General features: G+C 72.2%; 53 protein-coding genes (2 of these 53 running past the window's edge). 12 read left to right on the top strand and 41 right to left on the bottom strand.

Annotation, left to right across the window (positions count from 1 at the left end; translation table 11 throughout):
* Both FHG10_RS11750 and dnaE read right to left on the bottom strand, forming a co-directional pair.
* Positions 1–646: the 5' portion of an endonuclease/exonuclease/phosphatase family protein gene (locus tag FHG10_RS11750; protein ID WP_152353518.1), read on the bottom strand. It extends 551 nt beyond the left edge of the window; the window shows 646 of its 1,197 coding nt (coding positions 1–646); its start codon is at positions 644–646; the stop codon falls past the left edge of the window.
* On the bottom strand, positions 646–4,209 hold the full coding sequence (dnaE, locus tag FHG10_RS11755; RefSeq protein ID WP_152353519.1) for a DNA polymerase III subunit alpha: 3,564 nt from the start codon (positions 4,207–4,209) through the stop codon (positions 646–648). The genes FHG10_RS11750 and dnaE overlap by 1 nt, the downstream gene beginning before the upstream one ends.
* 513 nt (positions 4,210–4,722) lie before the next feature.
* Here dnaE and FHG10_RS11760 point away from each other — a divergent pair.
* Entirely contained in the window at positions 4,723–5,460 is a 738-nt protein-coding gene (locus FHG10_RS11760; protein ID WP_152353520.1) for a DUF6308 family protein, read from the top strand.
* 143 nt (positions 5,461–5,603) lie between these two features.
* Here the strand turns inward: FHG10_RS11760 and FHG10_RS11765 are convergent, their stop codons facing one another.
* The 23 genes from FHG10_RS11765 to FHG10_RS11875 form a co-directional block, all read right to left on the bottom strand.
* The gene (locus FHG10_RS11765; RefSeq protein ID WP_227488209.1) at positions 5,604–6,380 is read right to left on the bottom strand and encodes a hypothetical protein; all 777 of its coding nucleotides are present in this window, start codon (positions 6,378–6,380) and stop codon (positions 5,604–5,606) included.
* A 176-nt stretch (positions 6,381–6,556) separates the two neighbouring features.
* The gene (locus FHG10_RS11770; RefSeq protein WP_152353521.1) at positions 6,557–7,486 is read right to left on the bottom strand and encodes an RluA family pseudouridine synthase; all 930 of its coding nucleotides are present in this window, start codon (positions 7,484–7,486) and stop codon (positions 6,557–6,559) included.
* Positions 7,483–8,196 (bottom strand): signal peptidase II, encoded by a 714-nt coding sequence (gene lspA / locus FHG10_RS11775; protein WP_152353522.1) that lies wholly within the window; start codon positions 8,194–8,196, stop codon positions 7,483–7,485. Before lspA ends, FHG10_RS11770 begins: the two co-directional genes overlap by 4 nt.
* Complete coding sequence (locus tag FHG10_RS11780) at positions 8,193–8,909, bottom strand: DivIVA domain-containing protein (RefSeq protein WP_152353523.1); 717 nt, start codon at positions 8,907–8,909, stop codon at positions 8,193–8,195. The genes lspA and FHG10_RS11780 overlap by 4 nt, the downstream gene beginning before the upstream one ends.
* Positions 8,910–9,081: 172 nt before the next feature.
* The gene (locus FHG10_RS11785; protein WP_152353524.1) at positions 9,082–9,372 is read right to left on the bottom strand and encodes a YggT family protein; all 291 of its coding nucleotides are present in this window, start codon (positions 9,370–9,372) and stop codon (positions 9,082–9,084) included.
* Positions 9,373–9,379: 7 nt separating this feature from the next.
* Positions 9,380–9,868: a cell division protein SepF gene (locus FHG10_RS11790; protein WP_152353525.1), complete on the bottom strand. Its 489-nt coding sequence runs from the start codon at positions 9,866–9,868 to the stop codon at positions 9,380–9,382.
* A gap of 232 nt (positions 9,869–10,100) precedes the next feature.
* Entirely contained in the window at positions 10,101–10,871 is a 771-nt protein-coding gene (pgeF, locus tag FHG10_RS11795; protein ID WP_152353526.1) for a peptidoglycan editing factor PgeF, read from the bottom strand.
* Positions 10,872–10,884: 13 nt separating this feature from the next.
* Complete coding sequence (gene ftsZ / locus FHG10_RS11800; protein WP_152353527.1) at positions 10,885–12,267, bottom strand: cell division protein FtsZ; 1,383 nt, start codon at positions 12,265–12,267, stop codon at positions 10,885–10,887.
* A gap of 287 nt (positions 12,268–12,554) precedes the next feature.
* The gene (locus FHG10_RS18020) at positions 12,555–13,286 is read right to left on the bottom strand and encodes a cell division protein FtsQ/DivIB (protein WP_193636291.1); all 732 of its coding nucleotides are present in this window, start codon (positions 13,284–13,286) and stop codon (positions 12,555–12,557) included.
* A gap of 395 nt (positions 13,287–13,681) precedes the next feature.
* On the bottom strand, positions 13,682–15,280 hold the full coding sequence (gene murC / locus FHG10_RS11810) for a UDP-N-acetylmuramate--L-alanine ligase (protein ID WP_152353529.1): 1,599 nt from the start codon (positions 15,278–15,280) through the stop codon (positions 13,682–13,684).
* Positions 15,281–15,449: 169 nt separating this feature from the next.
* A complete protein-coding gene (murG, locus tag FHG10_RS11815; RefSeq protein WP_152353530.1) occupies positions 15,450–16,541 on the bottom strand; it encodes an undecaprenyldiphospho-muramoylpentapeptide beta-N-acetylglucosaminyltransferase in 1,092 nt (363 codons plus the stop codon).
* A complete protein-coding gene (gene ftsW / locus FHG10_RS11820; protein WP_152353531.1) occupies positions 16,541–18,211 on the bottom strand; it encodes a putative lipid II flippase FtsW in 1,671 nt (556 codons plus the stop codon). The genes murG and ftsW overlap by 1 nt, the downstream gene beginning before the upstream one ends.
* Positions 18,208–19,752: a UDP-N-acetylmuramoyl-L-alanine--D-glutamate ligase gene (murD, locus tag FHG10_RS11825; protein WP_152353532.1), complete on the bottom strand. Its 1,545-nt coding sequence runs from the start codon at positions 19,750–19,752 to the stop codon at positions 18,208–18,210. The genes ftsW and murD overlap by 4 nt, the downstream gene beginning before the upstream one ends.
* Positions 19,749–20,849, bottom strand: coding sequence for a phospho-N-acetylmuramoyl-pentapeptide-transferase (gene mraY, locus FHG10_RS11830; protein ID WP_152353533.1), 1,101 nt, complete (start codon positions 20,847–20,849; stop codon positions 19,749–19,751). The genes murD and mraY overlap by 4 nt, the downstream gene beginning before the upstream one ends.
* The gene (locus FHG10_RS11835; RefSeq protein ID WP_152353534.1) at positions 20,846–22,456 is read right to left on the bottom strand and encodes a UDP-N-acetylmuramoyl-tripeptide--D-alanyl-D-alanine ligase; all 1,611 of its coding nucleotides are present in this window, start codon (positions 22,454–22,456) and stop codon (positions 20,846–20,848) included. The genes mraY and FHG10_RS11835 overlap by 4 nt, the downstream gene beginning before the upstream one ends.
* Positions 22,457–24,079, bottom strand: coding sequence for a UDP-N-acetylmuramoyl-L-alanyl-D-glutamate--2,6-diaminopimelate ligase (locus tag FHG10_RS11840; protein ID WP_152353535.1), 1,623 nt, complete (start codon positions 24,077–24,079; stop codon positions 22,457–22,459).
* On the bottom strand, positions 24,076–25,791 hold the full coding sequence (locus FHG10_RS11845) for a peptidoglycan D,D-transpeptidase FtsI family protein (RefSeq protein ID WP_227488210.1): 1,716 nt from the start codon (positions 25,789–25,791) through the stop codon (positions 24,076–24,078). The genes FHG10_RS11840 and FHG10_RS11845 overlap by 4 nt, the downstream gene beginning before the upstream one ends.
* A 138-nt stretch (positions 25,792–25,929) precedes the next feature.
* Entirely contained in the window at positions 25,930–26,424 is a 495-nt protein-coding gene (locus FHG10_RS11850) for a hypothetical protein (protein WP_152353537.1), read from the bottom strand.
* 27 nt (positions 26,425–26,451) lie between these two features.
* A complete protein-coding gene (rsmH, locus tag FHG10_RS11855; protein WP_152353538.1) occupies positions 26,452–27,435 on the bottom strand; it encodes a 16S rRNA (cytosine(1402)-N(4))-methyltransferase RsmH in 984 nt (327 codons plus the stop codon).
* A 162-nt stretch (positions 27,436–27,597) separates the two neighbouring features.
* Positions 27,598–28,029: a division/cell wall cluster transcriptional repressor MraZ gene (gene mraZ, locus FHG10_RS11860; RefSeq protein WP_109275379.1), complete on the bottom strand. Its 432-nt coding sequence runs from the start codon at positions 28,027–28,029 to the stop codon at positions 27,598–27,600.
* Positions 28,030–28,632: 603 nt separating this feature from the next.
* The gene (locus FHG10_RS11865; protein ID WP_152353539.1) at positions 28,633–29,031 is read right to left on the bottom strand and encodes a DUF3040 domain-containing protein; all 399 of its coding nucleotides are present in this window, start codon (positions 29,029–29,031) and stop codon (positions 28,633–28,635) included.
* Between the two features lie 165 nt (positions 29,032–29,196).
* Positions 29,197–30,402, bottom strand: a complete 1,206-nt coding sequence (gene dinB, locus FHG10_RS11870) for a DNA polymerase IV (protein WP_152353540.1) — start codon at positions 30,400–30,402, stop codon at positions 29,197–29,199.
* A gap of 170 nt (positions 30,403–30,572) precedes the next feature.
* Positions 30,573–31,004 (bottom strand): hypothetical protein, encoded by a 432-nt coding sequence (locus FHG10_RS11875; protein ID WP_152353541.1) that lies wholly within the window; start codon positions 31,002–31,004, stop codon positions 30,573–30,575.
* A gap of 159 nt (positions 31,005–31,163) precedes the next feature.
* On the opposite strand from FHG10_RS11875, the gene FHG10_RS11880 reads away from it, so the two are divergent.
* Positions 31,164–32,057 (top strand): spermidine synthase, encoded by an 894-nt coding sequence (locus FHG10_RS11880; RefSeq protein ID WP_193636292.1) that lies wholly within the window; start codon positions 31,164–31,166, stop codon positions 32,055–32,057.
* A 37-nt stretch (positions 32,058–32,094) separates the two neighbouring features.
* On the opposite strand, the gene FHG10_RS11885 is transcribed toward FHG10_RS11880, so the two are convergent.
* Positions 32,095–32,310 carry a cold-shock protein gene (locus FHG10_RS11885; RefSeq protein WP_152353542.1) on the bottom strand — a complete coding sequence of 72 codons (216 nt, stop codon included), beginning with the start codon at positions 32,308–32,310 and terminating at the stop codon, positions 32,095–32,097.
* A 104-nt stretch (positions 32,311–32,414) separates the two neighbouring features.
* Positions 32,415–33,374 (bottom strand): PAC2 family protein, encoded by a 960-nt coding sequence (locus FHG10_RS11890; protein ID WP_152353543.1) that lies wholly within the window; start codon positions 33,372–33,374, stop codon positions 32,415–32,417.
* 145 nt (positions 33,375–33,519) lie between these two features.
* On the opposite strand from FHG10_RS11890, the gene FHG10_RS11895 reads away from it, so the two are divergent.
* Positions 33,520–35,835, top strand: coding sequence for a HelD family protein (locus tag FHG10_RS11895; protein WP_227488211.1), 2,316 nt, complete (start codon positions 33,520–33,522; stop codon positions 35,833–35,835).
* A 187-nt stretch (positions 35,836–36,022) separates the two neighbouring features.
* Here the strand turns inward: FHG10_RS11895 and nrdR are convergent, their stop codons facing one another.
* Both nrdR and FHG10_RS11905 read right to left on the bottom strand, forming a co-directional pair.
* Positions 36,023–36,493, bottom strand: coding sequence for a transcriptional regulator NrdR (nrdR, locus tag FHG10_RS11900; RefSeq protein ID WP_152353545.1), 471 nt, complete (start codon positions 36,491–36,493; stop codon positions 36,023–36,025).
* A gap of 74 nt (positions 36,494–36,567) precedes the next feature.
* A complete protein-coding gene (locus tag FHG10_RS11905; protein WP_227488212.1) occupies positions 36,568–36,939 on the bottom strand; it encodes a LysM peptidoglycan-binding domain-containing protein in 372 nt (123 codons plus the stop codon).
* Between the two features lie 179 nt (positions 36,940–37,118).
* Between FHG10_RS11905 and lexA the strand changes: the two genes are divergently transcribed.
* Positions 37,119–37,799 (top strand): transcriptional repressor LexA, encoded by a 681-nt coding sequence (gene lexA, locus FHG10_RS11910; RefSeq protein ID WP_152353547.1) that lies wholly within the window; start codon positions 37,119–37,121, stop codon positions 37,797–37,799.
* Positions 37,800–37,860: 61 nt separating this feature from the next.
* Here the strand turns inward: lexA and FHG10_RS11915 are convergent, their stop codons facing one another.
* Positions 37,861–39,831 (bottom strand): ATP-dependent DNA helicase, encoded by a 1,971-nt coding sequence (locus tag FHG10_RS11915; RefSeq protein WP_152353654.1) that lies wholly within the window; start codon positions 39,829–39,831, stop codon positions 37,861–37,863.
* 177 nt (positions 39,832–40,008) lie between these two features.
* Entirely contained in the window at positions 40,009–41,541 is a 1,533-nt protein-coding gene (gene hflX / locus FHG10_RS11920; protein ID WP_152353548.1) for a GTPase HflX, read from the bottom strand.
* 170 nt (positions 41,542–41,711) lie between these two features.
* Between hflX and FHG10_RS11925 the strand changes: the two genes are divergently transcribed.
* Positions 41,712–42,329, top strand: a complete 618-nt coding sequence (locus tag FHG10_RS11925) for a class I SAM-dependent methyltransferase (protein ID WP_152353549.1) — start codon at positions 41,712–41,714, stop codon at positions 42,327–42,329.
* 119 nt (positions 42,330–42,448) lie between these two features.
* Here FHG10_RS11925 and dapF read toward each other — a convergent pair whose 3' ends face one another.
* Together dapF and miaA are read right to left on the bottom strand one after the other, a co-directional pair.
* A complete protein-coding gene (gene dapF, locus FHG10_RS11930) occupies positions 42,449–43,354 on the bottom strand; it encodes a diaminopimelate epimerase (protein WP_152353550.1) in 906 nt (301 codons plus the stop codon).
* A gap of 10 nt (positions 43,355–43,364) precedes the next feature.
* Positions 43,365–44,339 carry a tRNA (adenosine(37)-N6)-dimethylallyltransferase MiaA gene (miaA, locus tag FHG10_RS11935; RefSeq protein ID WP_152353551.1) on the bottom strand — a complete coding sequence of 325 codons (975 nt, stop codon included), beginning with the start codon at positions 44,337–44,339 and terminating at the stop codon, positions 43,365–43,367.
* A gap of 109 nt (positions 44,340–44,448) precedes the next feature.
* Between miaA and FHG10_RS11940 the strand changes: the two genes are divergently transcribed.
* From FHG10_RS11940 to FHG10_RS11950, 3 genes are all read left to right on the top strand, one after another.
* Positions 44,449–44,931: a type III secretion system chaperone family protein gene (locus FHG10_RS11940; RefSeq protein WP_227488213.1), complete on the top strand. Its 483-nt coding sequence runs from the start codon at positions 44,449–44,451 to the stop codon at positions 44,929–44,931.
* Positions 44,932–45,013: 82 nt separating this feature from the next.
* The gene (locus FHG10_RS11945) at positions 45,014–45,664 is read left to right on the top strand and encodes an extracellular solute-binding protein (RefSeq protein ID WP_227488230.1); all 651 of its coding nucleotides are present in this window, start codon (positions 45,014–45,016) and stop codon (positions 45,662–45,664) included.
* The gene (locus tag FHG10_RS11950; RefSeq protein WP_152353553.1) at positions 45,664–46,407 is read left to right on the top strand and encodes a glycerophosphodiester phosphodiesterase; all 744 of its coding nucleotides are present in this window, start codon (positions 45,664–45,666) and stop codon (positions 46,405–46,407) included. Before FHG10_RS11945 ends, FHG10_RS11950 begins: the two co-directional genes overlap by 1 nt.
* 52 nt (positions 46,408–46,459) lie before the next feature.
* Here the strand turns inward: FHG10_RS11950 and miaB are convergent, their stop codons facing one another.
* Entirely contained in the window at positions 46,460–48,001 is a 1,542-nt protein-coding gene (gene miaB / locus FHG10_RS11955) for a tRNA (N6-isopentenyl adenosine(37)-C2)-methylthiotransferase MiaB (protein WP_152353554.1), read from the bottom strand.
* 169 nt (positions 48,002–48,170) lie between these two features.
* Between miaB and FHG10_RS11960 the strand changes: the two genes are divergently transcribed.
* From FHG10_RS11960 to FHG10_RS11975, 4 genes are read left to right on the top strand one after another with little or no spacing between them, the layout of a single operon-like run.
* Positions 48,171–48,890: an amino acid ABC transporter ATP-binding protein gene (locus FHG10_RS11960; protein ID WP_227488231.1), complete on the top strand. Its 720-nt coding sequence runs from the start codon at positions 48,171–48,173 to the stop codon at positions 48,888–48,890.
* A gap of 47 nt (positions 48,891–48,937) precedes the next feature.
* Positions 48,938–49,909, top strand: coding sequence for a glutamate ABC transporter substrate-binding protein (locus FHG10_RS11965; protein ID WP_152353556.1), 972 nt, complete (start codon positions 48,938–48,940; stop codon positions 49,907–49,909).
* A 24-nt stretch (positions 49,910–49,933) separates the two neighbouring features.
* Positions 49,934–50,581 (top strand): amino acid ABC transporter permease, encoded by a 648-nt coding sequence (locus FHG10_RS11970; RefSeq protein WP_152353557.1) that lies wholly within the window; start codon positions 49,934–49,936, stop codon positions 50,579–50,581.
* Positions 50,578–51,447 (top strand): amino acid ABC transporter permease, encoded by an 870-nt coding sequence (locus FHG10_RS11975; RefSeq protein ID WP_152353558.1) that lies wholly within the window; start codon positions 50,578–50,580, stop codon positions 51,445–51,447. Before FHG10_RS11970 ends, FHG10_RS11975 begins: the two co-directional genes overlap by 4 nt.
* A 28-nt stretch (positions 51,448–51,475) precedes the next feature.
* Here the strand turns inward: FHG10_RS11975 and FHG10_RS11980 are convergent, their stop codons facing one another.
* The 7 genes from FHG10_RS11980 to FHG10_RS12010 all read right to left on the bottom strand — a co-directional run.
* A complete protein-coding gene (locus FHG10_RS11980; protein ID WP_152353559.1) occupies positions 51,476–52,108 on the bottom strand; it encodes a regulatory protein RecX in 633 nt (210 codons plus the stop codon).
* 107 nt (positions 52,109–52,215) lie between these two features.
* Complete coding sequence (recA, locus tag FHG10_RS11985) at positions 52,216–53,337, bottom strand: recombinase RecA (RefSeq protein WP_152353560.1); 1,122 nt, start codon at positions 53,335–53,337, stop codon at positions 52,216–52,218.
* A gap of 284 nt (positions 53,338–53,621) precedes the next feature.
* Positions 53,622–53,846 (bottom strand): DUF3046 domain-containing protein, encoded by a 225-nt coding sequence (locus FHG10_RS11990; protein WP_152353561.1) that lies wholly within the window; start codon positions 53,844–53,846, stop codon positions 53,622–53,624.
* A 1-nt stretch (position 53,847) separates the two neighbouring features.
* Entirely contained in the window at positions 53,848–54,153 is a 306-nt protein-coding gene (locus FHG10_RS11995; RefSeq protein WP_152353562.1) for a helix-turn-helix domain-containing protein, read from the bottom strand.
* 339 nt (positions 54,154–54,492) lie between these two features.
* On the bottom strand, positions 54,493–55,023 hold the full coding sequence (locus FHG10_RS12000) for a CinA family protein (protein WP_152353563.1): 531 nt from the start codon (positions 55,021–55,023) through the stop codon (positions 54,493–54,495).
* The gene (gene pgsA, locus FHG10_RS12005; protein ID WP_152353564.1) at positions 55,020–55,628 is read right to left on the bottom strand and encodes a CDP-diacylglycerol--glycerol-3-phosphate 3-phosphatidyltransferase; all 609 of its coding nucleotides are present in this window, start codon (positions 55,626–55,628) and stop codon (positions 55,020–55,022) included. The genes FHG10_RS12000 and pgsA overlap by 4 nt, the downstream gene beginning before the upstream one ends.
* A 71-nt stretch (positions 55,629–55,699) precedes the next feature.
* A protein-coding gene (locus FHG10_RS12010; RefSeq protein ID WP_152353565.1) for an FtsK/SpoIIIE family DNA translocase crosses the window boundary here: on the bottom strand, positions 55,700–56,458 show its 3' portion. 2,340 nt of this gene lie beyond the right edge of the window; the window shows 759 of its 3,099 coding nt (coding positions 2,341–3,099); its start codon lies off the right edge, out of view; its stop codon occupies positions 55,700–55,702.

The raw sequence follows: 56,458 nt of genomic DNA on the forward strand, positions 1-56,458 counted from the left end.
ATCGTGCGCCGTCGTCCGATCCCTCGCCGGGCCCGGACGGCCGTCGGCCCATCGCATCCCGTGCGCGTCGGGCCGCGAGTTCGATGATCCGGCCGATCTGCGCGACGCGGTGCTCGCGGCGCTCCTTGTCGAGGTGGGTGACGAGGACGGTGAGGTCGGGCTCCGTCGATCCGCCCGGTGCCTGCGCCCCCACCGCCGCGATCGTGCCCGAGCCGTTCGACGCACCGCGTCCGGTCCTCACGCTCGCGCACAGCACGGCGCGCGGCTCGCGCAGCGCGCCGAAGCCGCGGCCGGCGGGCAGCAGGTGCGTCTCGGATTCGAGGATCTGGCCCCTGACCAGCAGTGCGACCCCGTACTGGCGGCGCGGCCCGTCCGGGTCCGTCCCGGGGCGGTCGATGGCCGGCGCGAAGGCGACGTCCATCCCGACCATCTCGGCGAGTGCCCGGGCCTGGTCCTCGCCCGCGGAGCGGTCGCCGAAGGCGACGTCGACCTCCTGCAGCCCCACGACGTCCGCGTCCAGGGCGCGGATCTCCCCCGCGGTGCGGGCGAGGTCGAGATGATCGTCGGCCGAGGCGCCGTGATGGATGTTGAAGGTCGCCGCGCGCAGCGTCCCGGCGCGGTCGGCCCGACCCCCGTGCGCGCTCATCAGTGCAGGCAGCCCGGGCCCAGCAGAGCCTTGAGCGAGGCGTACAGCGCGGCCGACGGCGAGACCGCGAGCCTGCGGTCGAGCTCCATGAGCGTGGAGCGTCCGGGCTCCTGGAGCTTCAGCCGCACCTCGCTCATGCCGCGGTTGTCCTCGAGCACGCCGCGCAGGTCCTCGGCGATCCGCTGGGTGAAGCGGGCCGCGGGCACGGTGATGATCACGGGTCCGTCGGTGCCCATCGAGCTGGAGGTGTCGGGGATCGTCATCTCCATGACGCGCATCTCGGGCATGCCCTTGGAGGTGTCGACGCGACCCTTCATGGAGACCACGAGGTCCTCGGCGAGCTCGGTCGCGACGGTCTGGTAGGTGGTCGGGAACAGCAGGCAGTCGATCGCGCCCTCGAGGTCCTCGACCGTGGCGATCGCCCACATGTCGCCCTTCTTGGTGGTCTTGCGCTGCAGGCCCGTGATGAGGCCCGCGATCGTGACCATCGTGCCGTCCTCGATCGCGCCGTCGTCCGCCAGGGAGCTGATCGTGGTCGTGGAGTTCTGGGCGATGATGTGCTCGAGCCCGTGCAGCGGGTGGTCCGAGACGTACAGGCCCAGCATGTTGCGCTCGAAGGCGAGCTTCTCCTTGCGGTCCCACTCGGGGACCTCGGGGATCGTGATCGTCGCCGAGGACCCGGAGTTCTCCTCGCCGTCCTCGCCGCCGCCGAACAGGTCGGAGCCGAAGAGGTCGTACTGGCCCTGGGCCTCCTTGCGCTTGACGCCGACCACGGAGTCCACGGCGTCCTCGTGGATGAGGACGAGCGAGCGGCGGTTGGCGCCCAGGGAGTCGAAGGCGCCGCCCTTGATGAGGGACTCGATGGTGCGCTTGTTGCACACGGTGAGCGGGACCTTGTCCAGGAAGTCGGTGAAGGACGTGAAGGCGCCCTTCTCCTCGCGGGCCTGCAGGATCGCCTCGACGACGTTCGCGCCCACGTTGCGGATCGCGGAGAGCCCGAAGCGGATGTCGTCGCCGACGGCCGAGAAGTACATGTCGGACTCGTTGACGTCCGGGGGCAGCACGGTGATCCCGTGGTGGCGGCAGTCGCCGAGGTAGAAGCCGAGGCGGTCGCGGTTCTCCTGGGTGGAGGTGAGCAGGGCCGCCATGTACTCGGTCGGGAAGTGCGCCTTGAGGTAGGCCGTCCAGTAGGAGACCACGCCATAGGCGGCCGAGTGCGACTTGTTGAACGCGTAGTCGGCGAAGGGCAGCAGCGTGTCCCAGAGCGCCTTGATGGCGGCGGCGGAGTAGCCCCGCTCCTTCATGCCGGCCTCGAAGGAGACGTACTGCTTGTCCAGCTCAGCCTTCTTCTTCTTGCCCATCGCGCGGCGCAGGATGTCGGCCTCGCCGAGCGAGTACCCGGCGACCTTCTGCGCGATCTGCATGACCTGCTCCTGATAGACGATCAGGCCGTAGGTCTCGGAGAGGACCTCCTGCAGGGGCTCCTCGAGCTCGGGGTGGATGGGGGTGATGTCCTGCAGCCCGTTCTTGCGCAGGGCGTAGTTCGTGTGGGAGTTCATGCCCATCGGGCCGGGGCGGTAGAGGGCGCCGAGCGCGGAGATGTCGCCGAACTTGTCGGGCTTCATCTGCCGGCAGAGCTCGCGGTAGCCGGCGGAGTCGAACTGGAACACGCCCGCGGTGTCGCCGCGCTGGAGGAGGGTGTAGGGCGCGGGGTCGTCGAACTCGAGTGTCTCCAGGTCCGGGGCGGTCTTCCCGTTCTTCCCGATGTTGTCGAGGGCGTCGGAGACGATCGTGAGGTTGCGCAGTCCCAGGAAGTCCATCTTCAGCAGCCCGAGCGCCTCGCACTCGGGGTACTCGAACTGGGTGATGACCTGGCCGTCCGAGGGGCGGCGCATGATCGGGATGATGTCCGTCAGGGTGTGGCTGGACATGATGATCCCGCAGGCGTGCACGCCCCAGCCGCGGGCCAGGCCCTCGACGCCCTTGGCGATCTCGAGGACGCGCTGCGCGTCGGGGTTCTCGTCGACGACGCGACGGAACTCGCCGGCCTCGGCGTAGCGCTTGTGCTCGGGGTCGTGGATGCCGGAGAGCGGGATGTCCTTGCCCATGACCGACGGCGGCAGGGCCTTGGAGAGCATGTCGCCCATCGCGTACGGGTAGCCCAGCACACGGGAGGCGTCCTTGAGGGAGTTCTTGGTCTTCATGACGCCGAAGGTCACCAGCTGGGAGACCTTGTCGTCGCCGTACTTGCGGGTCACGTACTCGATGACCTCGCCGCGGCGGCGATCATCGAAGTCGACGTCGAAGTCGGGCATGGAGACGCGGTCGGGGTTCAGGAAGCGCTCGAACAGCAGGCCGTGCTCGAGGGGGTTCAGGTCGGTGATGCGCATGGCGTAGGCGACCATCGAGCCGGCGCCCGAGCCTCGTCCCGGTCCCACGCGGATCCCGTTCTCCTTGGCCCACTTGATGAAGTCGGAGACGACGAGGAAGTAGCCCGGGAAGCCCATCTGGGTGATGATCCCGGTCTCGTACTCGGCCTGCTTCTTCACGTCGTCCGGGATGCCGCCGGGGAAGCGGTACTCGAGTCCCCTCTGGACCTCCTTGATGAACCACGAGTGCTCGTCCTCGCCGGGCGGGCAGGGGAAGACGGGCATGAAGTTCGCGCCCTCGGCGGTCGTGGTGAAGGAGACCTCGCACATCTCGGCGATCTTCAGGGTGTTGTCGCAGGCCTCGGGGAGCTCGCGGAACAGCTCGCGCATCTCGCGGGCGGACTTCAGGTAGTAGCCGGAGCCGCCGAACTTGAAGCGCCCGGGGGTGTCGAAGGTGGAGCCCGAGTTGATGCACAGCAGGGCGTCCTGGATCTTCGCGTCCTCCTCCGTGACGTAGTGGAGGTCGTTGGTCGCCAGCAGCGGCGCGCCGATGTGCTTCGAGAGCTCGATGAGCTCCTTGGTCACGCGCTTCTCGAGATCGAGGCCGTGGTCCATGAGCTCGACGAAGTAGTTCTCCTTGCCGAACATGTCCTGGAACTCGCCGGCGGCCTTCACGGCCTCGTCCCACTGGCCCAGGCGCAGGCGGGTCTGGACCTCGCCCGAGGGGCAGCCGGTGGAGGCGATCAGACCGCTCGAGTACTTCTGCAGGATCTCGCGGTCCATGCGCGGCCACTTGCCCATCTGGCCGTCCAGCGAGGCCTCCGAGGCCAGGCGGAACAGGTTGTGCATGCCCTCTGTCGAGCGCGAGAGCAGGGTGAGGTGGGTGTAGGCGCCGCGGGCGGAGACGTCGTCCCCGGCCTCCTGCTGGGCCTTGGTGCCCCACTGCACGCGGGTGCGGTCGTGGCGGCTGGTCCCCGGAGTCACGTAGGCCTCGACGCCGATGATCGGCTTCACGCCGGCGGCCGTGGCGGTCTTGTAGAACTCGTAGGCGCCGAACACGTAGCCGTGGTCCGTGATGGCGATGGCCTTCTGGTCCTGGCGGACCACCTCGTCGATGAGCTTGTCGACCTTCGCGGCCCCGTCCAGCAACGAGTAGTCGGTATGGACGTGGAGGTGAACGAAGTCGTCGGCCATGCGCTCCAGCGTACTGGTGAGGGCCGACGGACGGGCCGCCCCGGCGGGGCTCGGAAGGGTCGGGGAGGTCACCCCGGCGGGTCGGGCGCGTCGGGAATGCGGACGCGGCTCCGGGCGTTCGCGGCGCGGTGCATGGAGGGGCGAACGGGATGTCCAGCAGCAGGTGGGACCGCGGCGGGCGGGCGGGAGGCGAGGCGGTGCAGACCAGACGGGTGCTCTGGACGGACGAGAGGTCCGCCGGGGCGGGCATACGGTCTGGTCCGGAGGCTTCTGCACCGACCACCTGTCACCGAACGGCCCATAGCGAACATCTGCGCAATATGCCGCATGGATGTCGCGCCGGGGCCGTCGCGTGACGCGATGGACGCCTCCGCCAGCGGATGCGACTGCGCGCCGCAGCCTCGTCACCGGGGACCTGTGGCGCCCGCTCACAAAAACTCCAGCTCGTCCTGGATCGCCGCATCCTCGAGGTCGTGCAGCATCGCCCGCACCCGGATCGGGTGCATGCGCGTGATGGCTCTGAACCTGCCCAGGCCGAATCTCCGGAGCCGCGCGCAGTCGTCCATCGCGACGAGAGGGTCCATCGGCGATCCAAGCTCCCAGAGCAGTTCGGCGACAGATCCCAAGACCAAACGACCGGTCTACACAGGCAGTCGCTTCGACCTCTTCGCGCCGATGGAGAACCCGCCCGACGAATTCACGTCCGCGGATCTTCTGTCCACCGGGCTGCTCAGCGTGCATGTGCCCGGGAAGGCCATCGTCCAGATCCTCGAGCGCGCGCGAGAAGAACTCAATGGTCTCCTCACCCAGTTGCCGGCTGATGTCGATCTCCACGACCTCAGCGATTCCGGTTTCACGCGCTATCTGGGAGACACGTCGAGCCCTGGCTACCTGCTCTGGGATGCGATCCGCGGGAACACAGCAAAGCAGCCCGTGGGTATGGGGCCGACTCTGACCAGCAAGCTCCTCGCCCGTAAGCGCCCCCGGCTGATTCCTGTCTGGGACAGCAAGATCGAGAGCGCACGTGGGCTCACGGGATCTCGTAATCATTGGGTCTGGATGCGTCAGATCCTCCAGGGGGACGGCGGCAGGCTCGCACGGAGACTCGAGCGGATCCGAGAGGACAGTGGACAGATCGGTCTCTCCTTGCTGCGCACGTTCGACATCGCTGTCTGGCACGCAGCAACCAACCCCCATCGGCGACCGAATGTCGACGACCCGGAGGACGGGCGCACCGAAGATCCAGGGTAGATAGGCTCTGTGCCGGGAGAAGACGACACTGTGCCCGCTGGATCGGATTGACTCTCCGCCCCGTCTCGGAATGGGCTTCGCGATAGATGCGTCGCCCCGTTAGCCGTAGCCGCTCGACGAACGCACCCGATCCTGACGCATTCCTATGCGCCCTCCCAGAAACCCCGGCGCTCCCCGTCCTCCCCCGCCGCCCGGTCCTCCTCGGCCTCCTGCTCGCGGCGCATGCCGGTGAGCAGCTGGTCGAGGTAGTCATGGACGTCCTCGTAGCTGAGGTGGCGCTCGTCGCGGCGCGGCGGGATGCCGCCCACGAACGCGCCGCCGTGCCAGGCCATCGAGTCGTCGGGCAGGGTGGGATCGTCGTCGCGCCAGAGGTCCAGGGGGACGGAGTGGGCGGCGAGGTCGCGGGCGATCTCGTCGGCCTTCGCCGGGTCGCCCGAGCGCTGCATGACCTGCATCAGCAGGGACTGCGCCGCCCAGGCGGAGGCCTCGTCGCCGCCGGGATCCACGGACTCCTGGACCAGGCCCAGGAAGCTCGCGGCGAGCGCGTCCTCGCGATTCTCGTAGAGGTCCTTGGCCACCCGCAGGGCGATCCGGGGAACGTCCTCGCGCTGCTCCCAGAGGGAGGCGGCCCCGAGCAGCGCCATGCCTGTGCCTGTGGGGAACTCAGGATCCATGGCGATCGCCGAGCGCGGTGTGCGACCCGCGCGGCGATCGTCGTCGGCCTCGAGGAAGGCGCGCCCCGCCTCGGAGATCGCCCGGTGCATGCGCTCCTCGTCGCGCAGGACGATCTCCGCCTCCGACGGGTCGATGCCGAGCAGCCGGGCCACGCGGCCGACGGGGAAGCCGGGCCTCGCGAGCGCCCGCTCGTGCGGCGGGACCAGGGCAGTGCCCGCGTCGGGGTCGGGAGTCTCCTCGCTCATGCCTCGACGGTACAGGCCGCGGGCCGGGGCGCCCGGCACCGGCCCGCCCCGGCGGAGTCGGTGCTCACAGGCGCACCGAGCCGAGAGCGGGCGTGCCGCGGCGGGAACAGGCGTGCTGAGCCGAGAACGGGCGAGCCGCGTCGAGATCAGGTGCCGCACCGGGAGGGACCGGGAGCTCAGGCGCCTTCGCGCAGGGCGTCCAGCGCATGCTGGAGATCAGCCGGGTAGTGCGAGGTGAAGGTCACCTGCTCGCGGCTCACGGGGTGCACGAAGGAGAGCTCCATGGCGTGCAGCCACTGCCGCTCGAGGCCGATGCGCGCCGCGAGAGTCGGGTCCGAGCCGTACAGCGGGTCCCCCACCAGCGGGTGGCGCATGGCGGAGAAGTGCACGCGGATCTGATGGGTGCGCCCGGTCTCCAGGTGCACCTCGCACAGCGCCGCGCCGGGCAGCTCCTCCATCACCTCGTAGTGCGTGACCGAGGGCTTGCCGTCGCGCAGCACCGCGAACTTGTAGTGGTGGTTCGGCGAGCGCCCGATCGGCGAGTCGATCGTGCCCTGCGGCGGCATCGGCCGCCCCTGGCAGAGCGCGTGGTAGGTCTTGGAGACCTCGCGGGCGCGGAAGGCGTCCTTGAGCACGGTGTAGGCGCGCTCGGTGCGGGCGACGACCATGAGGCCGCTCGTGCCCACGTCGAGGCGGGAGACGATGCCGCGGCGCTCGGGATCGCCCGAGGTCACGATGCTGACGCCGGCCCCGGCGAGGTGGCCGAGGACCGTCGGTCCGCTCCAGCCGGCGCTGGGATGGGCGGCCACGCCCACGGGCTTGTCGATGACCACGATGTCGTCGTCCTGGTGCACGAGCCCCATGCCCTCGACGATGCTCGGGCGCACCTCGGGGGGCGGAGCCTCCTGCGGGATGCGCACGGTGAGCATCGCGCCGGGCTCCAGTCGAGTCGAGCGGGCGGGCATCGTCCCGTCGACCTCGACCTCTCCGGCCATCACGAGGTCCGCGGCGCGCGTGCGCGAGAGCCCGAACAGCCGGGCGATGCCGACGTCCACGCGCTCCCCCGCGAGGCCGTCGGGCACGGGGACGGTGCGCTCCTCGCTCATCGTGGTGGCTCCTGGGAGGTCGGATCTGCGGTCGCGTTCGGGTCGTCGGAGGAAGCCGGGCCCTCGGGGGCGGCCGGATCGTCGGGCGCTGCCGGACCGCCGGGGCCGGTCGGGCTCTCGGCGGCCGACGGGTTCGCGGGCCGCCCGAGCAGGCCCAGCAGCACCACGAGCAGGGCGCCGCCGGTCACCCCCATGTCGGCGACGTTGAAGATCGGCCAGTGCGGCAGCTGCAGGAAGTCGACGACCCAGCCGGTGAAGGGGCCGGGGGCCCGCAGCAGGCGGTCGTGGATGTTCCCGAGCGCCCCGCCGAGCACGAGGCCGAGGGCGATCGCATAGGGGCGCGAGCGCACCGAGCGCAGGGCGAACACCACCACGGCGACGGCGATCACGATCTGCACGATCGTCACCACAGGGGTGATGCCCGATCCCATCCCCCAGGCCGCGCCCGAGTTGTACAGCAGGTTCAGCTGCAGGATCTCGCCGAGCAGCGGCTGCGGGGTGAGCGGTGCGAGGTGCGCCTCCGCCCAGTGCTTGGTGACCTGGTCGAGGATCAGGATGACCGCGGCCACCGCCACGACGACGATCAGGGCGGTCGTCCGGGTGATGCCCCGCAGCACGCCGCCCTCGACGTCTGCGGAGACCGTCGAACGGCGGCGGCCGCCGGACCCGTCAGGTCCGGCGGCCGCCGACTCGGTGGAGCTGCGGCTCACAGGCCGAAGTTCGCGTGCTTGTCCTGGGTCTCGCTCGTCTCGAGCTCGCTGAGCTGGTTCTCCAGGTAGTTGCGCAGACGGTTGCGGTAGTCGCGCTCGAAGGTGCGCAGCTTCTCGATCTTCTTCTCCAGATCGGCCTTCTTGGTCTCGAGATCGTCGAGCGTGGTGCGCGACTTCTCCTCGGCCTCACCGACGATGCGCTGGTGCTCGTCGTTCGCCTCGGAGATGAGGCGGTCGCGCTCGGCCTCGCCGTTGCGCACGTGCTCGTCGTGCAGGCGGTTGGCGAGGGCGATGATGCCGGCGGCCGACTGGTCGGGCGTCTCGGCGACGGCGGTCGCGGCGTCCTGCGTGGACTGCGCATCGGCGAGGGCGGCGGTGTCCTCCTCCGTGGCGCTGCTCTCGGCGGTCGCGGCCTCAGGGGCCGCGGTGGTCTCGCCGACCGCAGCGGTCTCGGAGGTCGCGTCCTCGGCCGGCTCGGCCGGAGCGGCGGCCGCAGCGGCGGAGCCGTCCTGCGCGGAGCTCTCGAGCTCGGCGACGCGGTTGTGCGCCTCCTCGAGCTCCTTGGTCAGCCGCGCGTTCTCGTCGATGAGCTCCTGCAGGCGCGGAAGCACCTCGAGGTCGAGGTAATTGTCGACCTCGTCCATGTCGTAGCCTTCGGAGAACCGAACCGGGGTGAACCGCTTGTTCTCCAGGTCCTCGGGCATCAGAGCCATGGGTCACCTTCTCGTACGTCGTGTGGTCAACGCGCCGCTCAGCGTCGCACTGCACAGCGTAGCCGATCCCGCGCGGTGCCATGGCCAGGTCGTGGACCCCGCCGCCGTGGCAGGCGCCACGTCCAGGGGTGGAGCCTCTCGACCGCTCGGGTGGAGGGCTTCGGCGCAGGTCTCAGCTCGCGAGGCCCAGGAGCACGCGCATCAGCAGGGAGCACACCAGCAGCAGGATGAGCAGGCTGAGGTCGAGGGAGAAGCTGCCCAGCCGCAGGGGCGGGATCACCCGGCGCAGAGCGCGCACAGGGGGATCCGTGAGCGTGAAGACGATCTCGAACAGCAGCAGCACGATGCCGCGGGGCCGGAAGTCGCGCGCGTACGAACGGATCCAGTCGAGCACGAGACGTGCCAGCAGGACCAGCGTGTACAGCAGCAGCGCGAGATAGAGGATCGAGGCGATCAGCTGCACTGCGCGCTCAGCTCTGGTTGTAGAAGCTGCCCTCGTCCGTGGTGGACTCGCCGTCCACCTCGACGAACTCCGGGGAGAGCAGGAACACCTTCCCGGTGATGCGCTCGATGCTGCCGCGCAGCCCGAAGACCAGACCGGCGCAGAAATCGACCATGCGCTTGGCATCGCCGTCCTGCATGTCGCTCAGGTTCACGATCACCGGCACGCCGTCCCGGAAGGACTCGCCGATCGCCTTGGCGTCGTTGTACGAGCGCGGATGAATGGTGGTGATGCGCTGCATCGTGTCCTCCGACGGGTGGCTGACGGCCACCACGCTGCTCTGGCGCTGACGGATCGGGGTCACCTGCGCCTCCCGCTCGTGGGTCGGCTCCGGCGCGCGCTCGGTGCGGCGCACGGGCGCCACCTCGTCGCGACGCGGCTGCTCGTCCTCGTAGTAGTCCTCGTCGACCTCGTTGGCGAGGCCGAGAGCGACCATCGCGTTGTGCCAGGCTCCCATGGTGCTCTCCCTGTGCATTCGTTCGTCCGCTGCGGTTGATGGGACTCCGGGGAAGCACGGGGAGTGCGCGGGAGTCCCGGTCCAGAACCTACCGGAGGGTCGCGACGCTCTGACGGACGTCGACGGCGTGTCGTGCTCCGGCGTGTCGCATCACCCGCGGTCGCGGCGCATGTCGCCGGCGCTCGCGACGCGTCGGCCGGAGTGGTGCCGGGGCGGGCGCGGCCGCGCCGGGTCAGGCGCGGCGGATCACTCCGGCGAACCGGCCCGTGCGCCGCGCACGGCGGTAGGAGAACAGGGCGTCGGTCTCGAAGGTGCACGGATGGTCGTCGTCGACGGCCGACGGAGCCAGCCCTGCTCCCTCGAGGATCGCGCGCGCGCCGGCGCGCAGATCGAGGGCGGAGGTGCCCTGACGCGTCGACGCCCGGACGGCCGGGATGACTGCGGCGGCCCGGGCGCGCATCTCCTCGGGCACCTCGTAGCAGGCCCCGCAGATGCCCGGGCCGATGGCCGCATGCGTGCGCTCGGGGCGCGCGCCGAGCACTCGCATCTCCTCGAGCGTGCGCTCGAGCACTCCGCCGAGCAGGCCCGTGCGGCCCGCGTGCGCCGCGGCCACGACGCCCGCCTCGGCGTCGCTGAACAGCACCGGGAGGCAGTCGGCCACCATGATCGCCAGGGCCACGTCAGCACGGTCGGTGACGAGCGCATCCGCCGTCACGACCTGCTGCTCCCCTGCATCCCCTGCGGCACGTTCCGAGGCCCGCAGCACGTGCACGCGGTCGGAGTGGACCTGTTCGACGAAGACGAGGGGCGCGCCGATGTGCGCGGCGAGCCGCTCGCGGTTCCGCGTCACGGCCTCCGGGGCGTCGCCCACGTGGTGGGCGAGGTTCAGCCCCTCGAACGGGGGCTCGGAGACCCCTCCGAGCCGGGTCGTGAACAGGGCTCGGGCCCCGCGAAGCCGCGGGGCCCGAGCACCGTTGACGGCCGTCGGCCGCTGGTCGTTCACTGCTGCCGGTCGCTCACTTGAGGAACGAGGGCAGATCCAGGTCGTCGTCGTCGGCCGGGGGCTCCTCGACGCGCGGGGGGCGCACCGGGGAGGACTGCGGCTGGACCGGCGCCGGCTGCACGGGCTGCACCTGCTGGGGCGCCTCCTCCTCGGCATCCGCCGGATCGGCCGCGGCGGGCTCGGTGGCCGGCGCCTGCTGGGACGGCGTGAAGCTCTGCTGGGGAGCGCCCCAGCCGCCGGTGGTCGCGGTCGACGCGGAATCGGCCGAGCGCACCGGGCGCGGCTCGGGACGGGCCGGGGCCGACGGCGAGGGACGGCTCGCGCCGAAGGCGCGGGCGGCGCCCTCCTGGCGGGAGGCGCGGTCCGATCCTCCCGCGGCCAGCCCGCGGTCCCCGCGTTCCGATCCCCCCGAGCGCACGGCGCTCGACGAGTCGGTGCGCGGGGTGGGCCCGCCGCCCTCGAAGCCGGCGGCGATGACGGTCACGCGGACCTCGTCGCCCAGGGCGTCGTCGATCACGGAGCCGAAGATGATGTTCGCGTCCGGGTGGGCGGCCTCCTGCACCAGGCGGGCGGCCTCCGAGACCTCGTACAGACCCAGGTCGCTGCCGCCCTGGATCGAGAGCAGCACGCCGTAGGCGCCGTCGATCGAGGCCTCCAGCAGAGGGCTGGAGACGGCGAGCTCGGCGGCCTGCAGGGCGCGATCGTCCCCGCGGGAGGAGCCGATGCCCATGAGGGCGCTGCCAGCTCCCTGCATCACGGACTTCACGTCGGCGAAGTCGAGGTTGATCAGGCCCGGCGTGGTGATGAGGTCGGTGATGCCCTGGACGCCGGAGAGCAGGACCTGGTCCGCGCTCTTGAACGCGTCGAGCATCGAGACCTGCTTGTCGGCGATCGAGAGCAGGCGGTCGTTGGGGATGACGATGAGGGTGTCGACCTCGGACTGCAGCGCCTCGATGCCGGACTCGGCCTGGCTCGAGCGGCGGCGACCCTCGAAGGTGAAGGGACGCGTGACCACGCCGATGGTCAGCGCGCCGAGGCTGCGGGCGATCTTGGCGACCACGGGCGCGCCGCCCGTGCCGGTGCCGCCGCCCTCGCCGGCGGTCACGAAGACCATGTCGGCCCCGCGCAGGACCTCCTCGATCTCCTCGCCGTGGTCCTCGGCGGCCTTGCGGCCCACCTCGGGATCGGCGCCGGCGCCGAGGCCGCGGGTGATCTCCTTGCCCACGTCGAGCTTCACGTCGGCATCCGACATGAGCAGCGCCTGGGCGTCGGTGTTGATCGCGATGAACTCGACGCCCTTGAGGCCGGATTCGATCATGCGGTTGACGGCGTTGACACCGCCGCCGCCGATGCCGACGACCTTGATGACAGCGAGATAGTTCTGGGATCCGGCCACGTTCAGGTCCTTGCTCTTGTCGTACTCGTGCTGATGAGAGAGGGGGCGAGGTCCGCGAACCCTGACCCTCGACCTCGAGTTGAGGTTGGGACTTCTCCGCTCTCATCCCTTGTCTCGACGCTATGGACGAGGTCTGATCGGCGCAACGACCGCCCCGCGCGTGTCGCGGCGTGTCGCGTTGATGTGCGCGGTCCCGTCGTCGGGCGGAGCGCCGCGGACGTGCTCGCAGGGTCGTCGGCAGGTGGCCCGGGCGCGCCCGCCGCAGCAGGCAGGAGCGCCCCGCCGCCTCAGCGCGTGACGGGAGCGACCGGGCTGGTGACGTCGATCTCGCTGCCGGGCTGGGAGAGCAGCGTTGTGGCGACCTTCGCCTTCAGCTCGCTGTCCTGGGCGTTGCCCCACACGATGGTCTTCGTCCCGGAATCGGTCTTCACCGTGAGCGTCACGTCATTCGTGGAGGACGCGGTGATGGCGGTGACGGTGGTGCGCATCGAGTCCGGCAGCGCCGCGAGCACGGACAGCATGGACCCGGAGATCGCGTCGGTGTCCCCGCCCTTCCCGCCGATCGTGAGCGGGACGAGCTCCTCGTCCTTCCCCGCGGCCTCGGGGAGCTCGACGCCGTCGGCATCGAGGATGTGCGTGGAGCCGTCGGCCTCCTCGAGGGTGGCCAGGGGCGTGCGCTCGGTGACCTCGACGCTGAGCGTGCTCGGCCACTTCTTGGAGACCCGGGCCGACTTCACCCCGGGCACCTCCTCGACCGCCTCCTCCACGGCGCCCGAGCGCACGAGCAGCATGCTGTGGTCCTCCTGCGGGGCCGCGGCGTCGGTGACCGCGGAAGAATCCACGTAGTCCGCGCCGGTCACCGCCACCTCGTGCACCCGCAGCGGCGGGATGGTGATCGCGACGACCAGCAGGACGATCAGGGCGAGGACCGCGCCCGCGGTGCCGAGGATGATCGCGCGGCGGCGCCGCCGCCAGGGGCGCGCACGCAGCATCCCGCCGAAGCGGTCGGCGGCCTGCACGACGCGTCCCCGGCCCGCCGTCTCCGCGGGGGACGCGTCGGCGCCCGTGCGCCCCGGGGCGGGGGCCGACGCGGACCCGGAGGGCGCGGATCGCTGCACGGACGCCCGGTTCTCCGCACGCGCCGACCGCGTCGCGGTCGCCGAGCGCTGCGTGGAGCTCTTCTGCGCCGCGGAGCCCCGGCGCTGCGCAGACCTCTTCTGCGACGCAGTCCCCTGGCGCTGAGCGGCGCTCTTCCGGGTCGTGGGCGCCTCGCGCTGGGCGGATGCCTGGCGGGATGCGGGGGTCTGGCCGGAAGCGGGCTGCCTGCGCTGAGGGGTCGCAGAGCGCTCATCGGCCGGCGGACGGGTCTCCGGCGCTCCGGGACGCGGCCGCGGAGGGGTGGGACGGCGCGCCATCAGGACTGCTCACCGCCGAGTGCTGCGAGCACCCCCGGTGTCGCCTCGACGATGTCCCCCGCCCCGAGCATGAGGACGATGTCGCCGTCCTCTGCTGCGGCCGCGAGGGAGGGCGCGACCTCGGTGCGGTCGGTCAGCGCGTGCAGCACGGCGCCCGGCTCGGCGCGATCGGTGATGGTGCGCGCATCGACGGCGGGGTCGGGATCCTCCCGGGCCCCGTAGACGGGCATCACCCAGGTCTCGTCGGCCCGGCCGAGGGCACGGGCGAAGTCTCCTGCGAAGTCGCGTGTGCGCGAAAAGAGGTGCGGCTGGAAGGCGACGAGCACGCGCCCGGTGGGGCCGACGATGCCCCGGGCCGCGGCGATCGTCGCCTCGACCTCCCGCGGGTGGTGCGCGTAGTCGTCGAACACGGGCACGCCGCGTACCACCCCGCGCAGGTCGAAGCGGCGCGAGGCGCCGGTGAACGGGCCGACGCCCGTCGCCAGGTCCCGCGCGGTCGCCGCGGGGTCAGGGGCCCCGGCGGACCTCTGGCCGTCGGCCTCGTCGCCGTCGGCCTCGAGTCCGCCGGCGAGCAGCAGGGCGAGGGACCCGGCCAGCGCGCCCATGGCGTTCAGCACGTTGTGGTGTCCGGTGACGCGCAGGTCCAGCTCGATCTCGCCGACGGGGCCGGCGATCCGGGCGTGCGTGCCGGTGGCCTCGGGCGACTCCTCGAGCAGGCGCCAGTCCGCGCCGGTGGCGCGGCCGTAGGTCAGGACGTCGACGCCGCGCGCCGCGGACCGCTCCCCCAGTGCCGCAGCGCCCGCGTCATCGGCGCAGACCACGAGGGCGCCGCCCGTCGCGAGGCGGTCGACGAGCGCGTCGAATGCGGCCACGAGGGTCGCCTCGTCGCCATGGAAGTCCAGATGGTCGGCCTCGAGGTTGGTGACCACGAGCGCGGAGGGCGCGAAGGCGAGGAAGGAGCCGTCGGACTCATCGGCCTCGATCACCGCGAGAGCACCACCCGGACCGGCCTCGTCCGTCGCCTGCTCGGAGTCGGCGTCCTCGCGCAGTCCGGCATTGCGACCCAGGTCCGGGACCGCGGCGCCGAGGGCCCAGGCCGGGTCGCCGCCCGCGCCGCGCAGCGCGAGCACGGCCATCGCCGTCGTCGACGTCTTGCCGTGGGTGCCGGCGACCGCGAGCAGTCGGCGGTCCTGCAGCAGTCCGGCGAGTGCCGCGGCTCGATGGATGACGGGGATGCCGCGCTCGCGGGCGGCGATCACCTCGACGTTGTCGGCGCGCACGGCGGTGGAGACGACGACGAGATCGACGTCATCCGCGAGCAGGCCCGCGTCGAAGCCGATCCCGATGCGAGCGCCCGCCGCGCGCAGCGGGCCGATGAACTGGCCGTCCTGGGAGTCCGAGCCGCTCACGGCGAGCCCCGCCTCGAGGGCGAGCCGCGCGACGGCGGACATCCCCGCGCCGCCGATGCGCACCACGTGGATCGAGCGCACGGCGGCCTGGGGCCATGCGGAGTCGGTGACGACGTCTCCGGGACGGAGCATCGTGCGCACCTCGTCGGGCAGGGCGGGAAGGTCGTCGGAGGCAGCGCGCGCGGTCATGCGCCCACGGTAACCGGCGCTCCTCGGAGGCTCCCGGAGGCTCTCCGCGCGTCGTCGGTCACGTGTCCGGCGAGAGGCGGGAGGGGCTCTGCGGCCGACTCGCGGAGGGGTCGCCCGCGCTGGGTCGGCCACGCTGGAGCCTGTCGCGCTGGGATCCGCCGCGCTGGGATCAGCCGCTGTGGGCGGCGGCGAGGACGAGGCCGGCGAGGCGCTCGGCGGCGTCGGCGATGCCGAAGGCACGGGAGGCGTCGGACATCGCGCGCAGGCGCTCGGGGTCGCTCAGCAGCGGCAGGATCGTGCCGGTGATGGCCTGCTCGTCGAGGTCCGCGTCGGCGATCATGAGGGCGCCGCCGGCGCTCACGACCTCCTGGCCGTTCAGCGCCTGCTCCCCGTTGCCGACCGGCAGGGGCACGAACACCGCGGGCAGGCCGACGGCCGTGAGCTCGCTGACGGTGCCGGCCCCGGAGCGGGTGACGGCGAGGTCGGCGGCGGCGTAGGCGTCCTCCATGGCGTTCACGTACTCGACCAGCTGATAGCCGTCGCGATCCGCGAGAGCGGCCCCCACCTCGGTCTTGCCGCGGCCCGTGACGTGGAGGATCTGGCCGCCGTGCGCGAGCACCGTGTCGGCGCTGTGCACGACCACCTCGTTGAGGTGCTGAGCGCCGAGGGACCCTCCGGTGACCAGCAGCACGGGGCGATCCGGGTCGAGCCCGAAGGAGCGCACGGCGTCGGCGCGGCGGGCCGCGCGGTCGAGAGTCGCGATGCCCTCGCGCATGGGCATGCCGATGCGGCGGGCACCGGGCAGCGGGGTGTTCTCGAAGGCCGTGAGCACGGCAGCCGCCCCGCGGGCGCCGAGGCGGTTGGCGAGGCCGGGCCGACGATTCGCCTCATGGATCAGGCGCGGGACGCGCGCGGAGGCGGAGGCGAGATAGGCGGGCGGGCACACGTAGCCCCCGAAGCCGCAGACGGCGCCGACACCGCGGTCCCTCATGAGTGCGCGCACCTCGCGCAGGCTGCCGCCGAAGCGGGCCGGGAAGCGCAGCGCGGCGCCGTTCGGGCGGCGCGGGAAGGGCACCTTCTCGATGGTGACGAGCTCGAGGCCCGCGGCGGGGACGAGGTCGGCCTCCAGCCCGTCGGCCGTGCCGAGGGCGAGCACCTCGGCCTCGGGGGCGAGCTCGCGGATCTTCGCGGCGGTGGCGAGCAGGGGCGAGACGTGGCCCGCGGTGCCGCCTCCGGCCAGCAGGACGGTCGGTGCGTTCATCAGCGGGCGTATCCCTCGGTGTCGGGGCGTGCAGTGGGCTGGGCCGATCGGGCGGACGAGCGGGCGGGGGCGCGGCGTGCGGTGCCCGTCGAACGGACTCCTGCGGATCGTCCGCCGGTCGCACGCACGCCGCCGGAGCGGGTGCCGGTTCTCCGTGTGCCCGTGCTGCGGGATCCGGCGCCGCGAGACCCGGTGGTGCGGGTCCCGGAGCTGCGGGCCCCGGCGCCGCGCGAGCGGGAGGAGGGGGCTGCGGTGCGGGCCCGCCCGCCGGAGGCGGCGGCGCGCGTGGTGGATGCCTTCGCCGTCTCCGCCGTCGTCTTCGTCTTCCGCGCGGACGAGGTGCCGCGCGCCGACTTCGCCCCGCGGCGGCCACGGCGGCGACGGCGCGCGCCCTCTCCCCCGCGACCGGCGGGGATCACGGCGAGAGCGCTGCGCACCGTGCCCATGCGGGCGGCGAGGGCCTCCTGGGCGCCGGGCTCGTGGCGGGCGAAGGACAGCAGCATGCCCAGGGCCAGCATGGACGCGACCAGGGCGGAGCCGCCGGAGGAGATGAAGGGCAGCGGCACGCCGAGCACGGGGAGCATGCCGGTGACGACCATCATGTTCACGAAGGCCTGGCCGAGCAGCCAGGCGCCCACGCCGCCGATGGTGATCTGGATGAACGGGTCCCGGGCGCGGGTGATCATCCGGAAGAGGATGAGCGCGAGCACGGAGAACAGCAGCAGCACGCCGAGCGTGCCGATCAGCCCGAGCTCCTCGCCGATGATCGCGAAGATGTAGTCGTCCTGGGCGGCGGGCAGGCGCCCCCACTTCTGGCGCGACTGCCCCAGACCGACGCCCCACCATCCGCCCTCGGCGAGGCCCATGAGGCCCTGGTCGGACTGCAGGCAGGAGTCGCCCTCGCAGGTGCCGTGCAGCCAGTTGCCGATGCGGGCCATGCGGTTGGCGTTGGTCAGGGCGAAGAAGAGGATCGCGGCGACGCCCACGCCGCCGCCGAGCACGAACCAGCGCCGCGGCACGCCGCCGATCCAGAGGGAGCCGGCGACCAGCATCGCCATGATCATCATCGTGCCCAGGTCGTGGCCCAGCAGCACGAGGCCCAGGGCGACCACGATGACCGGCACCACGGGGATCACGAGATGCATCGTGCGGTGCAGCAGCGGGCGCTTGCGAGTGAGGATCGCGCCGAGCCAGACGGCGAGCGCGAGCTTGAGGAGCTCGGAAGGCTGCAGGGTCTGGCCGGCGATGCGGATCCAGTTCGTGTTGCCGCCGGCGGCGACCCCGATGCCCGGCACATGCACGAGGCACTGCAGGGCGATGCCGAGACCGAGCAGCACCCAGGCGAACCTCTCGTAGGTGCGCGGGGGCAGGAACGCGGCGACGAGCAGGCCGACGAGCCCGATCAGTGCGAACTTCCCCTGTGCGAGAAGGCCCGCGAACGGGGAGTCGCCCTTGGCGATGCTCACCACGGAGCTGCTGGAGAGGACCATCACCAGGCCCGTGCCGATGAGCAGGGTGCCCACGCAGATCAGGCCGTAGAAGTCCAGGACCGGGGAGCGGCCCCAGTCGCCGAGGCCGTTGCGCACGCGACCGCCGACGTCGCCCAGGGGGCGGTCCTCGTCCGGGCGCACCACAGCAGGGGCCCGACGGGGCGTCTGCTGGGGGCTCATGCGCGTCCTTCCGGTCCGTCCGGCTCCTGCGTGTCCTCGGCGTCCTGCGTCCCGGTGGCCGCGCGGGCGGCGGCGGCGAAGAGGTCGCCGCGCTCGGCATAGTCCGTGAACTGGTCGATCGAGGCCGCGGCGGGTGCGAGGAGCACCGCGTCGCCCTCCCGTGCCAGTCCGGCCGCCGCGTCGACGGCCTCCCGCATCAGTCGGGAACGTCCTTCGGGATCCTCAGTGTCACCCGCGGGCACGCGCACGCGGGGTATTGCGGGGGCGTGTCGCTCGAGCGCCTCGCGGAAGGGCGTGTCGTCGGATCCGATGAGCACGACGCCGCGGAGGCGTCCGGACACCTCGGCGACCAGCGTGTCGACGTCGGCCCCCTTGGTGTCGCCGCCCGCGATCCAGACCACGTGCTCCATGCCGAGCAGGGAGGCGCGGGCCGCGTCGGGATTGGTGGCCTTGGAGTCGTCGACGAAGGCGATGCCGGTGCCGACCGCGACGATCTCGCTGCGATGGCTGCCGGAGCGGAAGGCGCGCAGCCCCTCGCGCACGGCCGCCTGGGAGACGCCGTGGGCGCGGGCGAGGGCCGCGGCGGCGAGCGCGTTGAAGACGACGTGGGGCGGGGCGCCGTGGGGGCCCAGGTGCGCCAGGTCGGCCAGCGAGCCGAGCTCGGCGGCCTGACGGCGGCGGTCCTCGACGAAGGCGCGGTCCACGAGCAGGTCGTCGACGACGCCCAGCTCGGACGGGCCGGGGGCGCCCAGGGTCACGCCCACGGCACGGGCGCCCTCGACGACGTCGGCGTCCTCGACGAGCCTCCGGGTGAGGTCGTCGGCCGTGTTGAAGACGCAGGCCACGCGGACGCCCTCGAAGATCTTTCCCTTGGCGCGGGCGTAGGCCTCGAGGCCGCCGTGCCAGTCGAGGTGGTCCTCGGTGATGTTGAGGACGGCCGCGGCCTCGCAGTCCACGTGCTGGGTCCAGTGCAGCTGGAAGCTCGAGAGCTCGACGGCCAGGACGTCGAACCCCTCGGGGTCGAGGGCCGCCTCGATCACGGGCAGGCCGACGTTCCCGCAGGCGACGGCGCGCAGCCCCTCGGCGCGCAGGATCGTCTCGAGCATCGTCACGACGGTGGTCTTGCCGTTGGTGCCGGTGACGCCCAGCCAGGCGGGGCCGTCCGGCGCCTGCATGCGGCGCGCGAGCTCGACCTCGCTCCACACCGGGATGCCCGCGGCGGCGGCCTGCGCGAGCAGGGGCTGGTCGGGACGCCATCCGGGGGAGGTGACCACGAGGTCGACGTCCGCGTCCTCGGGGAGTGCGCGAGTGTGCTCGGCGCCCAGGCGCACCTGGACGTCGAAGACCTCGAGGATGCGTGCCCGCTCGCGGTGGCGCGGAGTGTCCGCCGCGTCGACGACGACGACGCTCGCACCGCGCTGCATGGTCTGGTCGGCGACCGCGTACCCGGAGACGCCGAAGCCGACGACGAGGATCCGGAGCCCGGCGACGTCGAGGCCCGGCCAGGGGCGCGCGTCGACCGGCGTGCCGTCCGAGCTCACGAGGCGATCCCCGGCAGGGCGTCGAGGTAGAACAGACCCAGTCCGGCGGCGCCCAGCACACCCGCGATGATCCAGAAGCGGACCACGATGGTGACCTCGTTCCACCCCTTGAGCTCGAAGTGGTGCTGCAGCGGTGCCATCCGGAACACGCGCTTGCGGGTGAGCTTGAAGCTCGTGACCTGGATGATGACCGAGAGGGCGATGATCACGAAGAGACCGCCGATGATCGCGCCGAGCAGCTCGGTGCGCGAGACGATCGTGAGCCCCGCGAGCGCTCCGCCCAGGGCGAGGGAGCCGGTGTCGCCCATGAAGATCTTCGCGGGCGAGGTGTTGTACCAGAGGAAGCCGATGCAGGCGCCGCCGATCGCGGCCGCGATGATCGCGGTGTCCAGCGGGTCGCGCGCGCTGTAGCAGTGCGCGGAGTCGAGCATGAGGTGGCCGCTGGTGCAGGTCTGGCGCCACTGCCAGAAGGAGATCACGAGGTACACGCCCGCGAAGATGATGGTGGCGCCGGTGGCGAGGCCGTCGAGGCCGTCCGTGAGGTTCACGCCGTTGGACCAGGCGGCGACCAGGAAGTTCGCCCAGATCGCGAAGAGCACGAAGCCGATCGTGGTGCCGGCGAAGGCGAGGTCGAGCCAAGGCAGGTCCCGCACGAAGGAGAGGCGCGTGGACGCGGGCGCATGGCCCGAGTCGTCGCGGAACAGCAGCGCCATCACGGCGAAGGCGGTCGCGATCGCGAACTGCCCGATGAGCTTCTGGTACGCGCGCAGGCCCAGACTGCGCTGGCGGGTGATCTTGATGAAGTCGTCGAGGAAGCCGACGATGCCCAGGCCCGTCATCAGGAACAGCACGAGCAGGCCCGAGGCCGACGGCGGCTGCTGGGTGATCAGGTGGGCGACCGCGTACCCGATGAGCACGGAGAGGATGATCGCGACGCCGCCCATCGTGGGCGTGCCGCGCTTGGTGGAGTGCGAGGTGGGCCCGTCGTCGCGGATGAACTGCCCGTAGTGGCGCTTGACGAGCACCCGGATGTACATCGGGGTGCCGATGAGCGCCAGGACGAGCGCGGCGCCGCCGGCGATGATGATCGCGATCATGCGCGTGCGCCTCCTGCGTCTCCTGGTTCGTGGCGGTCGGTCGTGGATGCTGCTGGCGGCTGCGTCGCCGTGCCCTGCGAGTCTGCCATGCCGACGGGCGGCTCGGCGGGCGGTCCGGTGGGAGAGCCCGTGGATGCCGCGCTCGGTGCGGCGGGGCCTCCCCCGCCGCGTCCGCGCGCGTCGAGCGCCTCGCGCAGGGGCTCGGCGAGCGTGCGCAGCCCGGCGTCCCGCGAGGACTTCAGCAGCACGACGTCCCCCGGCTCCACGATCTCGACGAGGCGCTCGAGGGCGGCGTCGAGGTCGGGGACCTCCTCGGACTCGTCGCCGAAGCTTCCCTCGAGGCAGGCGCCGCGGTGGATCAGCCGGGCCCCGGGGCCGACGGCGATCAGCTGCGAGATGTTGAGGCGAACGGCGAGCCGGCCCACCTCGTCGTGCAGGCGCAGGGAGTCCTCGCCGAGCTCGAGCATCTCGCCGAGCACGGCGATGGTGCGCCGGGTGCGCCCCAGATGCGCGAGGGTCTTCAGAGCCTGGCGCATGGAATCCGGGTTCGCGTTGTAGGCGTCGTTGAGGATCAGCACGTCGCCGGCCGCGTGCACGGCCTCCATGCGCTGACCGGAGCTGACGTGCAGGCGCGGGAGGATGCTCGCGATCTCGTCGAGGTCCATGCCCAGCACGAGGGCTGCGGTCGCGGCGGCGACGGCGTTCAGGGCCTGGTGCTCGCCGAGCAGGTCCAGGGTGATCTCGCGCGTGCCCGCGGGGACGGCGCTGCCGTCCAGGCGGGTGACGCCCTCGGGCACGGCGAGGGTGAGGCGTGCACGCGCCTGATCGTCCAGGCGCAGGTCCTGGATGCGCACGTCGCCGGACGCCATGCCCCACGTGGTGACGGGAGCCGAGGTGCGCGAGGCCATGCGGGCGACGCGGGCGTCGTCCGCGTTGAGGATGGCGCGGCCCGAGGGCTCGAGCGCCTCGACGATCTCCCCCTTGGCCTGGGCGATGGCCTCGACCGAGCCGAACTCCCCGAGGTGGGCGCTGCCGACGTTGAGCACGAGGGAGACGTCCGGCCGGGCGATCGCCGCGAGGTGGGCGATGTGGCCGATGCCGCGGGCGCCCATCTCCAGCACGAGGAAGCGGGTGTCCTCGGTCAGGGAGAGCACGGTGAGCGGCAGGCCGAGCTCGTTGTTGTGGCTGCCGGCGGGGGCGACAGTCGGCCCGGCCTCCCGCAGCAGCGCACCCAGCAGGTCCTTGGTGCCGGTCTTGCCGGCGCTGCCGGTGAGGGCGACCACGCGCAGGTCGTCGCGGCGCGCGCGGGCACTCGCGAGCTGGGTGCGGGCGAGGTCGGACAGCGCCTTCTCGACATCGGCGACGCGCACGGCGGGCACGTCGACCTCGTCGGCGACCAGGGCGAGGGGCGCGCCGGCATCGCGGGCGGGGCCGACGAAGCGGTGGCCGTCGACGTTCTCGCCGTGGAACGCGGCGAAGAGGTCGCCCTCGCGCACGGCGCGGGAGTCGATGCGCGCCTCGCCGGTGACCCGCTCGGTGCCCGTGGCGCCGCCGATCAGCGCACCGCCGGTGGCATCGGCGATCTCCTGGGCTGTGATGGCGAGCATTCAGCGTCCTTCTCGGGGTCGGGGCGGGGCGGCGTCCGGATCCTCGGGCGCGGCGTCGGACCCGGCGAGTCGTCGCCGCAGCTGCACGCGATCATCGAACGGAAGGACTGTATCGCCGATCGTCTGACCGGTCTCCGCGCCCTTGCCCGCCAGGAGGATGGTGTCGCCCACGTCGGCCAGCCCGCAGGCGAGATCGATCGCGCGCTCGCGACCGGCGACGACGTGCACCTCGGCGGCCGAGTCCGTGGGGACGCCGACGCGCACCTGCTCGCGGATGGAGGCGGGGTCCTCGCTGCGGGGGTTGTCGTCGGTGATGATCACGACATCGGCGAGGTCGGCGGCGACGGCACCCATGTGCGGCCGCTTGCCGGCGTCGCGATCGCCGCCCGCTCCGATCACGGCGAGGAGCCGCCGGGTGCCCGGCACCGCTCGCAGGGTGGCGAGGGTCTTGGCGAGGGCGTCCTCGGTGTGGGAGAAGTCGACCACGCCGCGCACGGGCTGCTCGGCGACGAGCTCCATCCGCCCGGGCACACGGCCGGAGCGCGAGATCGCCTCGCGCACCTCGGGGCCGCTGCGGCCGACGGCCTCCAGCAGGAGCAGGACCGCGACGGTGTTGGCGACGTACGGCATGCCGGGGATCTGCGAGCGCAGGTCGTGGGTCGAGCCGTCGGCCTCGCGCACGCGCAGCGAGCTGCCGAAGGCACGCGGCTCGACCTGCTCGACCACGACGTCCGCGGAGCGGCCCGGGTCGGTGGTGAAGGTCGTGACCGGGATGAGGGACTCGCGGGCGAGCCGCATGCCCCAGTCGTCGTCCACGCAGACCACGCCGATCCGCGCATGCGCGGGCGCGAACAGGGTGGCCTTGGCGTGGAAGTAGTCCTCCATCGTGCGATGGAAGTCCAGGTGGTCCTGGGAGAGGTTGGTGAAGGCGACCGCGTCGAAGGCGATCTCGTCGGCCCGGTGGAGGACCATCGCGTGGCTCGAGACCTCCATGACGCACACCTGCACGCCGCTCTGGAGCATGCGCGCGAGGATGCCCTGGAGGTCCGGGGACTCCGGGGTCGTGCGCACGGTGGTGACCTCGGCGTCCACTCCCCCACCGTCGCGGTACTCGGTGCCGTTGGTGCCGATCACGCCGGCCGGGATCCCCAGGGAGAGCAGGGTGCGGTGCAGCATCGTCGCCACGGACGTCTTGCCGTTCGTCCCGGTGACGCCGATCATCGTGAGCCGCTGGGAGGGGTCGCCGTAGACGGCGGCCGCCGCGCGCGCGGTCGCGGCGCGGGGATCGTCCAGGACCAGGGCGACCAGGCCCGCGCGCACGCACTCCTGGGCGCCGGCGGGATCGGTGAGGGCCGCGAGCGCGCCCGAGCCCGCGGCCTGCGAGGCGAAGCGGGCGCCATGGGTGCGGGCCCCGGGCAGGGCGCAGTACAGATCGCCGGGCTCGATGCTGCGGGAGTCCAGGGTCGCGCCGGTCAGCTCGATCGCGTCGTCCCCGGGACCGACCACCTCTGCTCCGAGCAGTCGGGCGAGCTCGCCCGTCGTGATCCGCGGGGCCGCGGAGGCATCTGCGCCGTCCTCGTCGCGCCGGGGCCGGGGCGGGACCGCGCGGGGATGACCGCTCACCACTCGTCCTCCAGGGTCTTGCCCTTCTTCCCCGTGGGCGCGATGCCCTGGGTCTGGAGGGTGTACTGCATGAGCTCGGAGAACGCGGGGGCGGCCGCCGTATTGCCCGAGATGAAGGTCTTCAGCCCGTACACGAACACGCCGATCGCGATCTCGGGGTCGTCGATGGGCGCCATCCCGATGAAGGACGCGGTGTAGCCGGCGCCGCTCTCGGCCGTGCCGGTCTTGCCGCCGACCGCGTAGTTCGGGACGGCCGCGTTGGACGCGGCGTCGTCGTCGATGTCGTTGTCCATGAGGTTGCGGATGGTCCGCGCGGTCTCGCTCGAGCAGGCGCGCACGCCCTTGGCGGTGGTGGCCGCGGTCAGCGTGCCCTTCTCGTCGCGGGTGCCCGCCACGATCGTGGGCTGCATGCGCACGCCGTCGTTCCCGAAGGCGCCGATCGCGGCGGTCATCTGGATCGGGGTCACCGAGTAGCCCTGGCCGAAGGCGATCGTGAAGCGCAGGCGGCCCGCCCAGTCGGCGACGGGGTGCAGGATGCCCTCGGACTCCCCGGGCAGGCCGATGCCGGTCTTCTCGCCGATCCCGAAGGCCTTGAGCGTCGCATAGCGCTGCTTGTCGGAGACGGTCTTGGAGATCTGCACGGTGCCCACGTTCGAGCTGTTCTTCAGCACGCCCGCGAGGGTGAGGTGCTGGGTCTCGTGCGGGTGGGAGTCCTTGATGCGGTTGCCGTCGAAGTCCATCGTGTAGGGCACCGTGTAGTGGGAGGACGGTGTGACCTTCTTGTGCTCGAGAGCGCAGGCGACGGTGAGCAGCTTGCCCGTGGAGCCCGGCTCGAACACGTTGGACAGGGACTGGTCGCCCAGGTACTCCGGGTCGGTCTTGCCGGGCTTGTTGGGGTCGAACGTCGGGTAGTCGGCGAGGGCGAGCAGCTCGCCCGTGCGCACGTTGTAGATGACGGCGCTGCCGGCGTCGGCCCCGAACTTCTTCACGGTCTCGGCCACGACCTGCTGGGACTTCCACTGCAGGTTCTCGTCGATCGTGAGCACGAGGTCGTCGCCGTCGACGGCCTCCTCGGTGGTCTGCTTGCCGGTGGGGATGACCTGGCCGCCGGCGCCGCGCTCGTAGCGCACCTTGCCGTTCCTGCCGCGCAGGTTCTTGTCGTACTTGTACTCGGCGCCGGCCAGCGCCGTGCCGTCGCCGCCCATGAATCCGATGACGTTGGCGCCGATCTCCCCGGCCGGGTAGATGCGCTCGGAGACACGGTCCGAGCCGATCCCGGGGATCTGCTGCGAGATGACGGCCTCGCGCACGTCGGGCTCGACGTTCTTGCGCAGGTAGAGGAAGCCGCGCGTTCCGGTGAGGGTCTTCTCGAGATCGTCGACGTCCTCGTCCAGCAGCGGGGAGAGCACCTTGGCGGCTGCCTTCACGCCCGTGCCCAGGTCCTCGTCCTCGGGCTTGAAGTCGCCGACCTGCTGCTGGTTCACCCAGAGGTCGTAGCGCTCGACGCTGCGCGCGAGCACGGCGCCGTTGCGATCGACGATCTCGCCGCGCAGGGCGGTGATGGTGCGATCGGTGGTGCGCTGGTCGACGGCCTCCGCGGCGCGAGCGCTCGCGTCCAGACCCTGCACCCACACCAGCCGGCCTCCGAGCGTGACGGCGCCCGCGCCCATGAGGGTGAGCATGAGACGGCGGCGCATCATCGGCTCGCCCACGCGCGGCGCCGGGATCACCGGATGCGCGGGACGGGTCTGCCGGCGTCGGGGCGACGCCGAACCGCGCGCCGATCCGGACGACGCACGCGAGGACGAGGAGCCCGAACGTCCTCGGTCACGGGAGTTCGAGGCCATCGATCAGTCCCCCTCGTTGCCCATTCCGTGGTACGTCTCCGCGTCCTCGTAGATCGAGGCCGCGGGGATCGAGGACGATTCTGCCCCTGAGGCGCCCTGGACCGTCTGCGCCTCGCCGACGACATTGCCACTTCCCAGATCGATGTAGCCCGGGTCCCCGGCCTGGACCATGCCCAGATCCTTGGCGCGCTTGCCGAGCTCCTGGGGAGTGCTCAGCTCGTCCTCCTGCTCCTGCAGACCCTGGGACTGCTCGGTGAGCTTCTGGGAGGTGGATTGGAGACGAGTGATCTCGTAGCTCGTGTCGGACATCTGGATGTTCAGGAACAGCACCGCGGCGAGGGTGACCACGGCGATCAGGGTGCACAGGATCGCGAACGGGAGCGGGCTGCGTCGCGTCGACGGCGCGGCGACCACCGCGAGGCGGGGCCTCGCGGAGGTGCGGGCGACGGGTCGCGCGGCGCGGCGGGGTGCGACGCGGGGTGCGGTGCTGATGGCCATGATGCGTTCCGATTCGTCGGTCGTTCGTCAGTGTGCGGGTCGGAGGCGCTCGGCGGCGCGCAGGCGCACCGAGGCGGAGCGGGCATTGGACTCGCGCTCGGCCTCGTCGGCCTGGAGCGCGCCGCGGGTGAGCGCGGCGAAGGTGGGCTTGTGCTCCTCGAGCTCGAAGGGCAGGTCCGGCGGCGCCGAGGAGCGTGTGCGACGGGTCAGGGCCGACTTCACGAGCCGGTCCTCGCCCGAGTGGTAGGACTCGACGACCACGCGGCCGCCGACGCCGACGGAGTCGAGGGCTCCCTCGATCGCGCGGGCGAGGATCTCGAGCTCGTCGTTCACGGCGATCCGCAGGGCCTGGAAGGAGCGCTTCGCGGGGTGGCCGCCGTGGGCGCGGGAGGCCGCGGGGATCGCACGGTCCAGGAGGTCGACGAGCTCTCCGCTGCGCTCGAGGGGGCGCTCGGCGCGCTCGGCGACGATGCGGCGGGCGATGCGCGGGGCGAAGCGCTCGTCGCCGTACTCCCGCAGGATGCGGGCGAGCTCCTTCTCGTCGAGGTCGCGCAGCAGATCGGCCGCGGTGGGGCCTCCCGAGGCGGGGTCCATGCGCATGTCCAGGGGCGCGTCGGCCGCATAGGAGAAGCCGCGCTCGGACGTGTCGATCTGGAAGCTCGAGAGCCCCAGGTCCATCATCACGGCCGACGCGGTCAGCCCGCGCTCGGCGAGGACCTCGGGGATCGCGTCGTACGTGGCGTGCACGAGGTCGATGCGGTCGGCGAACCCCTCCTGCGCGAGGCGCTCGCGGGCGAGCTCGAGGGCCGCGGTGTCACGGTCGATGCCGAGCAGGCGGGAGTGCGGGCAGGCGGCGAGCACGGCGCTCGCGTGGCCGCCCATCCCGAGCGTCGCGTCCACGTAGACGGAGCCCGGCTCGACGAGGGCCGGGGCGAGGAGGTCGACGCACGCCTGGAGCATGACGGGAGCGTGGCGGTCCTGGGCTCGGACCGGATGCTGGTTCTCGTCCATGCCACCGCCTCTCCTGCGTGATGCGTGCTTCTCGATCGTCGTGGTGCGGCATCGCGTGCTGCTCGTGGTGCCGTCCGGCGGGATTCCTCGTCGCTCCCGACCCGCCACCGGGGAAGTTGCGTCGGGGCGGGAGCGACGAGAGGTCTCGCGGGACGGAGTCCCTCAGAACAGGCCCGGGACCACTGACTCGGCGGTCTGGGCGAAGCCCTCCTCCTTCTGCTCGAGGTAGGTCTCCCACGCGGGGAGCGACCAGACCTCGAGACGGTCCAGAGCGCCGATCACGGCGCATTCCCGGTCCAGGCCCGCATACGTGCGCAGCTGGCCGGGGATCGTGATGCGGCCCTGCTTGTCCGGGATGACGTCCTCCGCCCCGGAGAGCAGCACACGCAGGTAGTCGCGCGTGCGCTGATCCGTGGTCGGAGCCCGCCTGGCCTCCTCGAGCTTCTGGCGGAACTCGGCCAGGGGGTACACCGCGATGCAGTGCTCCTGTCCCCGAGTCATCACCAGGCCCGAGGCGAGCTCGTCCCGGAACTTCGCGGGAAAGATCAGGCGGCCCTTGTCGTCGAGCTTGGGCGTGAAGGTTCCGAGGAACATCCGCGCCCCCTTTCTCGACGAGGGATCACCATCTCCCTCCTGCACGCCCCACTTTACCCCACAACTCACCACATCCCGCTACCCATTCGCCGAATCCCCCACGGATCCGCAGTATAAGAGCAGGTCAGAAGGGTGGAGCGGGGTGGAGTGGAATCGTGCGACCGAGCCGCTCCGTGGCGTGTCCGTGCCTGGCGAGGCCATCGGATCCAGGGAGTGCGTTCAGCAAGCGCGCAGGTCACTGCCCCGCTGCGGCCTGCGATCGGAGGCCGGGGCGCCCTCGGGACCGTAGGTGGGGCGAAGTGGAGGGGCCTCGGGGAGCGGAGTGGAGGAGCCGCGGGGAGCGCAGTGGAGGCGCGCGGCGAAGGGGGCGGTCACGCGCAGCGAAGGGACGCGATCACGCGCGGCGGAGAGGCGCGGTCGTACGGGGCGGAGGGAGGCGGCGGAGCCCCGGGGAGGAGCCCGCGGGGCGGGCAGGGACGCTCACCGAGAGGCCCGTGCCCCAGTGCCCAGTGCGCAGGGCCCGGACAGACGACGACCCCGGGCCGAGGGCTCGGGGTCGCGGGTTGGTGAAGCGGTGGTGCGGTGTGGAGGAGAGCGGAGCGCTCAGCCCCGGGGGTCGTCCCCCGAGCGCTTCTCCCAGCGCTCCTCCATGCGGCGCATGAAGTCGCTGCCGCCGTTCTCGGGCTGCCGGGGCTGCTCGCCCCCGTCGCCCTGATCGGCGGCCGGGCCTCCCGGGCGGCTGCGCGGCGAGGTCACGGCGTAGACGGCTCCGGCGAGCATCAGCAGGAACGCCAGGACGCCCAGCCAGATGAAGTTCAGGGAGACCCCGAGGACGAGGACGCCGAGTCCGACGACGACTCCGGCGAGGCCGAGGACGATGCGGCGGCGGTCGCGCCGGTCCTGGGTGCCGGAGCGGAAGGCGCGGGCGAGCCGGGGATCGTCCGCGAAGAGCTGACGTTCCATCTCATCGAGCATCTTCTGCTCGTGCTCCGAAAGCGGCATCGTTCCGGCTCCTTGTCCCGTGCCGTGTTCCCTGCGGCTGAACGCGATCGCCGTGGGCGGCTCGAGCCCCATCGACGATCCCCTAAGGATACTGCCGCCCGCTGGGGATTGGGAACTCGTCGGCCCAACGCCTGACACTCTCCCTCTCACGTCCCGGACGCGCTCTCAGCTGCCGGATGCATCGTCCCTGGAATCGTCCGGCGCACGGAGCGTGGATCCGCGCGAGAGGCTGCCCGCACCGAAGCGATCGCGGGCGCGGTCCATCGCGCTCTCCAGGCCCTGCCACCCCGTTCCGCGGCCGGAGAGCTCGGCCGCGGTGGGCTGGGCGCTCGTCTCCTGCAGACGCTCCGCCCGCACCCCCGCCAGACGCACCGCCGGCATCCGCGGCACCTCCCTCTCCCAGAGGGCGACCACGTGCTCGCGAAGCCGCTCCCCGCTCGCCGTCGGCTGGTCCATCGTGGCCGAGCGCGTGATGGTGGTGCCGTCCGGTGAACGGAGCTTGACGGAGACCGCGCGCGCGGCGAGATGGCTGCGGCGCAGGCTGCGGGAGACCTCGTCGGCCATGAGGGTGAGGCGGCGACGCACCTCGGCGGGGTCCACGAGGTCCTCCTCGTAGGTGCGTTCGGTGCCGACGCTGCGATCGCGCACCCGTGTTCCCAGCCCCGTGCGGTCCTCCCCCGCCGCGAGCCGCGCGATCATGGGCGCCTGGGGGCCGACGGCCCGACGCAGCGCCCCCGCGGGGATGTCGCGCAGCTGGCCGACGGTGCGCACCCCGAGCCGTTCGAGGGCCTGCTGCGCCTTGGGGCCGACGCCCGAGATGACGCCCACGGGCAGCGGCGAGAGGAAGGCGGCGGTCTGCTCGGACGGGACGATCAGCATGCCGTCGGGCTTGGCCCGGGCGGACGCGATCTTCGCGACCGCCCGGGACACGGACCCTCCGACGCTGCTGGGCAGGTCGAGCTCTTCGCGGATGCGGGTGCGCAGGCGCTGGGCGATCTGCTCGGGAGAACCGAAGAGGCGCCGTGCACCGGAGATGTCGAGGAAGGCCTCGTCGACGCTGATCTGCTCGATCGCGGGCGTGACCTCTCGCAGCAGGTCCATGACCTGCGCGGAGACCTCGCGGTAGCGGTCGATGCGCGGCGGGGCGATGACGAGGTCCCGGGCGAGCCGGCGCGCGGTGGCCATCGGCATGGCGGAGCGGATGCCGCGCTCGCGCGCCGGATAGCTCGCCGCGGCGACGACGCCGCGCGATCCCGCTCCTCCGACGACGACGGGCAGACCTCGCAGGGCGGGGTCGTCGCGGATCTCGATGGAGGCGAAGAAGGCATCCATGTCCAGGTGCAGGATCGTGCAGTCCTCCGTGCCCGACATCTGCGCTCCCTCCGCCGCTCCTCCCCCGGGCCGCGCGCGCGGCCGGAGCGCACCATGCTAGTCGGGTCCCGGAGGAGCCATCGGACCGGGCTCCTCGATCGACGCGAGCGCGCGCGGACACCGTGGCCGCCGACGGCGCGGACCGCACCGGCCGTGCCGGATCGCCGACCTCACCCGGCGAGGGCGACCGCTTCCGTGGGCGCGAGGGAGGCCAGGAGCTCCTCACGGACCTGGGCTATGCGTGCCCGGGTCCCCTCGCGATGCAGCGCCAGCAGGACGGGGTCCGGGGTCGCGCGCTGGTCGCGGTCCAGGCGGTCGCGCTCGACCACGAAGCGCGAGGCGTCCTCCGCCCAGCGCCGGCGCTCCCCGCCCATGCGGTCCATCGCCGTCCACACGTTCAGCGGCAGCTTGCGCCGCCGGGCACGGTTCGCCCGGGTGACGAGGACGCCGGCGGTGCGCAGGGCCGCACGATGCACGAGCTCGTAGGAGGCGCGCGGGTCGGTACCCGCGAGCTCCTGGGCGCGGGCGAGCATCGCCTCGGCCCTCTCGAGGGCGGCGAGATCCTGATCCAGATGGACGAGCTCAGCTGTGTGCGTGGTCATGGTGGGAACGCTAGGCGGACGCACCGACATCCGACGCGGCAGCGCCGGCGCTGTGGACGCAGGGCGTCTGGGGAGGGCCGACGGGCGGCTCGCGCAATCGGCTCCGACTCTGCGCACGCGGAGGCCGATGCGCGGGGCTCCCGGCTCTAGAGTGTCCGGGTGACCCCACCACCCCGCGGCCGTCGCCGCAGCTCCTCGGAGGCGCCGTTCCCCGGTCTCGGGCCCGTCGGCGAGGCCGTCCCCATCTCGACGGGCAGCGCCGAGCTCGTCGTCGAATCCGACGGATCGGTGCTGCTCCTGGTCAACGGCGTTCCGTCCTCGCACCTCGATCCCGATCCGGACCATCTGGTGTTCGAGTACATGCGGTGGATGCGCACGGCGATGCACTGCTGGATCCTGGAGAGGCGCGCCGGGGACGGGGCGGACGGCGCCGGCTCCTCGCGGCGCGGGCTCGAACTCGCCGTCGCCCATCTGGGAGGCGCCGGGTGCGCGCTGCCGCGCACGCTCGCCCACGACTGGCCGCGCGCCCGCCAGATCGTCGTGGAGCTCGACGCGCTCCTCGCCGAGCACGTGCGGACCTGGTTCTCCCTCCCCCGCTCCCCGCAGCTGAGGATCCGCGTCGACGACGCCGCCCATGCGCTCGAGGAGTGGCGCGAGGACCGCTTCGACGTGCTCACCCGCGACGTCTTCGCGGGAGATCGCACGCCGTCCTCGCTCACCTCGGTCGAGGCCGCCCGCCACGCCCGCCGCGTGCTCGCCGACGACGGCCTCTACCTGGCCAACTGCGCCTCCCGCCCGGGATCGCGTCTGCTCGCCGACGAGCTGACCACGCTCTCGAGCGTGTTCGCGCACGTCGGTGCGATCGCCGAGCCTGCCCACCTCAAGGGCAGACGGCGCGGGAACTGCGTGCTGCTCGCCTCCGATGCGCCGCTGCCGGCCTCGCTCGACCGGGCGCTGCGCTCGGACCCGGTGGCGGTGCGGCTGGCCGCCGGGGAGGACGCAGCGCGGATCGCCGCCCCCGGAGCGGTGCTCGAGGGCGGCGCTCAGACCTGATACGCGATGGGCCGGCCCCCAGGGGGAGGATCGGATCTCAGAGCGGGCGGACCTGCTCGGCCTGCGGCCCCTTCTCGCCGGGCACCACGTCGACCTCGACCCTCTGGCCCTCCGCGAGAGTGCGGTAGCCGTCCATGTCGATGCGGCTGTGGTGCACGAAGACGTCGGCCCCGGGCCCGTCGACCTCGATGAAGCCGTAGCCCTTCTCGCCGTTGAACCACGTCACGGTGCCCTGCACGGTGCTCTCTGCCATGGAAAGCGTCACTTCCTGTGTCCTGCGATGATGCGCTGCTGCGTGCGCCGAGGGCGCGCGATGGCCGGTGGGCGGCGAGTCGCCGGTGCGGCGGAGGTCCCTCCTCAGGAGACCTCGGGGCCGGAGCCTGGCCCCCGCCCCGATCCTCCGCCGGGGCCGTCGTCCTCCTCGCCGGCGAGGAAGCGCTCGAAGCGATCCGCGAGCTCCTCGCCGGTGGGCAGGTCCATCGTGGTGCTGAAGACGCCGTCGCTCTCGGTGGACTGCGCGTCGTACTGCTCCTCGAGGGCCGCGACCATGCTGAGGACCTCCTCGTTGTCGGTGAGGGTGCTCTCGAGCGCCGCGCCCGCGGCCTCCGTGAGATCTCCGAGGTCCACGAGAGGGATGTCCAGGCCCGCGCCCTCGCTGACCCGACGCAGCAGCGCGAGCGCGCCCGCCGGGAAGTCGGTGCGCGTGAGGTAGTGAGGGATCTGCGCGGCATAGCCGATGGCTGGGTGTCCGGCCTTGCCGAGCTCGTGCTCGAGCAGCGCGCCGAACGAGGCCGGGACCACGATCTCCCCGCCCTGCTCGGGCTCGTGCGCGGGGATCAGGTCGGGGTCGTTGGCATGGGTGATCATGGCGATCGGCCGCGTGTGCGGCATGGCCATCGGGATCGCGCTCATGCCCACGACCTTCGCGACGTCGAAGAACTCGATGAGGTCGATCACGGCCTGGCTGAGGCGGCGCCACTGCAGGTCCGGCTCTGGCCCGTCGAGATAGAGGAAGGGGCGGTCGCCCTCGTCGTACATGAGGTACAGGGACATCTCGGGAACGGTCACCTCGGTGTAGACCGCACCGTCGAACACCGCCTGCGGACGCGAGCCCCGGTAGTCCACGAGCTCGTCGATGTCGAACGTCACGATCCGCACGTGGCGCAGGGAATCCTTGAGGTAGGTCGAGGCGATCCGGCAGGAGTTGCCGGCGTCCACGAGGCCCGGGAGGGCGTGCACGAGGGTCAGGCGGCCGCGGGGAACCGCCGCGATCACATCCGCGGACTCGTAGGCGTAGAGGTCACGGGGGTCACGCATCGATGCACCTCGCTCCTCGCAGTCGCCGTCGAGCAGGGCTTTTCCCCGCGTTCGACGCGTTCCACCATAATGGATCGCCATGTCATCGCGCGCACAGGATCAGGGCGGCACCCCCTCGTGCGCGCGGCCACCGGAAGGACGCCCCGTGGAGCCAGCAGAACCCCGGCCGGATGCGCCGGCGAGCGAGGAGGCGCATGTCGCCCGTGAGATCGCCCTCGAGCAGGACTACGCGAACCGCTTGTACGCGCGCGTGGACGAGCTCATGGCGCAGATCCAGACCAGCCTGGACGAGGTCCAGGGATCGCAGGACGCGGCGACCCATCAGAACCGCTCCGAGCGGGACGCGTTCATGGCGCTGTACGAGGACCGGCTCGCGCTGCTGCGCACGGTGAGCTCGAGCGTCGTGTTCGGCCGGCTCGACACGGACGAGGGCGAGCGCCACTACATCGGCCGCATCGGCCTGTTCACGCCGGAGCGCGAGCAGCTCCTCGTGGACTGGCGCGCTCCGGCCGCGGCCGCCTACTACCAGGCGACCAGCCTCGAGCGGCTGGACGTGCGCCTGCGCCGCCACCTCATCTCCCAGGGGCGCACCGTCGTGGGGCTCGAGGACGACGTGCTCGACCAGTCCATGCTCGCCCGCGGCGCGGAGGGCGAGGAGGTCGTGCTGCAGGGCGAGGGCGCACTCCTGGCCGCCGTCTCCTCGCAGCGCACCGGGCGCATGGGCGACATCGTCGCCACCATCCAGGCGGAGCAGGACCGCATCATCCGCTCCTCGAACCGCGGGGTGCTGGTGGTCCAGGGCGGGCCCGGCACGGGCAAGACCGCCGTCGCCCTGCACCGCGCCGCCTATCTGCTCTACACCCATCGCCGCCGCCTCGAGCACTCGGGCGTGCTGATCGTCGCCCCCACGCGCGGCTTCCTGCGCTACATCGAGCGCGTGCTGCCGAGCCTCGGAGAGTCCGGCGTGGTGATGTCGACCCCCGGCGGGCTCTTCCCGGGCGTGGAGACGACGCTGCACGATGCGCCCGAGGTCGCGCGCCTCAAGGGCGCAGCCGCGATGGCCGAGCTGCTCTCGCGCGCGGTGAAGCAGCGTCAGGTGGTGCCGGAGAGGGATCTCGAGCTCGCCATCGACGGCACGCCCCTCAGGATCACCCGGAAGGTCCTGGCGGACGCCCGGCGCGAGGCGCGCTCGACCCACAAGCCCCACAACGCCGCGCGCGCCGTGTTCGTGCGCGCCGCCCTGGACCGGCTGGTCCAGCAGTACGAGGCCGAGCTCTCCCGCCGCGGGACCACCGTGATCCCCGAGGACCGCGCGGGGTATCTCGACGACCTGCGCCGCGATCCCGAGGTGCGCCGCACGCTGAACCTGGCGTGGCTGCCGTACACCCCGGAGTCGTTCCTGCGGGTCCTGCTCGCGCATCCCGAGCGGCTGCGTGCGGCCGCTCCGCGCTCCCTCGCCGGCGCGGATCTCGACCTCCTCGTGCGCGCCAAGGACGCTCCGTGGACGATCGAGGACGTGCCCCTGCTCGACGAGGTCGCAGAGCTGCTGGGCGAGGACGATCAGGCGCAGCAGGCGGATGCCGAGCGCTCCCGTCGACGCCGCGAGGCAGATCTCAGCTATGCGCGCGAGGTCATCGAGAACATCGACACCTCGGGGATCGTGCGCGACGAGGACCTCGCGGACCGCATGGACCGGGCGTCCGACGGCCGCACGCTCGCCGAACGGGCCGCGGAGGACCGCAGCTGGACCTACGGGCACGTGGTCGTGGACGAGGCACAGGAGCTCTCGGCGATGATGTGGCGCACGCTCATGCGCCGCTGCCCCTCGAAGTCGTTCACCATCGTCGGCGATGTCGCGCAGACCTCGTCGTCAGCAGGGACCTCCTCGTGGGAGAGGGCGCTCGCCCCGTACGTCGAGGACCGTCTCGAGGTCGAGCCGCTGAGCGTCAACTACCGCACGCCGCGTCGCATCATGGACGTGGCGCAGGCCGTGGCCGAGTCCCGCGACCTCCCGATCACCGAGGTCACCTCGGTGCGCGAGGGCGACTGGCCGGTGCTCCTGCACTCCGGGGACGAGGCGGGGCTGCCGGAGGCGGTGGCCGACGCCGTTGCCGCGCAGCAGGCCGAGGCGATCGGGCGCCTCGTCGTCCTCACCCCCGGACGACGTCTCGAGGACGTGGTGCGCGCGCTGCGCGCACGGGACGACCTGGGCCGCATCGGCACCGGGAGCCGCGGCATCGACGACCCGATCGCGGTGATGACCCCGCAGGACGCCAAGGGACTCGAGTTCGACGCGGTGGTCCTCGTGGAGCCCGCGGAGATCCTCGCCGATTCCGAGGGAGGCGCCGGTGACCTCTACGTCGCGATGACCCGTGCGACCCAGCGGCTGGACGTGGTGCATGCGCGGGAGCTGCCGGCGGGCCTCACCGGCACCGAGGCCGAGTCCTCGCCCCGGACATGAGAAGACCGGCGGCCGTGGCTTCCCCTCCACGACCGCCGGTCGGCGGCGCGCCCTCTGGGCGCGCCCTGAACATCTTAAGGGCATGACGCCGGTGCTTCGGACCGTTTTCCACCGATCGACACGGATCAGCCACGAATGCAGCGGCTCCCGTGCCTCGGACCCGAGGGCCGACGGGCCGCCGAGCGGCTCAGGACGCGGCGCCGCTGCCGGCGGAGGCGTCCTGGCGCAGCTCGGAGATCGCGGACTCGAAGTCGTCGAGGGAGTCGAAGTCCTGGTAGACGCTCGCGAAGCGGAGGTACGCGACCACGTCGAGCTCGCGCAGGGGCTGGAGGATCGCGAGGCCCACGGCGTGGGCGTCGACCTCGGCCTGGCCGCTCTGGCGAACGGTCTCCTCGACCCGCTGGGCGAGAACGGCCAGCTGGTCGTCGCTGACCGGGCGGCCCTGACAGGCCTTGCGCACTCCGGAGATCACCTTGGAACGGCTGAACGCCTCGCTCACTCCCGAGCGCTTGAGGATCGAGAGGGATGCCGTCTCGATCGTGGAGAACCGACGCGAGCAGTTCGGGCACTGGCGACGACGCCGGATCGAGGCGCCGTCGTCGGCAGTGCGCGAGTCGACGACGCGCGAATCGGGGTGGCGGCAGAACGGACAGTGCACGTCCTCCAGCCTACCGGGCGCACCGCAGGGTCGAGAGCGGGCCCGCGGCGCTCCCGCCGCAGCGCCCCGGCGGATCAGGCGGCGTCGACGCTGCCCTCGGGGAGCTCGAGCGACTGCCCCTCGGTGATGCGGGGGCTCGAGAGGCCGTTGAGCGAACGCATGTCGCGCACGAAGTCCTGGGAGTCCTCACCGGCGGGTGCATACTGCTCGGCGTAGTCGCTGAGCGTGTCGCCCGCCTGCACGGTCACGGTGACCGGCTCCTGCGGATCGCCCGCGAAGGCGGAGGGGACACCGAGGACGAGAACGCCCAGCAGGGCGACGAGGATGCCTGCGAGGAACGCGACGGCGGCCAGCAGGATGCGGCCGCGACGGGTGAGCTGCAGTCGAACACCCTTGCGAGCAGCAGCCTGCTCAGTGTGGGCCGAAGAGGTGGGGAGGGGAAGCATGGTGGCCATTGTCCGAACTCCTGTTCGATCGAATACGTGTACGACTGTAGGCCCGCCGCGCGCGACACGCAAGGCCTTCCTCGAACACATGTTTGGAATCAAGCCGCCCGACGCCTAGGCTGAGCGACGAGTCCCACTGAATCGCAGGGGTGGGACAGACGAAGCGAGGAGCCGCGCAGATGACCCCGACGACCTCTGGTCCCGACCTGACCGACGACGGCCTCACCGCGCGCCAGCGACGGATCCTCGAGACCATCACCGCCGCCATCGAGCGCCACGGCTACCCGCCGACCATGCGCGAGATCGGCGATGCCGTCGGCCTCACCTCCCCCTCCTCCGTCTCCCACCAGCTCCAGGCGCTCGAGCGCAAGGGATTCCTGCGCCGCGATCCGAAGCGTCCGCGCGCGCTCGAGGTGGTGCTGCCCGACGACGCCGGCGAGCCGACCCTCGCGCCCGTCGAGTCGATCGGTGCCGCCGCGGCCTCCGCGTCGGTGAGCGTGCCGCTCGTCGGCCGGATCGCCGCCGGCATCCCGATCACTGCTGAGGAACAGGTGGAGGACGTCTTCACCCTGCCCCAGCAGCTCGTGGGCGACGGGGAGCTGTTCCTGCTGCAGGTCGTCGGGGACTCGATGGTCGATGCCGCGATCTGCGACGGCGACTGGGTCGTCGTGCGCTCTCAGCCCGTCGCGCAGAAGGGCGAGATCGTGGCGGCCATGATCGAGGGCGAGGCGACGGTCAAGACGTTCGCCCAGAGCGACGGCCATGTCTGGCTGATGCCGCACAACCCCGCGTTCGCTCCGATCCTGGGCGACCACGCCGAGATCCTCGGCAAGGTGGTGGCGGTGCTGCGCGCCGTCTGACGCGATCCCGCACCCGGGCGCGGCCGCGATCGACCCCTTGCACGCGCTCGGTCCTGCGGGCTCAGCCCCCCGCGCGGGCCAGTCGTCCGAGGGCGGCCAGCGCGACCTCGGGATCCTGCGTCGGCCACAGCGGCGGCATCGCCTCGCGCAGCACCGCCCCGTAGCGCTTGGTGCGCAGACGCGGGTCGAGCACCGCGACCATGCCGCGGTCCTCGTGCGAGCGGATCAGGCGACCGGCGCCCTGCGCGAGCAGCAGCGAGGCATGGCGCACCGACACCTGCATGAATCCGCTGCCGCCCTCCGCGTCGGCCCGCTCGGAGCGTGCGGAGGTCAGCGGATCGTCGGGGCGCGGGAACGGCAGGCGGTCGATGGTCACCAGCCGGCACGTGCGCCCCTGCACGTCCACGCCCTGCCACAGCCCGATGGTCCCGAACAGGCTCGCGGTGTCGTCGCCGCGGAACTGCTCGACGAGCCGGGGCAGGGAGTCCTCCCCCTGCAGGCCGACGGGCAGGTCGAGACGCGCGCGCACGTGCTCGGCGGCGACCTCCGCACCCCGCCTCGAGGAGAACAGGCACAGCGCCCCGCCGCGCGAGGCCTCGACGAGCTCGGTGAGGTGATCGAGCATCGCGAGCGACGGGCCCTCACGGCCCGGCGAGGGCAGGTGGGAGGCGACGTAGAGGATGCCCTGGCGGCGATAGTCGAAGGGGCTGCCCACATCGATCCCGGCCCAGGCGCTGCGGTCCTCGAGCGGAGGGACGTCCTCGGCGTCCATGCGTCGGCGCGAGCCCAGGCCGATGGCGCGGGCGGGCGGCTCGAAGCGTCCGCCGAGGGCGAGCGTCGCGGAGGTCAGCACGGCGGTGGTGTCCTCGAGGATGCGTCCCCGCATGGCGCCGGCGACGTCGAGCGGGGCGACCTGGAGGCTCGAGCGGCCGGTGCGCTCGGAGTGGGAGACCGAGACGACGTCGTCCTCGTCGGGCGCGGTGAGGCGCTCGCAGACGTCGACGATCTCCTGCAGGTTCGCGCGCACGGCCTTGCGGGCGCCGGCCGCCGTCGGGGCGTCGCCGCCGGCGTCCTTGGCGTCGGCGTGGGCACCGCGGGCCTCCGTGCGCAGGTGGACGAGGGCATCCGCGGCGGCGCTGGGCAGAGCGCCCATGACTCTCCCGTCGGGCAGGTCGGGAAGGACCGTGTTCAGCTCCTCGCCCGCGTCGTCGAGGGCGGTCGCAGCGACGCCGAGCCCGCGCAGCTCGCGGACGGCCCCGCGCACCATGCCCACGGTCAGCTGGTCGGTGACGGCGCTCGTCACGCGGGACGTGAGCTCGTGCGCCTCGTCGAACACCACCGCATCGTGGTCGGGGATGATGCCGTGGTTGTCGAAGGAGTCGATCGCGAGCAGCGCGTGATTCGTGACCACGAGATCGACCTCGCGGGCGACGGCGCGGTTGCGCTCGGCGAAGCACTGGTCCACGAGCGGGCAGTGCCCTCCCAGGCACTGCGAGCCGGTCACCGAGACCTGGTGCCAGGCGCGGTCGGAGACGGGCATGTCCAGGTCGTCGCGGTCGCCCGTGTCGGTGAGCGCCGACCACTCGCGCAGCCGCTTCACCTGCTCCCCGAGGCGTTCGGAGGAGCCGCTCGCGGGATCGGCGGCGGTCTGGGCGAAGAGCGCCCCGGGGTCGATGTCGCTCGGGTAGCCGCCGTCGATCTTGTGCAGGCACAGGTAGTTCCCGCGTCCCTTGAGCAGGGAGAAGGTGGGGGTGCGCGGGAGGTGGGGGGCGAGCGCCTCGACGATGCGCGGGAGATCCTTGCGCACGATCTGCGACTGCAGGGCGATGGTCGCCGTGGAGACCACGACCGGCCGTCCCGTCACGACCGCGTGGCGCAGCGCGGGCACGAGGTACGCGAGCGATTTGCCGGTGCCGGTGCCGGCCTGGACCAGCAGGTGGCGCTGTCCCTCGAGGGCAGTGTCGACCGCGCTCGCCATCCGGGTCTGACCCTCGCGGCGCGTCCCCTCCAGGCCCTCCACGGCGGCGTCCATGAGCACGTCGAGATCGGCGATCGGCGACGCGGAGGCTTCACGGGCGGCAGGCACCGGCCCACACTAGCCGCGCGCCGTGCGCGCATCGCCGAGGCGCGTCGGAGCCCGCGGAGGGGACTCGTCACGTCGGCCAGGGAGGGGCCGCCGCCCGCAGGCGCGGTCCCTCGGGCACGCCCCTCAGGCGCCGACGAGCGACCGGATCTCCGCGGCGAGCGCGGAGTCGACCCGCGCGTGCAGGCGCGTGCCCTCGGGCAGGTGCTCCTCGCCGAGTATCTCGCCGGTCGAGTGCGCGCGCGAGACGAGGTCGCCGCGCGTGTACGGCACGACGGTGTCGATCTCGACGGCAGGCCGCGGGAGGCGGTCGGCGATGAGATCGCGCAGCTCGTCGACGCCCTCGCCGGTGCGCGCGGACACCACGGCGGACTCCCCCGCCAGGCTGCGCAGGCGCGCGATCGTCTCGGGGGACGCGATGTCGGCCTTGTTCAGCACGATGATCTCGGGGACGTCGAAGCCGTCGATGTCGGCGAGCACACCGCGCACGGCCCGGATCTGGCCCTCGGGGTCGGGATGGGAGGCATCGACCACGTGGAGCAGCAGGTCGGCGTCGCCGACCTCCTCGAGCGTCGAGCGGAAGGCCTCGACGAGCTCCGTGGGCAGATGGCGCACGAAGCCCACCGTGTCGGCGTAGGTGAACTCGCGGCCGTCGGGCGTCTGGGCCCGCCGGACCGTCGGGTCCAGCGTCGCGAACAGGGCGTTCTCCACGAGGACGCCGGCGCTCGTGAGCCGGTTCAGCAGCGAGGACTTCCCGGCGTTGGTGTAGCCGGCGATCGCGACGGCCGGCACCTCGCGGCGGTGGCGGTCCGCGCGCTTGGCCTCGCGGCTCGGCGCCATCTCCCTGATCTCGCGGCGCAGCTTGGCCATCCGGGTGCGGATACGGCGGCGGTCCAGCTCGATCTTCGTCTCGCCGGGTCCGCGCGAGCCCATCCCCGCTCCGCCCGCGGCGACGCGCCCGCCGGCCTGGCGGGACATGGACTCGCCCCAGCCGCGCAGGCGCGGCAGCAGGTACTCGAGCTGCGCGAGCTCGACCTGCGCCTTGCCCTCGCGGGACTTGGCGTGCTGGGCGAAGATGTCGAGGATCAGCGCGGTGCGGTCGACGACCTTGACCTTGACGATGTCCTCGAGGGCGCGGCGCTGGCTGGGCGCGAGCTCTCCGTCGGCCACGACAGTGTCCGCACCGGTCTCGGTGACGATCTCGGCGAGCTCGGCCGCCTTGCCCTTGCCCAGGAAGGTCGCGGGGTCGGGGTGCTGGCGGCGCTGCATGACGCCGTCGAGCACCTCGGAGCCGGCGGTCTCGGCGAGCGCGGCGAGCTCCCGCAGGCTGTTCTCGGCGTCATCGGAGCTGCCGGAGGTGTAGATGCCGGCGAGGACCACGCGCTCGAGGCGCAGCTGGCGGTACTCGACCTCGGTGACGTCCTCGATGTCCGTGCGGATGCCCGCGACGCGCCGCAGCGCGCGACGGTCGGCGAGGTCGAGCTGCTCGCCGTCGGTGTCCGAGGCGTAGGTGACGGCGGAGACGGAGGCGTCGCCGCGCGCGAGGATCCGACGGGTCAGGGGGTCGCTGCTCGTGCGCTCGTCCGCTCCGGCGGCCTCCTCGCCGCCGTGCTCCTGCGCGGGGGCGTTCTCGGAGTCCGGGTGAAAAGCGATCGGCACGGTGGCGGCCTTCTTCCTGTGGGGTGCGTCGGGCGGAGTGCTGCGAGGACCCGCCGTGAGCGGATCGTGAGCATCAAGAATCCCACGGCCCGGCGCGCGGGGCGAGAGATTTATGCCCAGGGCGCATCGGCGGACGCCGCCCCGGTGGGCCGGATGCGTACGCTGTGTGCGTGTCCGAGCACTACTTCTCCCCCACCAGCGCGACCGACGCCTCCCGCCTGCCGCTGACCGCACGGCTCGTCGGCGCCGAGCGGGAGCTGGTCACCTCCCGCGCGGTGTTCTCCGCACGCGGGCTGGACAAGGCGACCGCGGTGCTCCTGGACCGCCTGGACACGCTCGCCCCGGTGCCGGCAGGGGCTCGGATCCTCGACCTGGGGTGCGGCTGGGGGCCGATCGCGCTCAGCGCCGCACTGCTCCACCCCGACGCGGAGGTCTGGGCGGTCGACGTCTCCGAGCGCGCCCGCGAGGTCACCGCGGAGAACGCCGAGCGACTGGGCCTGCGGGTGCATGTCGCCGCGCCCGACGACGTCCCCTCCGAGCTGCTGTTCGACACCCTCTGGTCGAACCCGCCGATCCGGATCGGCAAGCAGGAGCTGCACGATCTTCTGCTGCGCTGGTGCGGGCGCCTCTCCGCGCAGGGGACGGCCGGCCTCGTGGTCGGCAGGAACCTCGGCGCGGATCCCCTGGCGGCGTGGCTCGACGACCAGCTCCCCGGTCGCGCGGTGCAGAAGGTCGCGAGCGCGAAGGGCTTCCGGATCCTCGAGGTCGGTCCGCGCGCAGAGGGCTGAGCACGCCTCATCCGGTGCACGCGACCACGGACGCGAGCACCCGACCACCCGGGCGCACGCCGATGGATCGTGCGAGCCGCGCCCACGCGAACGGCGGCCGATCGGCCGATCCGGACCGGTCAGCCGCGCGGGAGCGCGGTCGCCCCGTCGGCCACGAGCTGCGCGGGACCGGCGAGGGTGACCTGCCCGTCCTCGGCGCGGGCGACCTCGAGGGTCCCGCCGGGCACGTCGACCCGCCAGGGGCCGCTGCCGTCGTCCCCGGCCCACAGGGCCGAGACCACGCCGACGGCCGCCGCGCCCGTCCCGCAGGACTGGGTCTCGCCGACGCCCCGCTCGAAGACGCGCATCGCCACGTGCGCGGTGCCGCGACGGACGACGAACTCGACGTTCGCCCCGTGCTCGGGCTCGGGATCGAGGCCCGGGCGGACGGTCAGATCGAGGTCCTCGAGGACCAGGTCCTCGGGCAGCTCGGCGACCGCGTGGGGGTTTCCCATGTCCGCGTCCCAGGCGGGGAGCTCGCGCCCGGCGATGCGCACGGTGCGGGCGGGCCCGTCGGACACGCGAGCAGGGCCCATGCCCACGCGCACCTGCCAGGGGTCGCCGGGGGCCGGCGGAGCCGCGAGGACCTCGAGGCGCCGCACGCCGGCGCGGGTCCAGATGTCCAGGGGCGCGCCGTCCGCGGGCAGACGGCCCGCGCGCGAGAGGAAGGCGGCGAACACGCGCACGCCGTTGCCGCACATCTCGGCGATCGAGCCGTCGGCGTTGCGGTAGTCCATGAACCATTCGGGGGCATCCGCCGGCGCCTCGACGCCGGCGGCGCGCGTGCGCACCACGCGGATCACGCCGTCGCCGCCGATGCCGCCGCGGCGGTCGGCGAGCGCGGCGACCGCGGACGCGTCGAGTGCGAGGGCTCCCTCCGGGTCGTCGAGGACCACGAAATCGTTGCGGGTGCCGTGCCCCTTGGTGAAGCGCAGCGCGAGGGGCGCGGCGGCGGCCGCGGAGGACTCGTCACGGTGTGTCGGCATGCCGGGAAGCCTACGCGCGCACGTCCCGGCGGTGCGCGGCGACGAGGTCCAGCGCACGTGCGAGGAGGTCGTCGGAGGAGGCGGGGAGCCAGTCCGTGCGCTCATCGCGGCGGAACCAGGTGTCCTGCTTGCGCACCAGGCGACGGGTGCCGGCGACCGTCGCGTCGACCGCCTCGCGGCAGGTCATCGCGCCGTCGAGGACGGCGAGCGCCTGCTCGTACCCGATGGCGCGGCGCGCTGTCGCCCCCTCGTCGAGCCCCTGTGCGCGCAGGGCGCGGACCTCGTCGAGCAGCCCCTGCTCGACCATCCGGTCCACGCGCACGGCGACCCGCTCACGCAGCTCCTCGCGCTCGCGGTGCAGACCGATCTGCAGCGTCGCGGCGTCCAGGTACTGACGCCGCGGGAGGAAGGCGCGGAAGGATCCCCCGGTGATCTCGCCGACCTCGAGCGCGCGCACGATGCGCCGGACGTCCTGCGCGCCGATCGCCGCCGCGGCCTCGGGATCGGTGCGCTCGAGCTCGGTGCGCAGTGAGTCGACGCCCTCGCTCTGCGCGCGGCGCTCCAGACGGTCGCGGACATCGGGATCCGTGGGCGGGAAGCGGATGTCGTCCAGCAGCGCGCGGACGTACAGGCCGGATCCGCCGACGACGACGGGCACGCGACCGCGGCCGCGGACCTGCGCGACGACCGCGCGGGCCTCGCGCTGATAGGTCGAGACGCTGGCCTCCTGGGTCACCTCGAGCACATCGAGGAGGTGGTGGGGGACGCGCTCGCGCTCGGCGGCGCCGACCTTCGCGGTGCCGATGTCCATCCCGCGGTAGAGCTGCAGCGCGTCGGCGTTGATGATCTCGCCGTCCAGGCGCTCGGCGAGGTCGAGCGCGAGATCGGACTTGCCCGTGGCGGTCGCGCCGACGATCGCGACGATCGGCAGGTCCGACAGGGACTCCGCGGCCGACGCGGCCTGGTGCGGGACGGGCGCGGGCATGGGCCGCACTGTACCCGGAGTGCCGTGGACGACCCTGGCGATGCCCTCGCGCGCGCAAGGGGCTAGTGTGGGGCGCGTCCCGATCGCCCCTACGTCCACGAGGTTCCAGGTGACACAGCAGCAGGCCTCCTCCGCCACCGCGTCGATGGAGGGTCTGGACCCGATCAGCACCGACCGCGTCGAGGCGGCGCTGTCCGGCCACGGCTACGCCTTCGTGGAGGACACCGATCATCCCGAGGTGCTGCGCGCACGGTTCGACGACTACCGCTTCCAGTTCATGCTCACCGGCGAGGCCGGGAGCGTGCTGCAGATCCGCGGACGCTGGAACCGCTCCGTCTCGCGCGCCCACAAGCCCGAGATGCTCAAGCTCTGCAACGAGTGGAACATGAGCCGCGTCTGGCCGAAGGTGTACGTGCGACGCGAGTCCGAGGGCCTGCTGGGACTGTACGGCGAGGTCACCTCCGACTTCAGCTCGGGAGCCTCCGATCAGCAGATCGACCGCGCGATCGAGTGCGGGCTGCGCACCGTCATCGCGTTCTTCCACGAGCTCGAGGAGCGCCTGGGCGCCGAGGTCGACGAGCTCGACGACTGAGGTCGCCCCGCCCTGACGACCCGCCTCGAGCGCCCCGGCAACGAGCCCCTTCAGCGGGATCAGCTGCGAGGCCATCCCGTCGATCTTCGAGAAGTGCAACGAGTCCCAGGACGAGGGCCCGAAGACCTGGGACGACCACGCCGACTTCGCCCCCGAGCTCGCCGAGATCCGGGGCAGCGGCAAGCCCCTGGCTGCGGTCGCCCTCGGCTCGGCCGACAGCTGGTTCGCCCAGGCCGGCCTCTGGGCCTTCGGCGCGCACAGCGCCGAGGGCCTGGAGGTCACCATGAACGACGAGCACGGCGCCGAATGGTTCGCGTGGCAGCGCCGCTTCATCCACGAGCAGCATCTCGGGTACATGGCGCAGTCCTCGGACACCGACTTCACGACGGGTCAGTCGCGAGGCCGGCAGTCCACCGCCGCGCTGCGGAACCTCACCGAGCAGGCGGGCTTCGACGCGGCCTGCGCGTTCATGCCCGGCCAGGTCGAGGCGCCCGCCCGGGTGCCCACCGGCGGCGGTCTCTCGATCGTCCGCTCGGACTCCGAGGACCGCCAGGAAGGGTGCGCGGAGCTGTTCCGCTTCCTCGCCGAGCCCCAGAACTCGGCACAATGGCATCGGGACACCGGGTACGTGCCGATCGTCGAGGCCGCCAAGGACACGAAGATCGCCAAGAGCCTGGTCGTCCAGGAGATCCTCGACGAGAACCATGACGACCTGCAGGAGGTGATCGGCTGATGCAGCCGAAGATCGTAGGACACCGCGGCGCCGCGAGGCTCGCACCCGAGAACACGCTGCGCGCCTTCCGCGCCGGCGTCGACGCCGGAGCGGACCTGCTCGAGTGCGACGTGCACCTGAGCGCCGACGGACAGCTCGTGATCATGCACGACACCACCATTGACCGCACCGCCGCTGAGGACTCACCTCTGCGCAGCGGATCCCTCGCGGAGCTCACCCGCGCAGAGCTCGACACCGTGCTGCTGCCGGACGGCGAGCACGTGCCGTCCCTCGAGGCCGTCCTCGATATCGCCCAGGAGTCGGGTGTCCCGATCTACGTCGAGGTCAAGGCGGTCGCTGCGGCCGAGCAGACCGCGCAGCTGCTCGTCGACCGGGAGCTGGACCAGAGCAGCAACGGGGTGGCCCCCGCCTGGATCATCTCCTTCAAGCCCGAGGCGCTGCGCGCCGCCCGCGCGGTGGCCCCGCAGATCCCGCTCTCGGCGGTCACGCACGTCGCCGACGAGGACTTCTGGGCCCTCGCCGGCAACCTCCGGACCGAGGCCGTCAGTCTGCAGATGTCGAAGCTCCCGGACGCCGATGTCACGCGCGCCCATGGGGCCGGGCATCTCGTGAACGCCTGGACCATCAACGACGAGGAGCCGCTGCACCGCGCCGTCGCCCTCGGCGTCGACACGGTCACGAGCGACGACCCGGCGTGGGCCCGCCGCGCCCTGGCGGGTCGCGAGGGCGTCGGCGCGCACTGACCCGCGTCAGCGCGGGCGGAGGATCACCGGCACGGCCCCGGACCGGACGAGGTCAGCGGGTGCGCAGGGTCGGCATCCCGAGGCCGACCGGCCCCTGCGGGGCCGGCGCGCCGGTCCCGCACGCGGCCCCGTCCTCGAGACCGGCCTCGCGCGCCTCCCACGCGTCGCCCGAGCGGGTGCGGCGCACGGTGAACGGGCTGTCGGCGATGAGGTAGTGCCCGGCCGCGCGGGTGACCGTCGTGGTCACGAGGTCGCCGGGGCGCGGCCTCACCCCGCCCCCTGGGCCCTCGGGCAGGGCCACGTGCACGAGCCGGTTGTCCGCCGCGCGGCCCGAGATGCGATGGGTGTCCGCGTCGCGCGTGCCCTCGCCCTCGGCGATGAGCACCTCGACCTCGCGGCCCTCGAAGGCGCGGTTCTCCTCGAGGCCGATGCGCTCCTGGAGGGCCGTGAGCCGCTCGAAGCGCTCGCGGACGACGTCGGGCGGGACCTGGCCCTCCATGGTCGCGGCGGGCGTGCCCGGGCGCACGGAGTACTGGAAGGTGAAGGCGCTCGCGAAGCGGGAGGCCTCGACGACCTCGAGCGTGCGCGCGAAGTCGTCCTCTGTCTCACCGGGGAAGCCGACGATGATGTCCGTCGTGATGGCCGCGTGCGGGATCCGCTCGCGCACGCGATCGAGGATGCCGAGGAACTTCTTCGAGCGGTAGGACCTGCGCATGCGCCGCAGCACGTCGTCGGAGCCCGACTGCAGCGGCATGTGCAGCTGGGGCATCACCGCCGGGGTCTCGGCCATCGCGTCGATGACGTCGTCCGTGAACATCGCCGGGTGCGGGGAGGTGAAGCGGATCCGCTCGAGGCCGTCGATCTCCCCGCAGGAGCGCAGGAGCTTCGCGAAGGCGCCGCGGTCCCCGAACTCGACGCCGTAGGAGTTCACGTTCTGTCCCAGCAGCGTCACCTCGATCGCGCCGCCCTCGACGAGGCCGCGGACCTCTGCGAGCACGTCGCCGGGCCGGCGGTCCCGCTCCTTCCCGCGCAGGGAGGGGACGATGCAGAAGGTGCAGGTGTTGTTGCAGCCCACGCTGATGGAGACCCAGCCGGCGTAGACCGACTCGCGGCGCGTCGGCAGCGTCGAGGGGAACACCTCGAGGGACTCGAGGATCTCGACCTCGGCGCGGGCGTTGTGGCGGGAGCGCTCAAGCAGCACCGGCAGGGAGCCGATGTTGTGGGTGCCGAAGACGACGTCGACCCAGGGCGCGCGCTCGGTGATCGCCGTGCGGTCCTTCTGGGCGAGGCAGCCGCCCACGGCGATCTGCATGCCGGGGTTCGCGTCCTTGCCGGGGCGCAGTAACCCGAGCGTCCCGTAGAGGCGGTTGTCGGCGTTCTCGCGCACAGCGCAGGTGTTGAAGACGACCACGTCGACCTCCCCGCGTCGAGGGTCGGCCCCGGCGGGCGCGGCGACGTATCCGGCCTTCTCGAGGAGCCCGGTGAGGCGCTCGGAGTCGTGGACGTTCATCTGGCAGCCGAAGGTGCGCACCTGGTAGGTGCCGCGGTCGGCGGAGGCGGCATCGGCGTTCTGCGGGGCGAGCACGGAAGTCATGATGCGACCAGGGTACGGCCCTCCGGCGGGAGCCCTGTGAAGGTCACCATGGGGTAACGGACCCGCCCGAGCGGGGATGTGCGCGGCCGCGAGAGCGTACGGTCACGCCATGACCCAGACCACATCAGCGTCCCGGAGCGAATCCGGGACGGCCCCTCCCCTCGTGACGATGCGGGGGGTGCAGAAGCATTTCGGGGACCTGCACGTGCTCCGGGACATCGATCTCGAGGTCGCCGCGGGCGAGGTGGTCGTGGTCCTCGGCCCCTCCGGCTCGGGCAAGTCGACGCTGTGCCGCACGATCAACCGCCTGGAGACCATCGACTCCGGCGACATCACCATCGACGGCAGCGCGCTGCCCACCTCCGGCCCCGGTCTCGCCCAGCTGCGGGCGGAGGTCGGCATGGTCTTCCAGTCCTTCAACCTCTTCGCGCACAAGAGCGTGCTGGACAACGTGACCGTGGCCCCCATCAAGGTCAAGAGGATGCCGCGCCGCGCGGCCGAGGAGCTCGGCATGAGCCTGCTCGAGCGGGTGGGCGTCGCGGACCAGGCGCAGAAGCTGCCCGCGCAGCTCTCGGGAGGCCAGCAGCAGCGCGTCGCGATCGCCCGCTCCCTGGCGATGCAGCCCAAGCTCATGCTGTTCGACGAGCCCACCTCGGCCCTCGACCCCGAGATGATCAACGAGGTCATCGAGGTGATGACCGACCTCGCGCGCGAGGGGATGACGATGATCGTGGTCACCCACGAGATGGGCTTCGCGCGCCGCACGGCCGACAGGGTCGTGTTCATGGACGCGGGGCGGATCCTCGAGGTCGCCCCGCCCGACCGGTTCTTCACCGCGCCCGAGTCCGAGCGCGCGCAGGACTTCCTGTCCAAGATCCTCCACCACTGACCGCCGCGCGCAGCCGCCCGGCACCGAAGGCACCGAAGGAGCCCGTCATGTCACGCCAGCGTCCCGATCACGTCCCCACCGAGCACCCCTCCTCCCCCACCGGCCCCGTCGACCGCACCGGTCTCTCCCTAAGCCCCGGCGCCCTCAGCCGGCGCTTCTTCCTCACCGGCACGGTCGGCGCCGCCGCCGCGCTCACGCTCACCGCGTGCGGCGGGGGCGATGACTCCTCCGACGAGGTCGCCGACGTCGACTCCTCGAGCTTCGAGGAGGGCTCGACGATGGCGAAGCTCGCCGACGCCGGGAAGATCACCGTGGGCACAAAGTTCGACCAGCCCCTGTTCGGCCAGGCCGGGCCCGACGGCAACCCCACCGGATTCGACGTCGAGATCGCGAAGATGATCGCCGCTGCCCTCGGCATCACGGCCGACAAGATCGAGTGGACCGAGACCGTCTCGGCGAACCGCGAGCCGTTCATCCAGAACGGCCAGGTCGACATCGTGGTCGCGACCTACACGATCAACGACGAGCGCAAGAAGGTCGTCGACTTCGCGGGCCCCTACTACATCGCCGGTCAGGCGCTCATGGTGCCCAAGGGCGACGACGCCATCCAGGGACCCGACGACCTCAAGGGCAAGAAGGTCAGCTCGGTCGAGGGCTCGACGCCCGCGCAGAACATCGAGGAGAACTACCCCGATGCCGAGCTCGTCACCTTCGACACCTACTCCAAGTGCGTCACGGCCCTGAACAACGGCCAGGTCGACACAGTCACCACGGACAACGTGATCCTGGCCGGCTTCGTCGCCGCGGACAAGGACAAGCTGCAGATGGTCGACGACGGCAAGACCTTCACGAAGGAGCCCTACGGGATCGGTCTGAAGAAGGGTGACGACGCCTTCCGCGAGTTCATCAACGACACCCTCCAGAAGGCCTACGACGACGGCAGCTGGGCGGAGGCCTGGAAGTCGACGGCCGGGCAGGTCCTGCCCACCCCGGATCCGCCGAAGATCGACCGCTACTGAGCGCCCGCCGCCGATCCGCCGCCCATGGGAAGCCTCCTCGCCTCGCGCGCCGCCATCTGGGACGCGTTCACCACCACCCTCTTCCTCGCCGCCACCGCCGGGGTGCTCGCAGTGCTGCTGGGGACGCTGCTCGCCGCCATGAGGGTCTCCCCCTACATGCCGCTGCGCACCGTGGCGACCGTGTACACCGAGTTCCTGCGCAACACCCCGCTCACGATCGTCTTCTTCTTCTTCGTGTTCGTGACGCCCTCGATGGGCTTCACCTTCGCCTATAAGGTGGCGGCGGTGATCGCGCTGACCTGCTACACCTCGGCGTTCGTCGCAGAGGCGGTGCGCTCCGGCATCAACTCGGTGGCGGTGGGCCAGGCGGAGGCCGCGCGCTCGCTGGGCATGTCATTCGGCCAGAACCTCGCGATCGTGGTGCTCCCCCAGGCCTTCCGCACGGCGATCCCGCCGCTGATCAGCGTGCTCATCGCCCTGGTGAAGAACACGTCGGTCGCGGGCGCCTTCAGCGTGCTCGAACTGTTCGCGCTCTCGAAGCGGCTGACGAACGTGCACTCCTCCGACGTGATCGCGATCCTCGTGGGCATCGCGCTGTGCTATCTCGTCATCTGCATCCCGCTCGGCCGGCTCGCGGCGGCCCTCGAACGGAAGGCGGCGTTCGCACGATGAGCAGCGGTCCCGTCCTGTACGACGTCCCCGGACCCGACGAGAAGCGTCGCGAGAGACGCGTGAGCTGGGTGGTCGGCGCGATCGTCGTCATCGTCCTCGGGCTGCTCGGGTGGCGCCTGGCGGCCAACGGCGTGTTCGACGACCGGTGGCGGATCCTCGTCGAGGCGCCCCCGAACTTCGCCGGCTACCAGGTGCAGGACATCTGGTCGGCCGTCTTCCGGGGGCTGCTCAACACGCTGCTGGCCGCGGTGATCTCCCTGCCGCTCGCGATGATCCTGGCGATCCTCCTGGTCTCGCTCCGCTCGGCGCCGTGGCGCGGTCTGCGGTGGCTCGCCTCGGCGGTGATCGAGATCTTCCGTGCGCTGCCCGTCGTGCTCGTCATGCTGTTCGGGATCCTGGTGCTCCCCGGCGCCTCGCCCCTGGTCGCCGTGGTCTTCGGCCTCGTCGTCTACAACGCGGCGGTCTTCGCGGAGATCCTGCGCGCGGGCATCAGCGCGCTGCCTGCCGGCCAGACCGAGGCCGCGTACTCGCTGGGGATGCGCAGCGGTCTGATCTACCGCACGATCCAGCTGCCGCAGTCGGTGCGCATGATGCTCCCCTCGCTCATCGCCCAGGGCGTCGTCCTCATCAAGGACTCCTCGCTCGGGTACATCGTGGGCTACGCGGAGCTGCTGCGCCAGATCAGCCGGGTCGCCGACGCGCTCACCAACGCCGACTACCTGCTCCCGCTGCTGGCCGTGGGCGCCGCCGTGTTCGTGACCCTCAACGTGCTGCTCTCGCGCCTGGCGGTGTGGGTCCAGCGCCATGGGCGTCTGCAGCGCCGGGGCGCCCGCGTGGCGCGCACCGCAACTCTCGTGGAGGAGTGACCCGCCCGCCGCAGCGCCCTCAGCGTCTTCAGCGCCCGGTGGCGGCGAGGAGCTCGCTCGAGACCACGCGCCGGATGAGCGCGCCGTCGTAGCCGCGACGGCGCAGGTACCCCTCGAGGCGGCGGGCCATGCGGGCGCGCTCTGAACGATCCTCCATGTCGGTGCGGCGGCTCTCGGGTGCGATGCGGCAGCGCACGAGCTCGCGGCAACGCTCCTCCTCCTCGAGCTCCGCGTGCTGCGGCGTGCCCGCCTGCGCCACCAGCGCCGCGTCGATGTCGGCGTCCGCGACGCCTTTCGCCTCGAGCTCGCGCCGCAGCGCCTCGTCCGCCAGACCGCGGAGCTCCCGGCGCTGCATCACCCAGTCGCGGGCGAAGGCCGCGTCGTCGATGAGGTCCGCGCGGGCGATCCGCTGCATGACCTCGTGGGCCACATCGGCCGGGACCTCGCGCTCGCGCAGGCGCGCGGACATCTCCCCGGCGCTGCGTCGCCTGGTGGCGAGCAGGCGCATGAGATACCGGCACTGGGAGACGACCTGCTTCTCGCGCTCGCGCTCGGCTTCGGTGGGCTCGGCGGGAGCGCGGGCGAGGATCTCGTCGGTGCGCGCGGCGAGGTCGCGCTGCACGGGGGCGCGGTGCGCGGGCGTGGGGTGGGTCGGTGTCATGGCTCAGGGGTCCTGGGGACGAGAGCGCGCGACGGCATGGGATGCATGCCGCCGCGCGCTGGGTCGGATTCCGTCCCGGTCATGGCTGACCGATCCGGGTGGCCGGATCAGATCGTCGCCGGGACGTCCTCGTCGAGGAACTCGCCGGCGTCGAAGGACTCACCCTCGGCCTCGGCCGGAGCCTCCTCCTTGACGGCGTACTCGCCCACACCGAGGGTCTGCAGGATCTTCTGCTCGATCTCGGCGGCGAGGTCCGGGTTGTCCTTGAGGAACTGGCGGGCGTTCTCCTTGCCCTGGCCCAGCTGGTCGCCCTCGTAGGTGAACCAGGCACCGGACTTGCGCACGATGCCGTTCTCCACGCCCATGTCGATGAGACCGCCCTCGCGGGAGATCCCCTCGCCGTAGAGGATGTCGAACTCGGCCTGCTTGAAGGGCGGGGCCATCTTGTTCTTCACGACCTTGACGCGGGTGCGGTTGCCCACGGAGTCCTGACCGGTCTTGAGGGTCTCGATGCGGCGGATGTCCATGCGCACGGAGGCGTAGAACTTCAGGGCCTTGCCGCCCGTGGTGGTCTCCGGGCTGCCGAAGAACACACCGATCTTCTCGCGCAGCTGGTTGATGAAGATCGCGGTGGTGCCCGAGGAGGACAGCGCACCGGTGAGCTTGCGCAGCGCCTGGGACATGAGGCGCGCCTGCAGGCCGACGTGGGAGTCGCCCATCTCGCCCTCGATCTCCGCCTTGGGCACGAGCGCGGCGACGGAGTCGACGACCACCACGTCCAGGGCGCCGGAGCGGATCAGCATGTCGGCGATCTCGAGGGCCTGCTCACCGGTGTCCGGCTGGGAGACCAGCAGGGCGTCGGTGTCCACGCCGAGCTTCTTCGCGTACTCGGGATCCAGGGCGTGCTCGGCGTCGATGAAGGCGGCGATGCCGCCGTTGCGCTGGGCGTTGGCGACCGCGTGCAGGGCCACCGTGGTCTTGCCCGAGGACTCCGGGCCGTAGATCTCCACGATGCGGCCACGGGGCAGGCCGCCGATGCCGAGGGCGGCGTCGAGGGCGACCGAGCCGGTGGGGATGACCTCGACCGGAGGGCGGGTGTCATCGCCCAGGCGCATGATCGAGCCCTTGCCGAACTGGCGGTCGATCTGGGCGAGGGCGTTGTCGAGGGAGGACGCTCGGTCCTTGGACGCGCGGTCCTTGGGTGCGGAGCTGGACTTCGCTGCGGGCATGTTCTGTTCCTTCCGGGGAGCCGGTGCGACCGGCGGATGCGTGCCGTGCGGCCACACTAGGTCGACGGTCGGACATCCGGGAGGATCCCGCCCCGCCTGTGGATGGAGGGCCCCTGTGGAGGACCCGTGGGCGAGGGCGGATCGGTCCTGTGCGGAACCGGTCGTCGGGCGCCACGATACCCGAACAGATGTTCGAACGCACGTATGCGACACGCGGCGCGCCGGTCGTCCGGCGCGCCGCGTGGAAGAAGGGCCCGCGTGCTGGCGAGGCGCCCTGCGGCCCCTCAGCGATGCCGCAGCTCGGGAGGGATCTCCCAGCGCCGCGACTCCGGGACGTCCATCTCGTCGCACAGAGCGGTCCAGACCGCCCGCACGTCCTCGCCCTGGGCGATCGCCTGGGCGGGGGTGCGGTGGCCGAGCCGCGCGAGGGCGAGCTCCTGCGTGTACGTCGTCGCGAGGGTGCGCCCGAAGACGTGGTCCGCGAGCTGCGTGTACTCGCTGCGGCGCACGTCAGGCGGCGCCGACGAGGCTCTCGGTGCCGTCGGCCAGACCCTCGGGGATGGTGTCGGGGATGCTCATGCCCTCGGCCACGGCGATGCGGTCGGAGACCTCGCGCAGCACGAAGGACAGGGGCATGCCGAGCGCCTCGGTGACCGAGGAGAGCAGCTCGCTCGAGGCCTCCTTCTGGCCGCGCTCGATCTCACTGAGGTAGCCCAGCGAGACGCGGGCGTCCGAGGAGACCTGTCGGAGGGTGCGACCCTGGGAGCGCCGGGTCTCGCGCAGGACGTCGCCGAGCTCCTGGCGGAAGAGGATCATGGGTCGGACTCCCTTCGTGTGCGCGGGGGCGGCCGTGGCCGCATCCGCGTGTGCGTGCGTGTCCCTGCGGGGGGTGCGGAGCGCCCCGGCGGGGAGCTGCGCTCCCGCGCGCAGGGTCCCGGGACGGGTGGTCGCGCGGGCGGGCGCCGGGTGTCCGGGGCGCCGTGCGCGGGTGGGATTCATCGTGCTCATCACGGTGAGTGCAACGTCCCGACCGCTCCGGGTGTTCCCGATCCTACGGTCGGCTCCCTCGGAGAACCCAGTGCATTGCCCCTCATGACGCTGTGCGGACGGGCCGTCGAACCCCGGCCGAGGGTCCCCTCGGCGCATCGCGCGAGGTCAGAAGGGGGCCTGCGCCATCCGCTCGAGCTCGGTGCGCAGCAGGTCGAGCGCGACGCCGACGCTCTCCTCACGGATCTCGGCGCGAGATCCGGCGAGATGCAGCTCACGCTCGAGGGCGATCCGGGACTCCGGCGCGGACCGCTCCCCGCCCCCGCGCACCGCGACGGCGAGGTGGACGGTCCCCTCGGGGACGCCGCGATCGTCGGCCCCCGGACCGGCGACCCCGGTGGTCGACACGGCGAGATCGGCGTCGTAGAGGGCGAGGGCGCCGCGGGCCATGGCCCGGGCGACCTCCGCCGTGACGGCGCCGGTGCGCTCGAGCTCGGAGGCGTCGACCCCGAGCACGCGGTGCTTGGCCCCGTAGGTGTAGCAGGCCGCTCCCCCGGCGACGCATGCGCTCGCGCCGGGAACGTCCACGAGCCGCGCGACGACGGCTCCGGCAGTGAGCGACTCCGCGGTCGCGAGCTGCAGCCCGGCCTCGGTCGCGAGAGCGATCACCGCCCGGGCGGTGTCCGGGGACCCGCTCATCGGCGGGAGGTCGAGGAGAGGGCCTCGCGACGCAGCCGCAGGCCGTCCTTGAGGTTCACCAGGCCCGAGTAGACGGTGAGGACCAGGGCGATCACCACGAGGGCGAGGCCGATCCAGCGCGCCGGGCCCCACCACAGCTCGAAGGGCAGCAGGCAGAAGGTGATCGCGATCGTCTGCATCATCGTCTTGGTCTTGCCCGCGAGGTTCGCCGGCAGCGCGCCGTACTTGAGGATCGTGAAGCGCATGATGGTGATGCCGAACTCGCGCAGCAGGATCAGGATCGTCATCCACCAGGGGATGTACTCCCAGACCGAGAGCATGACGAAGGCGGCGCCGGTCATGGCCTTGTCCGCGATCGGGTCGACGATCTTCCCGAAGTCGGTGATGAGGTTCCGGCTGCGGGCGAGGTGCCCGTCGAGGAAGTCCGTGATCATCGCGAGCACGAAGATCGCCGTGATCACGAGCCGCCCGGAGATGACGTCCGGGTAGAAGGCGGCGACGACGACGAACACCGGCACCATCACGCAGCGGATCATCGTGAGGATGTTCGCGATGTTCCACAGCGGGACGGGCGGGGCGTCCGGGTGGGTCTGCGGGGCGTTCATGCCTGCTCCTCGGTCGGCGTCGATGACGCCCGGTCGGGACTCGCGGTGTCGATCGCTCGGGCGCCGACGGCTCACCTGCCGGTGAGCTGCCAGGCGTCCTCGCTCTCTCCCTCCGCGGAGTCGTAGTCGTCGTAGTAGTCGGTCGCGACGTCGCCCGCGTCGTGGGCGAGCGGGTCCTGGCCGTAGCGGTCGGGGGCGCCGCCCTGCGCCGAGGCGGAGGGGGCGGGTCCGCCGGGCCCCGCGGGCGCGTCCCCGGAGCCGTCGTCGCCCTCGTCCGCCCCGCCGTATCCGGCGTCGTCGTACGCGTCCTCGGAGTACCCGGCCCCGTCGCCCACGTCGGTGCCGGAGTCGAAGGGGGCGTCGGAGTCCGAGGGGGCGCGGCCCGCTGACCCGGGGTCGTCCTCGCCCTTGATGCGGGCGACGGCGCCGGCGAGGTCGTCGGGGCCGACGAGGACGTCGCGGGACTTCGAGCCGATCGACGGGCCGACGATCTCGCGGGACTCGAGCAGGTCCATCAGGCGGCCGGCCTTGGCGAAGCCGACGCGGAGCTTGCGCTGCAGCATGGAGGTCGAGCCGAACTGCGTGGTCACCACGAGCTCGGCCGCCTGCAGCAGCACCTCGAGATCGTCGCCGATGTCGTCGTCGATCTGCTTCTTGGCCGCGGCGACGGTGACGTCCTCGCGGTAGTGCGGCTTCATCTGCTTCTTGACATGGTCGACGACCTTGTGGATCTCCGACTCGTTGACCCAGGCGACCTGGGCGCGCATCGGCTTGGCCTTGCCCATCGGGTGGAACAGGGCGTCGCCCTGCCCGATGAGCTTCTCGGCCCC

This window comes from Brachybacterium subflavum (assembly GCF_009299795.1).
GTDB classification, from domain to species: domain Bacteria; phylum Actinomycetota; class Actinomycetes; order Actinomycetales; family Dermabacteraceae; genus Brachybacterium; species Brachybacterium subflavum.

What these genes read in the sequence shown, in the direction of transcription:
- dnaE (WP_152353519.1), bottom strand. Translation starts at nt 4,209, where the DNA reads ATGGCCGACGACTTCGTTCACCTCCACGTCCATACCGACTACTCGTTG.
- FHG10_RS11760 (WP_152353520.1), top strand. Translation starts at nt 4,723, where the DNA reads ATGGCTCTGAACCTGCCCAGGCCGAATCTCCGGAGCCGCGCGCAGTCG.
- FHG10_RS11765 (WP_227488209.1), bottom strand. Translation starts at nt 6,380, where the DNA reads ATGAGCGAGGAGACTCCCGACCCCGACGCGGGCACTGCCCTGGTCCCG.
- FHG10_RS11770 (WP_152353521.1), bottom strand. Translation starts at nt 7,486, where the DNA reads ATGAGCGAGGAGCGCACCGTCCCCGTGCCCGACGGCCTCGCGGGGGAG.
- FHG10_RS11780 (WP_152353523.1), bottom strand. Translation starts at nt 8,909, where the DNA reads ATGGCTCTGATGCCCGAGGACCTGGAGAACAAGCGGTTCACCCCGGTT.
- FHG10_RS11790 (WP_152353525.1), bottom strand. Translation starts at nt 9,868, where the DNA reads ATGGGAGCCTGGCACAACGCGATGGTCGCTCTCGGCCTCGCCAACGAG.
- murC (WP_152353529.1), bottom strand. Translation starts at nt 15,280, where the DNA reads ATGACCGCGCGCGCTGCCTCCGACGACCTTCCCGCCCTGCCCGACGAG.
- murG (WP_152353530.1), bottom strand. Translation starts at nt 16,541, where the DNA reads ATGAACGCACCGACCGTCCTGCTGGCCGGAGGCGGCACCGCGGGCCAC.
- ftsW (WP_152353531.1), bottom strand. Translation starts at nt 18,211, where the DNA reads ATGAGCCCCCAGCAGACGCCCCGTCGGGCCCCTGCTGTGGTGCGCCCG.
- mraY (WP_152353533.1), bottom strand. Translation starts at nt 20,849, where the DNA reads ATGATCGCGATCATCATCGCCGGCGGCGCCGCGCTCGTCCTGGCGCTC.
- FHG10_RS11835 (WP_152353534.1), bottom strand. Translation starts at nt 22,456, where the DNA reads ATGCTCGCCATCACAGCCCAGGAGATCGCCGATGCCACCGGCGGTGCG.
- FHG10_RS11850 (WP_152353537.1), bottom strand. Translation starts at nt 26,424, where the DNA reads ATGGCCATCAGCACCGCACCCCGCGTCGCACCCCGCCGCGCCGCGCGA.
- rsmH (WP_152353538.1), bottom strand. Translation starts at nt 27,435, where the DNA reads ATGGACGAGAACCAGCATCCGGTCCGAGCCCAGGACCGCCACGCTCCC.
- mraZ (WP_109275379.1), bottom strand. Translation starts at nt 28,029, where the DNA reads ATGTTCCTCGGAACCTTCACGCCCAAGCTCGACGACAAGGGCCGCCTG.
- FHG10_RS11865 (WP_152353539.1), bottom strand. Translation starts at nt 29,031, where the DNA reads ATGCCGCTTTCGGAGCACGAGCAGAAGATGCTCGATGAGATGGAACGT.
- dinB (WP_152353540.1), bottom strand. Translation starts at nt 30,402, where the DNA reads ATGTCGGGCACGGAGGACTGCACGATCCTGCACCTGGACATGGATGCC.
- FHG10_RS11875 (WP_152353541.1), bottom strand. Translation starts at nt 31,004, where the DNA reads ATGACCACGCACACAGCTGAGCTCGTCCATCTGGATCAGGATCTCGCC.
- FHG10_RS11885 (WP_152353542.1), bottom strand. Translation starts at nt 32,310, where the DNA reads ATGGCAGAGAGCACCGTGCAGGGCACCGTGACGTGGTTCAACGGCGAG.
- FHG10_RS11890 (WP_152353543.1), bottom strand. Translation starts at nt 33,374, where the DNA reads ATGCGTGACCCCCGTGACCTCTACGCCTACGAGTCCGCGGATGTGATC.
- FHG10_RS11905 (WP_227488212.1), bottom strand. Translation starts at nt 36,939, where the DNA reads ATGCTTCCCCTCCCCACCTCTTCGGCCCACACTGAGCAGGCTGCTGCT.
- lexA (WP_152353547.1), top strand. Translation starts at nt 37,119, where the DNA reads ATGACCCCGACGACCTCTGGTCCCGACCTGACCGACGACGGCCTCACC.
- FHG10_RS11915 (WP_152353654.1), bottom strand. Translation starts at nt 39,831, where the DNA reads ATGGACGCCGCCGTGGAGGGCCTGGAGGGGACGCGCCGCGAGGGTCAG.
- dapF (WP_152353550.1), bottom strand. Translation starts at nt 43,354, where the DNA reads ATGCCGACACACCGTGACGAGTCCTCCGCGGCCGCCGCCGCGCCCCTC.
- miaA (WP_152353551.1), bottom strand. Translation starts at nt 44,339, where the DNA reads ATGCCCGCGCCCGTCCCGCACCAGGCCGCGTCGGCCGCGGAGTCCCTG.
- FHG10_RS11950 (WP_152353553.1), top strand. Translation starts at nt 45,664, where the DNA reads ATGCAGCCGAAGATCGTAGGACACCGCGGCGCCGCGAGGCTCGCACCC.
- miaB (WP_152353554.1), bottom strand. Translation starts at nt 48,001, where the DNA reads ATGACTTCCGTGCTCGCCCCGCAGAACGCCGATGCCGCCTCCGCCGAC.
- FHG10_RS11960 (WP_227488231.1), top strand. Translation starts at nt 48,171, where the DNA reads ATGCGGGGGGTGCAGAAGCATTTCGGGGACCTGCACGTGCTCCGGGAC.
- FHG10_RS11965 (WP_152353556.1), top strand. Translation starts at nt 48,938, where the DNA reads ATGTCACGCCAGCGTCCCGATCACGTCCCCACCGAGCACCCCTCCTCC.
- FHG10_RS11970 (WP_152353557.1), top strand. Translation starts at nt 49,934, where the DNA reads ATGGGAAGCCTCCTCGCCTCGCGCGCCGCCATCTGGGACGCGTTCACC.
- FHG10_RS11975 (WP_152353558.1), top strand. Translation starts at nt 50,578, where the DNA reads ATGAGCAGCGGTCCCGTCCTGTACGACGTCCCCGGACCCGACGAGAAG.
- FHG10_RS11980 (WP_152353559.1), bottom strand. Translation starts at nt 52,108, where the DNA reads ATGACACCGACCCACCCCACGCCCGCGCACCGCGCCCCCGTGCAGCGC.
- recA (WP_152353560.1), bottom strand. Translation starts at nt 53,337, where the DNA reads ATGCCCGCAGCGAAGTCCAGCTCCGCACCCAAGGACCGCGCGTCCAAG.
- FHG10_RS11995 (WP_152353562.1), bottom strand. Translation starts at nt 54,153, where the DNA reads ATGATCCTCTTCCGCCAGGAGCTCGGCGACGTCCTGCGCGAGACCCGG.
- FHG10_RS12000 (WP_152353563.1), bottom strand. Translation starts at nt 55,023, where the DNA reads ATGAGCGGGTCCCCGGACACCGCCCGGGCGGTGATCGCTCTCGCGACC.
- pgsA (WP_152353564.1), bottom strand. Translation starts at nt 55,628, where the DNA reads ATGAACGCCCCGCAGACCCACCCGGACGCCCCGCCCGTCCCGCTGTGG.